This is a genomic window from Polaribacter irgensii 23-P (genome assembly GCF_000153225.1).
GTDB classification, from domain to species: domain Bacteria; phylum Bacteroidota; class Bacteroidia; order Flavobacteriales; family Flavobacteriaceae; genus Polaribacter; species Polaribacter irgensii.
The window spans coordinates 1,237,383-1,295,053 of sequence record NZ_CH724148.1 but is presented as its reverse complement, the minus strand read 5'-3'; the positions used below and the strand labels follow the sequence as shown (position 1 = coordinate 1,295,053).

Annotated in this window: 53 protein-coding genes, 2 tRNA genes and 1 pseudogene (2 of these 56 cut by a window edge); 34 read left to right on the top strand and 22 right to left on the bottom strand. The window is 34.6% G+C overall.

Annotated elements, in window-relative coordinates; genetic code table 11:
- The 3 genes from PI23P_RS05765 to PI23P_RS05750 all read left to right on the top strand — a co-directional run.
- Nucleotides 1–659: the 3' portion of a 3-keto-alpha-glucoside-1,2-lyase-like domain-containing protein gene (locus PI23P_RS05765; protein ID WP_004569818.1), read on the top strand. The gene continues 421 nt to the left of window position 1, outside the view; only the last 659 of its 1,080 coding nucleotides appear in the window; its start codon lies beyond the left edge, outside the window; it ends in the stop codon at nt 657–659.
- A gap of 168 nt (nt 660–827) precedes the next feature.
- Nucleotides 828–2,420 (top strand): alpha/beta hydrolase, encoded by a 1,593-nt coding sequence (locus tag PI23P_RS05760; RefSeq protein WP_004569817.1) that lies wholly within the window; start codon nt 828–830, stop codon nt 2,418–2,420.
- Nucleotides 2,421–3,376: 956 nt separating this feature from the next.
- Entirely contained in the window at nt 3,377–3,559 is a 183-nt protein-coding gene (locus tag PI23P_RS05750) for a hypothetical protein (RefSeq protein ID WP_004569815.1), read from the top strand.
- 1,228 nt (nt 3,560–4,787) lie between these two features.
- Here PI23P_RS05750 and PI23P_RS05735 read toward each other — a convergent pair.
- A tRNA-Met gene (locus tag PI23P_RS05735) sits at nt 4,788–4,860 on the bottom strand.
- A 179-nt stretch (nt 4,861–5,039) separates the two neighbouring features.
- Here PI23P_RS05735 and era point away from each other — a divergent pair.
- The 8 genes from era (at nt 5,040) to PI23P_RS05695 (ending at nt 13,183) form a co-directional block, all read left to right on the top strand.
- A complete protein-coding gene (gene era / locus PI23P_RS05730) occupies nt 5,040–5,924 on the top strand; it encodes a GTPase Era (RefSeq protein WP_004569811.1) in 885 nt (294 codons plus the stop codon).
- A 147-nt stretch (nt 5,925–6,071) separates the two neighbouring features.
- Nucleotides 6,072–7,382: a ribosome biogenesis GTPase Der gene (gene der, locus PI23P_RS05725; protein ID WP_004569810.1), complete on the top strand. Its 1,311-nt coding sequence runs from the start codon at nt 6,072–6,074 to the stop codon at nt 7,380–7,382.
- A 399-nt stretch (nt 7,383–7,781) separates the two neighbouring features.
- Nucleotides 7,782–8,234, top strand: coding sequence for a peptide-methionine (R)-S-oxide reductase MsrB (gene msrB / locus PI23P_RS05720; RefSeq protein ID WP_004569809.1), 453 nt, complete (start codon nt 7,782–7,784; stop codon nt 8,232–8,234).
- A gap of 1 nt (nt 8,235) precedes the next feature.
- Nucleotides 8,236–8,772: a peptide-methionine (S)-S-oxide reductase MsrA gene (msrA, locus tag PI23P_RS05715; RefSeq protein WP_004569808.1), complete on the top strand. Its 537-nt coding sequence runs from the start codon at nt 8,236–8,238 to the stop codon at nt 8,770–8,772.
- A gap of 130 nt (nt 8,773–8,902) precedes the next feature.
- Nucleotides 8,903–10,459: a protein adenylyltransferase SelO gene (locus PI23P_RS05710; protein ID WP_004569807.1), complete on the top strand. Its 1,557-nt coding sequence runs from the start codon at nt 8,903–8,905 to the stop codon at nt 10,457–10,459.
- 12 nt (nt 10,460–10,471) lie between these two features.
- Nucleotides 10,472–11,416: an aldo/keto reductase gene (locus tag PI23P_RS05705; protein ID WP_004569806.1), complete on the top strand. Its 945-nt coding sequence runs from the start codon at nt 10,472–10,474 to the stop codon at nt 11,414–11,416.
- A 147-nt stretch (nt 11,417–11,563) separates the two neighbouring features.
- Entirely contained in the window at nt 11,564–12,583 is a 1,020-nt protein-coding gene (locus PI23P_RS05700) for an XdhC family protein (RefSeq protein WP_004569805.1), read from the top strand.
- 3 nt (nt 12,584–12,586) lie between these two features.
- The gene (locus PI23P_RS05695) at nt 12,587–13,183 is read left to right on the top strand and encodes a nucleotidyltransferase family protein (protein ID WP_004569804.1); all 597 of its coding nucleotides are present in this window, start codon (nt 12,587–12,589) and stop codon (nt 13,181–13,183) included.
- Nucleotides 13,184–13,521: 338 nt separating this feature from the next.
- Here the strand turns inward: PI23P_RS05695 and PI23P_RS12340 are convergent, their stop codons facing one another.
- The 3 genes from PI23P_RS12340 to PI23P_RS05685 all read right to left on the bottom strand — a co-directional run bounded on the left by PI23P_RS12340 (nt 13,522) and on the right by PI23P_RS05685 (nt 15,396).
- Nucleotides 13,522–13,701 carry a TPM domain-containing protein gene (locus tag PI23P_RS12340; RefSeq protein WP_302846530.1) on the bottom strand — a complete coding sequence of 60 codons (180 nt, stop codon included), beginning with the start codon at nt 13,699–13,701 and terminating at the stop codon, nt 13,522–13,524.
- Nucleotides 13,702–14,045: 344 nt separating this feature from the next.
- Nucleotides 14,046–14,375 carry a MerR family transcriptional regulator gene (locus PI23P_RS05690; protein WP_004569801.1) on the bottom strand — a complete coding sequence of 110 codons (330 nt, stop codon included), beginning with the start codon at nt 14,373–14,375 and terminating at the stop codon, nt 14,046–14,048.
- 52 nt (nt 14,376–14,427) lie between these two features.
- Nucleotides 14,428–15,396, bottom strand: coding sequence for a M23 family metallopeptidase (locus PI23P_RS05685; RefSeq protein ID WP_004569800.1), 969 nt, complete (start codon nt 15,394–15,396; stop codon nt 14,428–14,430).
- Between the two features lie 153 nt (nt 15,397–15,549).
- Here PI23P_RS05685 and alaS point away from each other — a divergent pair, with 153 nt between their 5' ends.
- Complete coding sequence (alaS, locus tag PI23P_RS05680; RefSeq protein ID WP_004569799.1) at nt 15,550–18,168, top strand: alanine--tRNA ligase; 2,619 nt, start codon at nt 15,550–15,552, stop codon at nt 18,166–18,168.
- A 1-nt stretch (nt 18,169) separates the two neighbouring features.
- Nucleotides 18,170–19,120 (top strand): GSCFA domain-containing protein, encoded by a 951-nt coding sequence (locus tag PI23P_RS05675; RefSeq protein WP_004569798.1) that lies wholly within the window; start codon nt 18,170–18,172, stop codon nt 19,118–19,120.
- Nucleotides 19,121–19,200: 80 nt separating this feature from the next.
- On the opposite strand, the gene PI23P_RS05670 is transcribed toward PI23P_RS05675, so the two are convergent.
- Nucleotides 19,201–19,479 (bottom strand): rhodanese-like domain-containing protein, encoded by a 279-nt coding sequence (locus PI23P_RS05670; RefSeq protein ID WP_004569797.1) that lies wholly within the window; start codon nt 19,477–19,479, stop codon nt 19,201–19,203.
- A gap of 45 nt (nt 19,480–19,524) precedes the next feature.
- Nucleotides 19,525–21,267 carry an aromatic amino acid hydroxylase gene (locus PI23P_RS05665; protein WP_004569796.1) on the bottom strand — a complete coding sequence of 581 codons (1,743 nt, stop codon included), beginning with the start codon at nt 21,265–21,267 and terminating at the stop codon, nt 19,525–19,527.
- Nucleotides 21,268–21,541: 274 nt separating this feature from the next.
- On the opposite strand from PI23P_RS05665, the gene gpmI reads away from it, so the two are divergent.
- The 4 genes from gpmI to PI23P_RS05645 all read left to right on the top strand — a co-directional run bounded on the left by gpmI (nt 21,542) and on the right by PI23P_RS05645 (nt 25,384).
- Nucleotides 21,542–23,059, top strand: coding sequence for a 2,3-bisphosphoglycerate-independent phosphoglycerate mutase (gene gpmI / locus PI23P_RS05660; protein WP_026288405.1), 1,518 nt, complete (start codon nt 21,542–21,544; stop codon nt 23,057–23,059).
- A gap of 18 nt (nt 23,060–23,077) precedes the next feature.
- Complete coding sequence (locus tag PI23P_RS05655) at nt 23,078–23,608, top strand: thioredoxin family protein (RefSeq protein ID WP_238299983.1); 531 nt, start codon at nt 23,078–23,080, stop codon at nt 23,606–23,608.
- A gap of 179 nt (nt 23,609–23,787) precedes the next feature.
- Entirely contained in the window at nt 23,788–24,591 is an 804-nt protein-coding gene (gene map, locus PI23P_RS05650; RefSeq protein WP_004569793.1) for a type I methionyl aminopeptidase, read from the top strand.
- Nucleotides 24,592–24,607: 16 nt separating this feature from the next.
- Nucleotides 24,608–25,384, top strand: a complete 777-nt coding sequence (locus tag PI23P_RS05645; protein WP_238299982.1) for a class I SAM-dependent methyltransferase — start codon at nt 24,608–24,610, stop codon at nt 25,382–25,384.
- A 17-nt stretch (nt 25,385–25,401) separates the two neighbouring features.
- Here the strand turns inward: PI23P_RS05645 and PI23P_RS05640 are convergent, their stop codons facing one another.
- Nucleotides 25,402–26,421, bottom strand: coding sequence for an FAD:protein FMN transferase (locus PI23P_RS05640; protein WP_004569791.1), 1,020 nt, complete (start codon nt 26,419–26,421; stop codon nt 25,402–25,404).
- A gap of 121 nt (nt 26,422–26,542) precedes the next feature.
- On the opposite strand from PI23P_RS05640, the gene PI23P_RS05635 reads away from it, so the two are divergent.
- The 3 genes from PI23P_RS05635 (at nt 26,543) to PI23P_RS05625 (ending at nt 29,709) form a co-directional block, all read left to right on the top strand.
- Nucleotides 26,543–27,379: an OmpA/MotB family protein gene (locus tag PI23P_RS05635; RefSeq protein WP_004569790.1), complete on the top strand. Its 837-nt coding sequence runs from the start codon at nt 26,543–26,545 to the stop codon at nt 27,377–27,379.
- Nucleotides 27,380–27,614: 235 nt separating this feature from the next.
- Nucleotides 27,615–29,354 carry a sensor histidine kinase gene (locus PI23P_RS05630; protein ID WP_004569789.1) on the top strand — a complete coding sequence of 580 codons (1,740 nt, stop codon included), beginning with the start codon at nt 27,615–27,617 and terminating at the stop codon, nt 29,352–29,354.
- Complete coding sequence (locus PI23P_RS05625; protein WP_238299981.1) at nt 29,347–29,709, top strand: response regulator transcription factor; 363 nt, start codon at nt 29,347–29,349, stop codon at nt 29,707–29,709. Before PI23P_RS05630 ends, PI23P_RS05625 begins: the two co-directional genes overlap by 8 nt.
- A 262-nt stretch (nt 29,710–29,971) precedes the next feature.
- Here PI23P_RS05625 and PI23P_RS05620 read toward each other — a convergent pair whose 3' ends face one another.
- Complete coding sequence (locus PI23P_RS05620; protein ID WP_004569787.1) at nt 29,972–30,337, bottom strand: DUF8840 domain-containing protein; 366 nt, start codon at nt 30,335–30,337, stop codon at nt 29,972–29,974.
- On the bottom strand, nt 30,337–31,695 hold the full coding sequence (locus PI23P_RS05615; RefSeq protein ID WP_004569786.1) for a DEAD/DEAH box helicase: 1,359 nt from the start codon (nt 31,693–31,695) through the stop codon (nt 30,337–30,339). The genes PI23P_RS05620 and PI23P_RS05615 overlap by 1 nt, the downstream gene beginning before the upstream one ends.
- 102 nt (nt 31,696–31,797) lie before the next feature.
- Here PI23P_RS05615 and PI23P_RS05610 point away from each other — a divergent pair, with 102 nt between their 5' ends.
- From PI23P_RS05610 to PI23P_RS05565, 10 genes and pseudogenes are all read left to right on the top strand, one after another.
- Nucleotides 31,798–32,562, top strand: a complete 765-nt coding sequence (locus PI23P_RS05610; RefSeq protein ID WP_004569785.1) for a TatD family hydrolase — start codon at nt 31,798–31,800, stop codon at nt 32,560–32,562.
- Between the two features lie 322 nt (nt 32,563–32,884).
- Nucleotides 32,885–33,337, top strand: coding sequence for a methylated-DNA--[protein]-cysteine S-methyltransferase (locus PI23P_RS05605; RefSeq protein ID WP_050751716.1), 453 nt, complete (start codon nt 32,885–32,887; stop codon nt 33,335–33,337).
- Between the two features lie 120 nt (nt 33,338–33,457).
- A complete protein-coding gene (locus tag PI23P_RS05600; RefSeq protein WP_004569782.1) occupies nt 33,458–34,006 on the top strand; it encodes a hypothetical protein in 549 nt (182 codons plus the stop codon).
- Nucleotides 33,958–34,224 (top strand): hypothetical protein, encoded by a 267-nt coding sequence (locus tag PI23P_RS05595; protein WP_018941910.1) that lies wholly within the window; start codon nt 33,958–33,960, stop codon nt 34,222–34,224. The genes PI23P_RS05600 and PI23P_RS05595 overlap by 49 nt, the downstream gene beginning before the upstream one ends.
- A gap of 21 nt (nt 34,225–34,245) precedes the next feature.
- A pseudogene (locus PI23P_RS12935) lies at nt 34,246–34,380 on the top strand (DUF8818 domain-containing protein); the annotation flags it as partial.
- Nucleotides 34,381–34,407: 27 nt separating this feature from the next.
- A complete protein-coding gene (locus tag PI23P_RS05590) occupies nt 34,408–35,025 on the top strand; it encodes a hypothetical protein (RefSeq protein ID WP_004569780.1) in 618 nt (205 codons plus the stop codon).
- 611 nt (nt 35,026–35,636) lie between these two features.
- The gene (locus tag PI23P_RS05580) at nt 35,637–36,101 is read left to right on the top strand and encodes a hypothetical protein (protein WP_004569778.1); all 465 of its coding nucleotides are present in this window, start codon (nt 35,637–35,639) and stop codon (nt 36,099–36,101) included.
- Nucleotides 36,102–36,347: 246 nt separating this feature from the next.
- Entirely contained in the window at nt 36,348–36,809 is a 462-nt protein-coding gene (locus PI23P_RS05575; RefSeq protein ID WP_004569777.1) for a hypothetical protein, read from the top strand.
- Between the two features lie 53 nt (nt 36,810–36,862).
- Entirely contained in the window at nt 36,863–37,387 is a 525-nt protein-coding gene (locus tag PI23P_RS05570) for a DUF3575 domain-containing protein (RefSeq protein WP_004569776.1), read from the top strand.
- A 69-nt stretch (nt 37,388–37,456) separates the two neighbouring features.
- The gene (locus PI23P_RS05565) at nt 37,457–37,954 is read left to right on the top strand and encodes a hypothetical protein (RefSeq protein WP_004569775.1); all 498 of its coding nucleotides are present in this window, start codon (nt 37,457–37,459) and stop codon (nt 37,952–37,954) included.
- A 67-nt stretch (nt 37,955–38,021) separates the two neighbouring features.
- On the opposite strand, the gene accD is transcribed toward PI23P_RS05565, so the two are convergent.
- The 3 genes from accD to tamL all read right to left on the bottom strand — a co-directional run bounded on the left by accD (nt 38,022) and on the right by tamL (nt 42,817).
- Nucleotides 38,022–38,897, bottom strand: coding sequence for an acetyl-CoA carboxylase, carboxyltransferase subunit beta (gene accD / locus PI23P_RS05560; protein ID WP_004569774.1), 876 nt, complete (start codon nt 38,895–38,897; stop codon nt 38,022–38,024).
- A gap of 199 nt (nt 38,898–39,096) precedes the next feature.
- Nucleotides 39,097–40,164 carry a class II fructose-bisphosphate aldolase gene (gene fbaA / locus PI23P_RS05555; protein ID WP_004569773.1) on the bottom strand — a complete coding sequence of 356 codons (1,068 nt, stop codon included), beginning with the start codon at nt 40,162–40,164 and terminating at the stop codon, nt 39,097–39,099.
- A 118-nt stretch (nt 40,165–40,282) separates the two neighbouring features.
- The gene (gene tamL, locus PI23P_RS05550) at nt 40,283–42,817 is read right to left on the bottom strand and encodes a translocation and assembly module lipoprotein TamL (protein WP_004569772.1); all 2,535 of its coding nucleotides are present in this window, start codon (nt 42,815–42,817) and stop codon (nt 40,283–40,285) included.
- Nucleotides 42,818–42,844: 27 nt separating this feature from the next.
- Between tamL and PI23P_RS05545 the strand changes: the two genes are divergently transcribed.
- Nucleotides 42,845–43,576 (top strand): TrmH family RNA methyltransferase, encoded by a 732-nt coding sequence (locus PI23P_RS05545; RefSeq protein ID WP_004569771.1) that lies wholly within the window; start codon nt 42,845–42,847, stop codon nt 43,574–43,576.
- A gap of 16 nt (nt 43,577–43,592) precedes the next feature.
- Here PI23P_RS05545 and porT read toward each other — a convergent pair whose 3' ends face one another.
- The 5 genes from porT to PI23P_RS05520 form a co-directional block, all read right to left on the bottom strand.
- Nucleotides 43,593–44,288: a type IX secretion/gliding motility protein PorT/SprT gene (porT, locus tag PI23P_RS05540; RefSeq protein WP_004569770.1), complete on the bottom strand. Its 696-nt coding sequence runs from the start codon at nt 44,286–44,288 to the stop codon at nt 43,593–43,595.
- Nucleotides 44,288–45,016, bottom strand: coding sequence for a bifunctional demethylmenaquinone methyltransferase/2-methoxy-6-polyprenyl-1,4-benzoquinol methylase UbiE (gene ubiE, locus PI23P_RS05535; protein WP_004569769.1), 729 nt, complete (start codon nt 45,014–45,016; stop codon nt 44,288–44,290). The genes porT and ubiE overlap by 1 nt, the downstream gene beginning before the upstream one ends.
- A gap of 44 nt (nt 45,017–45,060) precedes the next feature.
- On the bottom strand, nt 45,061–45,966 hold the full coding sequence (locus tag PI23P_RS05530; protein WP_004569768.1) for a NifU family protein: 906 nt from the start codon (nt 45,964–45,966) through the stop codon (nt 45,061–45,063).
- Between the two features lie 139 nt (nt 45,967–46,105).
- Nucleotides 46,106–47,506 (bottom strand): OmpP1/FadL family transporter, encoded by a 1,401-nt coding sequence (locus PI23P_RS05525; protein ID WP_004569767.1) that lies wholly within the window; start codon nt 47,504–47,506, stop codon nt 46,106–46,108.
- Nucleotides 47,507–47,528: 22 nt separating this feature from the next.
- A complete protein-coding gene (locus PI23P_RS05520) occupies nt 47,529–48,680 on the bottom strand; it encodes a hypothetical protein (RefSeq protein ID WP_155811761.1) in 1,152 nt (383 codons plus the stop codon).
- A gap of 175 nt (nt 48,681–48,855) precedes the next feature.
- Here PI23P_RS05520 and proS point away from each other — a divergent pair, with 175 nt between their 5' ends.
- The 3 genes from proS to rpsT all read left to right on the top strand — a co-directional run bounded on the left by proS (nt 48,856) and on the right by rpsT (nt 50,785).
- The gene (gene proS / locus PI23P_RS05515; protein WP_004569766.1) at nt 48,856–50,334 is read left to right on the top strand and encodes a proline--tRNA ligase; all 1,479 of its coding nucleotides are present in this window, start codon (nt 48,856–48,858) and stop codon (nt 50,332–50,334) included.
- 95 nt (nt 50,335–50,429) lie between these two features.
- A tRNA-Glu gene (locus PI23P_RS05510) sits at nt 50,430–50,501 on the top strand.
- A gap of 32 nt (nt 50,502–50,533) precedes the next feature.
- Complete coding sequence (gene rpsT, locus PI23P_RS05505; RefSeq protein WP_004569765.1) at nt 50,534–50,785, top strand: 30S ribosomal protein S20; 252 nt, start codon at nt 50,534–50,536, stop codon at nt 50,783–50,785.
- 291 nt (nt 50,786–51,076) lie between these two features.
- Here the strand turns inward: rpsT and rodA are convergent, their stop codons facing one another.
- The 5 genes from rodA to purH form a co-directional block, all read right to left on the bottom strand.
- Nucleotides 51,077–52,357, bottom strand: a complete 1,281-nt coding sequence (gene rodA, locus PI23P_RS05500) for a rod shape-determining protein RodA (protein WP_004569764.1) — start codon at nt 52,355–52,357, stop codon at nt 51,077–51,079.
- On the bottom strand, nt 52,338–54,230 hold the full coding sequence (mrdA, locus tag PI23P_RS05495; protein WP_004569763.1) for a penicillin-binding protein 2: 1,893 nt from the start codon (nt 54,228–54,230) through the stop codon (nt 52,338–52,340). Before mrdA ends, rodA begins: the two co-directional genes overlap by 20 nt.
- A 495-nt stretch (nt 54,231–54,725) precedes the next feature.
- Nucleotides 54,726–55,553 (bottom strand): rod shape-determining protein MreC, encoded by an 828-nt coding sequence (gene mreC, locus PI23P_RS05485; RefSeq protein WP_004569761.1) that lies wholly within the window; start codon nt 55,551–55,553, stop codon nt 54,726–54,728.
- A 22-nt stretch (nt 55,554–55,575) separates the two neighbouring features.
- Nucleotides 55,576–56,604 carry a rod shape-determining protein gene (locus PI23P_RS05480; RefSeq protein WP_004569760.1) on the bottom strand — a complete coding sequence of 343 codons (1,029 nt, stop codon included), beginning with the start codon at nt 56,602–56,604 and terminating at the stop codon, nt 55,576–55,578.
- 85 nt (nt 56,605–56,689) lie between these two features.
- Nucleotides 56,690–57,671, bottom strand: the 3' portion of a protein-coding gene (purH, locus tag PI23P_RS05475; protein WP_004569759.1) for a bifunctional phosphoribosylaminoimidazolecarboxamide formyltransferase/IMP cyclohydrolase. The gene runs 548 nt beyond the window's last position; the window shows 982 of its 1,530 coding nt (coding positions 549–1,530); its start codon lies off the right edge, out of view — the gene reads right to left on this strand; it ends in the stop codon at nt 56,690–56,692.

Below are 57,671 nucleotides of genomic sequence, written 5' to 3'. Positions count from 1 at the left end.
ATAACTTACGTATTGAAGTAAACAATAATACTACTGAGGTTTTTATTAATGATGCAAAGGTGCTTACGGTAGAGAATCTTAGAACGGCAGACAATAACGGAGAAATTGGCTTATTTGCGCTATTTAATAATAGGTTTTCGAATTTTAGATTTACGAGTAACGAGGTTGCTAGCAAAACGAATAAAGAAACTAAAAATAAGAAAGAATCTAACATTATATCACAATGGAATATTACAAAAGCATTTCCATTTAGTGAAGATGAATTACGTTTCAATAGTTTTTCAAAAGAGAAATTCGCAACTGTTACAACTGAAAGTTCAGGTTTACTTCCATTCTCAAAATTTATTAAAAAGCGGTCATCAGGTAATTTCGAAAAAAACAAAGAAGTCTATGCTGTGGCTTCAACTAGTATTGAATCAAATAACAATCAAGTAAGGCTATTTTCATACGATTATAGTGATAAAATAATAGTCTATTTAAATGGGGTAGCACTTTTTAGAGGTAACAACGCATTTCGATCTAAAGGCTTACAATACCAAGGACACATAGATATTAATGCTAACAAATTATATTTGAATTTAAAAAAAGGTAAAAATACACTTCATTGTGCTGTTATCGACAAAGCAAATGGTTGGGGCTTAATTGGGAAGCTGGAATAATACCCTTTACACCATTTATAATTTATTGCTAGTTCGAGCTTGCTTACGAAAATCCTCGTTGATTTTCTGCTCAGTTTTTATTTATTAAATTAGCTGCTTAGCTACTCAAAAAACCAAATACAAACACTTTGTGCGCGAGTCAAATCAACCAACAAACAATTGAAGTACATGAAAAATACCACACTACTATCATTTTTAATTCCTGTTTTTTTTATTACAAACATTACGTATGCTAATTCATTTGGTAAAGACCAAGAATTACTCGAAGGAATGAAACTTAAAAAAATATTGTCAGCATCGGAAGAACATATTTATACAGTAAGTTTGGAAAATGGGATGTCAATATTAGCTCAAATTAATCAAATGGGAATTGATCTTGTTATTGATATTCGCAGCCCTAACGGTAGACTTATAAATCAACTTGACAGCCCCAATGGAGAAAATGGCATTGAAGTCATTGATTTTACAGCTACCATATCGGGGAAATTTAAACTTGTAGTACGCACTCTTAACAAAAAAGCCAAGAAAGGAAACTATGTTATACAAGTGGATAAGATTTTATCATTAGAAAATAATGCTAAACGTGTTGCTAAAAAGGAACTTCCAACTGAAACTTTATATGCTTTATGGGAGTCCTCATTAAACGATAAAAATGCAATTGATAATTTCATTAATAAACAAGCAGAAAAACACATTATCGAGCCAATTAAAGGGAACGATTCGGATATGCTAATTACATTTTTTTGCGTGCCTGACGGAGATACCGAATATGCCATGCAAAGTGGAGGTCGGGATTTTTTAGGGTTAAGATTTCGAAGGTTAGGAAAAACAAAACTCTTTTTTGTTACACAAATGGTTGCAAACGATGCCCGGTTTAATTACGGTTTCAATTTTTTTAAACTATATAAAGCAGGACCAAATGGAGAAATTGAAATGCGTCATGTAGTGCATTCTTATGATGGCTTAGTTGTTATGCCAAACGCACCTAAACAACCTTATATTATTGAAAAAGAGGGGGTTTCTAAAGGTAAGGTTTCAGAAATTTCTCTCAAAAGTACATTCTTGAATGAAAAACGAAAAATTACAGTGCACACACCTGCCAATTATAATGAAAAACTACCTCATAATTTATTAATTGTTTTTGATGGAGAATCTTATGGTGGAAGAGTTGGAAGAAGGGCAAGAATACCAACACCAACTATTCTTGACAATTTAACAGCCGAAAATAAAATCACACCAACAGTTTCAATTTTAGTTTGGAATATGGGTAAAAGAGAAAAGGACTTGCTAAGTGACCGTTTTTCTGACTTTATTGCAAAAGAACTGATTCCTTGGACTCGCTCAAATTATAATATCCATCCAAAATCAAATAAGGTTATTGTTGCAGGTTCAAGTAGAGGTGGTTTCGCTGCAAGTTATATTGCTCTCAATAATTCTGATATTATTGGAAATGTCCTTTCGCAATCTGGTTCATACTGGATAAAAGGAACCAAAAATGAAAACCATTGGACATATCCAAAAGACGAAGGAAAATTGATTAAAGAGTTTAAAAAAAGTCAACGATTACCTATAAAATTTTATATGGATGTTGGACTTTATGACGCAGGCGCATCGATGCTTGGAATGAATAGAGAATTACGAGATATTTTAAAAATAAAAGGATATGAAGTAGATTATAACGAATTTAATGGAGGACATAGTCACGTAAACTGGAGAGGAACGTTTTCAAACGGACTAATATCATTAATCGGAAAAAAATAAAACCTTTACATAACACTGTTTAAAAATAATAGTGGTTTCAGAACTAAATTTAAAGTGAGTTTTTTTTATAAAGTTTAGTGATAAATTGAAGAACCAGTACCTTAAAATGTACTACTATTTTTATACCAAACGGCTGGCAGTAATGAATGAAAAAACATTCAATTTAATTCATATAATTGAATCAAAATATTTTCTTCACGAATTAGGAATAATACTATATCCAAAAAGTATATTTATCATTACTTCAAACATTGTTACTGAAGTAAAAGGAGCATTAATTATGAACCAAGTTAAAACGGAGTCTCATAAAAGCGAATTCAAAGAATATTTAGATAAATTAGTTTAGGTAACACCGTATATAATTAATTGCTGGTTTTAGCCAATTTCCGAAAGTCCAAACGGACTTTCTTGATTTGTGTTTTATTTAGTAAATTCACAGCTTAAAACACGCAGCTAACCTAACACATAAACGTTGCACAACATATGACCAAAATTGATAATTTAAACTAATAATTTGAAAAAGTATATAAAACATTTGATTTCCTTCCTTCTGATTTTCCTTCTGACGGTTAACGAGTGTTCTATATATTTTCAGGTAAATTCTTCGAAATATCACCAAATCGCACAAACTAATATCCGAAAAGAATTTAGCCCTAAATATTCGAAATTGTATGTTTATGGAAAACAGCTTCTTTCAGAACAAATATTGGTTACGCTCATTTCATATCTCGACCTCCGAGAGGTTCATAGTATTCAAATTATAGGAGTTTTAAAATTACAAATTGAGAGATTTCAAAAAATAAGTTCATTAATAGCACGATACGTATTCTTGAATAAAAAATTCGTAACCAGCAATCAGTATCCAAGTTTATACATAGCATAGATTTTTCTCTATGTGAATATGCACTTTGTTGCATAAATGATAAGAAAATGTCAAACCATCTATCATTATTAAAATGTATAAACAAAAGAATAAAACCAGTTTAGAGAAATCCAATCATATTGGTCATTGGATAAAAAGAAAAATTATATTAATCGTTACTGCATTTATGCTTGGAATGTCAAATGCCATGTATGATGAAGATAAAATGAGTAATGGAAATCAATATCATACCGAACAAAAAGATAAAAAAGATTAAACAAATAATAGATAAAAACGTTGCACAACACCGTATGTAACTCATTTACGTATTATTGACTATTTACAAGAGTCCTTGTGGACTTTCTATTCAGTTATTATTTATTATCCTCATTACTTAACGACCGCAGCTAATCAAAGACATTCGCTAGAAATTAACAGAGACTATGAAGCACCCAGGAGAATTGTTAGAAAAAACTATCAGCTTGATCCAACAAAACCTTTTGAGCTCTTTTCATTAAAAATATTTAATTCTCAATCAAAACTCGAAATAACGCTAGATTTTGTTGTTGCCGCTTGTCCTTGGGAACGCGCAAAAAATTTACTTTATAATCTTTAAAACAATACTATTCCACCACGTAGACGTAAAATTGAGCAATAGTTTAGGGTTGTAATAGCACAATCTTTCCGTACAAACGATTCTTAAAGCACTGCAGTATTTAAACCTAAAATATTTAGGATAGGTTGACTTAGACGTACCTTTTAAGGATATTACCTTTAAAAAAAATGTGTGTTTTACATTAGACACGTCAATTTTTTTTCATTTCCGCTCCATCTCTGGCTCTAAAACAATTTGAAAACTCTCTGCATTCGCAATTAGCCGTTCCACTGCTGCACTTAAAATAGTTTCTTTTTGACACGTAGTCTACGTTTTGTAATGCCGTACTACAATTATTTAAATAAGATTCATTCTAAAAGATTAGGGTCTAACCAAGAATTGAGTCCAAAAAGTCACAAGCAAAACATAGATTGTTGCAAGATTTTTACTCTATTAAAAATTGGTTTTAGCTGAGAAACCTTAACTAATTTTTCTATTATATAGAGCTCCAGGATCAAGATAAAAGCACCACCCTTTATCAAGAATTGCATTTCGTGCATCTAAAAAACGTTTTGACGAAATCCAAATCGTTACATCTTCTTTATAAGTTTATAGCTCAGAATTAATTTAACCTTAAAATAAAACACTGAAAAAGAGATTTTTACATTAATGTAAACACGAAAGTTGCGTGCACAAAAAAACAGACTATTCTCAACAATTCCTTCTTGCTTTTAGTATTTACCTAGTCGCGGGAATTGGATTCTTTGCTGCACTTCATTTCGGAAAGGGCAAAGAAAAGAAAAAGCAAAAAATGCTTTCAGGTATTTTTTATCCTTCCTTAAAAATTAAAAACCATTATAGTTTCTACAAACACAAAAAAACCTCTTGATTTCTCAAGAGGCCTTATTAGTAGCGGGAACTGGACTCGAACCAGTGACCTTCGGGTTATGAGCCCGACGAGCTACCTACTGCTCTATCCCGCGATATACTTCAAAAACAAGAACTTAGCTTTAAACTTTCGACTCATAAAATCGATATCCTGTTTGAGACTGCAAATATACAACTTAACTAAACAATAGACCAAACTTTTTTTTACTATTTTATTAATAATTTTTAATGCCCTAAATTCTAATCAACTACAAAAAGGAATTACCTTTGCCCCATGACACATAAAGCTGGTTTTGTAAATATAATAGGAAATCCTAACGTAGGAAAATCCACATTAATGAATGCTTTGGTAGGTGAAAAACTATCAATCATTACCGCGAAAGCGCAAACAACAAGACATCGCATCTTGGGAATTGTTAATGAAGAAGACTATCAAATTGTGTTCTCTGATACACCAGGAATTATAAAACCTGCCTACGAATTGCAATCTTCAATGATGGATTTTGTAAAATCTGCATTTGAAGACGCAGACATTCTAATTTATATGGTAGAAGTTGGCGAGAAAGAACTAAAAAATGAAGCTTTTTTTCACCGCATTTTACATAGTGAAATTCCAGTGATTTTACTTTTAAATAAAATAGACAAGTCTTCCCAAGAGGAAGTAGAAGAAAAGATTGAATACTGGAGAGATAAAGTTCCCAATGCAGATGTTTTTGTGATTTCTGCCCTAGAAAAATTTAATGTTCCCGCTGTCTTCGATAAGATCAAAGAATTGTTACCAGAAGGGCCTGCATTTTATCCAAAAGATCAATTAACAGATAAGTCAGAACGTTTTTTCGTCAATGAAAAAATCAGGGAAAAGATTCTAATACACTACAAGAAAGAGATTCCGTATTCTGTAGAAGTGGAAACAGAAGAGTTTACAGAAGAAGAAACAATTGTTCGCATTCGATCAATTATTATGGTAGAAAGAGAAACTCAAAAAGGAATCATCATTGGACACAAAGGAGCTGCGCTGAAAAGGGTTGGTGCCGAAGCAAGAAAAGATTTAGAAAAATTCTTTGAGAAAAAAGTATTTATCGAGTTGTATGTAAAGGTCAATAAAAACTGGCGTAGTGACAAAATTCAGCTAAAACGTTTTGGATACAATCAAAAGTAAACTCCAGTACTCTTAATAAAACCATGTTTTGTTTTTAGTCTAATTAAAGAGTCAAATACCACCACAAACTGCTGTTTTTTAAAGACTTCATTTTTAGGCTCTTTCTTACAAGCTTAAATTGTACCTTTGCAAAAAATTTCAATTCAGATGAATAGTATTGTTGCCATTGTAGGAAGACCAAATGTAGGAAAGTCCACCCTTTTTAATAGATTGGTACAGAGAAGAGATGCGATCGTAGATTCTGTTAGTGGCGTTACAAGGGACCGACATTATGGGAAGTCTGACTGGAATGGAAAAGAGTTTTCTGTTATTGACACCGGAGGATACAGCATTGGTTCAGATGATATTTTTGAAGAAGAAATAAGAAAACAGGTTACGTTAGCAATCGAAGAGGCAGACATCATTGTATTTGTTGTGGATGTTGAAGAGGGTATTACACCTATGGATGCTGAAGTCGCAAAAATTTTACGAAAAATAAAAAAGCCAATTTTTGTTACGGTTAATAAGGTAGACAATGCAATGCGAGATGCCAATGCTGTTGAGTTTTATAATTTAGGATTGGGTGGCTATCACACAATTTCTTCTATAAACGGAAGTGGAACTGGAGATTTATTAGATGCGATTGCAGCAAAAATGCCAGCGCCAGAAGCAGTAGACCTGGAACAAGTAGAATTACCGAGATTTGCTGTTGTTGGAAGACCAAATGCAGGAAAATCGTCGTTTATCAATGCTTTAATTGGTAAAGATAGAAATATCGTAACCAATATTGCTGGAACTACTAGAGACTCTATAGATACAAAATACAATCGTTTTGGATTTGACTTTAACTTAGTAGATACTGCTGGAATTAGAAAAAAATCAAAAGTAAAGGAAGATTTAGAATTTTACTCCGTAATGCGTGCAGTGCGTTCTATAGAATATGCAGATGTTATAATCTTAGTAGTAGATGCCACTCGTGGTTTTGAAGGTCAAGATCAAAGCATTTTCTGGCTCGCTGAAAAAAACAGAAAAGGAGTCATCATCTTAATAAACAAGTGGGATTTAGTAGAGAAAGAGACCAACACCATGCGTGATTTTGAAGCAATGGTTAGAAAACAAGTAGCCCCTTTTACAGACATACCCATTATCTTCACTTCCGTATTAACGAAACAACGTATCTACAAAGCTATTGAAAGTGCTGTTGAGGTTTTCGAAAGAAGAAAATTTAAAATAGCTACGAGTAAATTAAATGACGTTATGTTAGACGTCATAAAAAGCTATCCACCACCAGCAATAAAAGGAAAATTTGTAAAAATAAAATACTGTATGCAATTGCCTACACTAACGCCACAATTTGCATTTTTCTGTAATCTCCCTCAATACGTAAGAGAGCCGTACAAACGATTCTTAGAAAATAAACTAAGAGATCTTTACGATTTTTGTGGAGTACCAATTACGATCTATTTTAGACAGAAATAAACTTCGTCCATTTTCATTTGTCGCTTTAACCTTAAAGGCACAAATGATGCCTGTAATATTTTTGTACACAGCACCTTCAGAAAAAAGCTACTGCAATGGTGCGGCATTTCTATCGTTTAAAAAATTCAGGAATTCATCCGCATCTTTTGAACGGCGAAATCTTTAAATAAGCTTCAATATTTATGATTCAAAAAAGCAGGTCTGTTCTTTCTTTAATTATAATGGAATCTGAGATACTGTTAAAGAAAGACTAACACTTCGCAATGGTTTCTTTTTAATTGGATTTTTTCGTAATTTTAATCTCGATTATAGTGTTGGAGAAAGAGCGCATATTTTGTAATTTCAAAAGTCTTTTCACGACATATAAATCAAGAATTGAGAACCTATAAATAAGATAAGATGCTTACTTGGAAAGAAATTATTAGTTTTACCGCAAATAAAAATCCAACTCCAGAAAAAAGAGTTGAAAAATCAGAATCAGAATGGAAAACCATTCTAACACCTGAACAATATCGAGTTACCAGACAAAAAGGAACAGAAAGTCCACATACCGGAGCCTTGTGTTCTATCTATGACGAAGGGCAATACAACTGTGTTTGCTGCAATGCTCCATTATTTGATTCTACCATAAAATTTGATTCTAGCTCTGGTTGGCCAAGCTTCACACAACCCATTCAAAAAAATGCGATTAAATATCATAAAGATGTTTCTTTCGGTATGGTACGCGTTGAAGCAATGTGCAATAGTTGCGACGCACATTTAGGACATATTTTTCCTGATGGTCCCGCACCAAGTGGTTTGCGATATTGTGTGAATTCAGAAGCAATGAAATTAGAAAAAGACATCTCTTAAAATGAATAAAAATTTACAAGTTGCCACTATTGGCGGTGGTTGTTTTTGGTGTACAGAGGCGGTATTTCAAGAAGTTAAAGGAGTAGAAAAAGTAATTTCTGGCTATGCCGGTGGAAATGTTCCTGGTGAACCAACATACCGAGAAATTTGCTCTGGATTAACAGGGCATGCCGAAGTGATTGAAGTGACGTATGATGAGAGTATTATATCCTATGAGGACATTTTAGTCATTTTCATGACCACACATGATCCTACAACCTTAAACCAACAGGGTGCAGATAGAGGCACCCAGTACAGATCTGTCATCTACCACCACAATGAAATACAAGAACGAATTTCAAAAGAAGTGGTGCATCAAATTCAAGGCTACTATGAAGGTAAAATAGTAACCGAAATAAGTGCAGCACCTGTTTTTTATAAAGCAACACAAGAGCACCAAGACTTTTACAAGAACAATAATGGACAAGGATATTGTACCTATGTAATTGAACCAAAGTTGGCAAAGCTGCGCCAATTGCATGCCGACAAATTAAAATAATATAAAGCCACTCCAAGACCGTATATTTAAAATCCTTAAAAAATTAGGAGTGTAAAAAAACAAGACCGTTTACCTGGATTTTCAAAGACAAGAGGCTCCTAAGGCTTCTTTAACCACTAAAAACGATATTTTGAAACTACATATTAAAAATACATTTATAGAAGAAAATCCAGCAGATCCTGTGGAAGAAAATACGAGAAGACAAGTTGAAAAAGCTGCCTTTTCATATGTATTACCAAAGAAAACTTCCAACCCTAAAGTGCTGCATGTTTCAGAAGAAATGGCGAAGGAACTGCATATTTCCTCGGAAGAAACTGCTTCAGAATTTTTTCAGGATATTGTTACCGGAAACCAAATATATCCAGATACCAAACCCTACGCCATGTGCTACGCCGGCCACCAATTTGGCAATTGGGCAGGGCAGTTAGGCGATGGGCGGGCAATTAATTTATTTGAAGTGGAACACCAAAATAGAAATTGGAAAGTACAGCTCAAAGGTGCCGGTGAGACACCCTATTCTAGAACTGCAGACGGCCTCGCTGTTTTGCGTTCTTCTGTAAGGGAATACTTGTGCAGTGAAGCGATGTTTCATTTAGGCGTTCCCACAACTCGGGCCTTGTCTTTAAGTTTGTCTGGCGATTCTGTGCTGCGCGACATGCTGTATGACGGGCACCCAGCTTACGAAAAAGGAGCCATTGTCTCCAGAGCAGCGCCGTCTTTTTTGCGATTTGGAAGTTTTGAGATTTTTACAGCAAGAGAGGATACTAAAAATTTAAAAAACCTTGTTGATTACACCATAAAACACCATTTTCCACACTTAAACGCTACTTCAAAAGAAAACTATATTCAGTTTTTTAAAGAAGTCACAGAACGCACTTTGGGAATGATTATTCACTGGCAACGTATTGGTTTTGTCCATGGTGTAATGAACACAGACAACATGTCTATTTTAGGATTGACCATCGATTTTGGTCCTTATGGCTGGTTAGAAGGTTTTGACTTTGGCTGGACTCCAAACACTACAGACAACCAACACAAACGCTATAGATACGGAAATCAACCAAATATTGGTTTGTGGAATCTGTACCAACTTGCAAATGCTTTGTATCCTATTATCGAAGAGGTAGCTCCTTTAGAAGCGGTTCTAAATCAGTACAAGACGGACTTTGAAAGCAAATCACTGCAGATGATGCAATCAAAATTAGGATTTTTTAGCTCTGATAAAAAAGACATCGATTTAATTCAAAATCTAGAAGACCTCTTGCAATTGACAGAAACAGACATGACCATTTTCTTTCGGAATTTAAGCAAGTTCACAGAGGAATCGTCTGGTTTAAAGTTGATAGAAGACGCATTTTATGATCTAAAAAACATTTCTATAGAAATCAAAAGTAGCTGGAATTTGTGGTTTGAAAAATATGCAGAGCGTCTGCAAAAAGAGCCGCTCTCTCCGAAAGAAAGGACCGCGAAAATGAATGCTGTAAATCCAAAATATGTACTGAGAAATTACATGTCTCAAATGGCGATTGACGCTGCAGACGAGGGCGACTATGCTTTAATTGACGAATTATTTCAACTCCTGAAACAACCGTATTCCGAGCAACCTGATAAAGAAAAATGGTTTGCAAAAAGACCAGAATGGGCCAGAGATAAGGCCGGATGTTCGATGTTGTCTTGTAGCTCTTAAAAAAAACATACTATGAAATTAGGACTGGGCACCGCAGCCTTAGGAAGACCACAGTATATTAATGTGCGCACAGAAAATATTCAAAAAACAAACTTGGCTTCTTTTAGAGCCCAAAGTTTTTCTGTCTTAGAAGAGGCGTATTCTTTAGGTGTGCGTTATTTCGACACTGCTCCTGGATATGGCTTAGCAGAAGAGCTCGTATTAGAATGGCTGCAAACAAAAAATGATCCAACCATAGAAATTGCTACAAAATGGGGCTATACCTACACAGCCAACTTTGATGAAGATGCTACTGTACACGAAATAAAAGAGCACAGTCTGGCAAAATTAAACGAACAATGGAGCTTCTCTAAGCAACTGTTGCCCAATCTAAAAGTATATCAAATACACTCAGCAACAATGGCAACTGGCGTATTAAAAAACCAAGCGGTCTTAGCGAAACTCGCTACTTTAAAAAAAGAACACGGTATCAAAATTGCCCTCACCACAACAGGAGTAAATCAGGTGGAAGTGCTAAAAAAAGCGTTGGACATCCAAATCAACGGAAACCAACTTTTTGATCTATTCCAGGTCACTTATAATTTTTTAGAACAAAGTCTACAAGAATATGCACAAGAACTCATTCAGCAAAAAAAGACAATTGTAATTAAAGAAGCACTGGCAAATGGCCGTGTTTTTAAAAATAAAAACTACCAACAATACCATTTACTTTACAAAGTTTTGGCCACTTTATCTCAAAAACACCAAGTAGGTATCGATGCCATTTCTTTGAGATACTGCGCTCAAAAAATTCCTGAAAGCACTATTTTAAGTGGAGCAAGCAATCTCGTACAATTACAAGAAAATTTAAAAGCACATACCTTTGCGTTGAGTAGCGAAGATCTTTTGCTCTTAGACAGCTTCAAAATATCTTCGCCGCACTATTGGTCTGAGAGAGAAAAACTAACGTGGAACTAAACCACCCCGTCTCTGATAAAAAAATTGCATCCCTTACAAAATTGTATAGCACACTATTATTTAAAAGTTAGAGAAACACGCTTGTAAGTGTGTAGTTCCTTTTAAAGTTTTATCTTAGTAACGTAACTAAAAATGTTGCATTTATACATGTTGTACGAACTTAAAGAAATCATTCAAAAAGCCGCTATAAATCAAAAAAAAGGACTTAAAAACGTGCTAGTAACTGTGGTTGACCTCAAGGGTTCTTCCTATAGAAAACCAGGAGTCCGCATGCTAATTTCAAGTGACAATTCGTATACGGGTGCAGTAAGTGGCGGATGTGTAGAAAAGGAAATTATCAAAAGAGCGCAAACGGTGTTTACCGATTGTACCGCGAAAGTAATCACTTATGATGGTCGATACCGCTTGGGTTGCGAAGGGATTTTATATATTTTAATTGAGCCATTAATACTCTCTAAATCCTTTCTAAATGCGTTTATGACCGCACTGGAAAACAGAGAAACTTTACAAATTATCACTTATTATAAAAAACAAGATGAAGCTATTGGAAACTATGGTTCTGTACTTCGCTTAAAAAATGGAAACCAATTTATCTTATCAGCATCCTTAACCTTAAAAAGTTTAGATGCGCCAAAAATCTATACACAAGAACTAACACCTTTATTTCAACTAATTATCATTGGTGGAGAACACGACGCCATAAAACTATGCAGAATAGCAGCAAACTTAGGTTGGCAGGTAACAGTCATCACAGGCGCAAAAGATTCTAAGTCAATAGCTGATTTCCCCGGAGTAGACACCCTAATTGGAGCAACACCAGAAACCTTTCAATTTTCAAATATTGAGAAGAATACTGCAATTGTGTTAATGAACCACAGTTATGTACAAGATTTAAAGTATCTCGTACATTTGACAAAACATCAACCAAAATACATTGGTATTTTAGGAGCTCCCAACAGAAGAGAAAAACTTTTCAATGAACTTTTTGAGTTTGCCCCAGATACCACAGAAGAATTTTTAGATTGCATCTATACGCCGGCAGGCTTAAATATTGGTGCCAAAACACCAGAAGAAATCGCAATCGCTATCATCGCTGAAATCTTAGCGGTGCTAAGAGAAAAAAACGGAGCATCATTGCGAAATCTGAACGGAAAAATTTACAATTAAACGATGAAAAATATTGCTGTTTTAGTCTTGGCTGCGGGTACATCTTCCCGAATGAAACGTCCAAAACAATTGGTTAAAATTGGAAACAACTTTCTGTTAGAAATGGTTTTATCAAAAGCTAAATCGCTCAATGCTAAAGACGTGTACTGTGTCCTTGGAGCAAATAGTACAAGGATTAGAAAGGAAATTTCATCTCCTAATATTCACTTCTTAACACACCTCAAATACAAAAAAGGACTCAGTGCTAGCATTGCTTTTGGCATTTCCCAAATAGCGCTTAAAAATCAAAACTATGATGCGGTTCTCATCCTTTTAGGAGATCAACCTGCAATAGAAAAAGACTATTTAAATGCTATGATTACTTTATTTTGCGAAGACACAGCCATCGTTATAGCGTCCAACTATGGTAATAAATTAGGCGTTCCAGCACTATTTCCACAAAGTTACTTTTCAATATTGCAGGAACTATCGGGAGATTTTGGTGCAAAAAATATTCTAAATGGAAATGACAAAGTACACGCTTTCAGCAAAAAAACCAACTTTACAGACATTGATACTGAAGACGACCTCCACGCATTTAAAAAAACACTTTTAAGATAATACTTTCTTCTTGGCCCTCGAGCATTGTATGTCGGAGTAATTGAAAACAATAATGATGTAGAAACAATTTTATTTCTATTTACCACCTTCCTCCCGCACCTCCGCGACTAAAACCACCGCCGTCAAAACCACTAGCTCCAGAAGAGTTGCCACCAAAACCACCCCTTCTGCGACCAACGTTACTTCAAATTACAGCTGTAAATATGGTATCTGTAAGGAAACCACCTTGAAAACCTCTGCCCCCACTTTTGTTCTTTTTGTTTACAAAAAACATAAGAACAAAAAAAAATCATCCGAACGATAAAAAATATAGCTTTTGCATTAGCACGGGATGCTGCTTATTTTCGAACGCTTTTGTATGCTCCATTCAACAGTTGATAAACAGTACCTACACCTTTGTCTAAACCAGCATGAAAATCCCTTTTCTTATATTCTAGAACAAGCACATTTTGAGTGATTTCTTCGATAATACCCGCGGTTAAAATCGGTTCCACTCCATATCCTAAAGCAATCCATATTTCTCGATCATTTTAAGCTAAAGGCATCGAGATACCATTGTCTTATATCCCTTGTCCTATTCCCCAATTCTCTGCCCTCCTTGGCGCATTGCAATTCCAACCTATTAATGAAAAATAACTGTACCCTCTTTATAATATGCAAGAGTAGCGTTTATTCCTTTAAAATACGAATACAATTATCCGTCTCAAAACTGCTTAACAGCATCTATAAAAAGATTCAAAAATTCCATATCTTGCTCCTAAAAACGTGCTCCTGGTAATACATCTTCTAATCGGTGAATGTCATAAAGAAGGTACTTTAGCATTTCTAGGCGTACGTATTTTTTTCAAAATGAAATGGGTTTTTATAGCTGGTTTTTAATCTTCACCAATTCGGCCTTTACAGCTTCTAACTTCGAAATAATATCGTGATGATATATCGTTGCGTCTGGATTCTTTTTTAGTTTTTGTTTTGCACCTTCTAAAGTAAAACCTCTTTCCTTTACCAAATTATAGATCAACTTGAGGTTTACAATATCTTCTGCAGTAAAAAGACGATTGCCCTTTGCATTTTTTTTTGGCTTTATAATATCAAATTCCTTTTCCCAAAAACGAATTAAGGATGTATTTACACTAAAAGCTCTTGCTACTTCACCAATCTTATAATACCTTTTTTCCGGCAAATCTATATGCATGTTCTCTAATCTTCAGGGGTTCTTTTTAAAAAAATGGAAAGTATTTTATAACTTAATCATAAGACTGCCCTTCCTCTTCAGACGCTTTCTGCATTGCTGCAAACTCTTCTGGTGTTAAATCTCCATAATAAAAATTAATAGGATTCAAAGGCCTACCATTTTTGTGTATCTCATAATGCAAATGCGCCGAAACAGATCTACCAGTATTCCCAACATAGCCAATTAAATCACCTCGTTTTACGGTCTGCCCGTTTACTGCTTTAATTTTGCTCATATGTGCATAGATCGTTTTATAACCGTAACCGTGCTCTATATACACAACTCTCCCAAAGGTTGCACTTCTTCCAGAACGCGTCACAGTGCCATTTCCGGAAGCATAAATTGGCGTGCCTATCGGAGCTGTAAAGTCCATTCCTTTGTGGAATTTTCTAATTTTTAAAATAGGGTGCATCCTCCATTTATAACCAGAAGCCATTCTTGTCAAGTCTACTAATTTAACAGGCAAAATAGCCGGAATTGATGCCAACATTTTCTCTTTTTCTTTTGCTAAAGTTACAATTTCATCCAAAGATTTAGACTGTACGACCAATTGTTTGGACAAAATATCTACATCCATGGTCAACTGCTTAATCATTTTAGAGTTGTCATAGCCTTCTAATCCCTTATACCGGTTTACCCCGCCAAAACCTGCTTTCCTTTGTTCGTCAGGTATTGGATTGGCCTCAAAATACATTCGATAGATATTATTGTCTCTTTCCTGCAACTCGTTTAAAATAGCAGAACTCTCACCAATTCGTTTGGATAATAAATCCAAATTAAGCTGTAAATTTTCATTTTCCCGGTTTACTGCTCTCTCGTTTGGCGACATAATTAGCTGACTAAAAACAATAAAACCAAAAAAGGCAATTAATAAAATGGCTAAAAAGCCAAAAATAGATTTCTTATAGTAATCGCTTTTCTTTACAGCAATTTTTCTGTAAGAAAGTGTATCTGCATCGTAATAATATTTTACTTTTGCCATAATGGTAAATATACTATATTAGTTTTTTAAAAATAAGATTTAAAGAAATCTCATTTTTAATAACTTGCTAATTTACAAAATGTTTTACAACTGCTTTTTAAAAGCATATTTTTAGAAAATATTAACACAACCCTCAACGCTGGAAACTTTTTTATGAAATCACAAGACATTCGTGCTACGTTTTTAAATTTTTTTAAAGAAAAATCACATTTAATTGTGCCTTCTGCTCCTATGGTCACCAAAGATGACCCTACCTTAATGTTTATAAACTCGGGGATGGCTCCTTTTAAAGAATATTTTTTAGGAAATGCAATTCCAAAAAATAATAGGATTTCAGATTCACAAAAATGTTTGCGCGTTTCTGGAAAACACAATGACTTGGAAGAGGTTGGTTATGATACCTACCACCACACCTTATTCGAAATGCTAGGAAACTGGTCTTTTGGAGATTATTTTAAGAAAGAGGCTATTGCTTGGGCTTGGGAGCTCTTAACTGAAGTTTACAAAATAGACAAAGATATTTTATATGTAACTGTTTTCGAAGGCACTGAGGACGCAGATGCGTTAGAAATGGATACAGAGGCCTATGATCTTTGGAAAAAACATATTCCTGAAGACCGCATTTTAAAAGGAAATAAAAAAGATAACTTTTGGGAAATGGGCGCTCAAGGCCCCTGTGGACCTTGCTCAGAAATTCACGTAGACATTCGCTCTGCAGAAGAGAAAGAAAAAGTAGATGCCAAAACCTTAATCAATGGAGACCACCCGCACGTAGTAGAAATATGGAACCTTGTGTTTATGCAATTCAATAGGAAAGCAGATGGATCTTTAGAAGATCTACCAAATAAACATATCGACACAGGAATGGGGTTTGAACGCTTGTGTATGGTTCTACAGAATGTTCAGTCTAATTACGATACCGATATTTTTAAGCCAATTATAAGTGAAATTGGGACGATTACCAACACAAAATATGGTAGCAACCAGCAGCAAGACATTGCAACCCGCGTAATTTCAGATCATCTTAGAGCGGTTGCTTTTTCTATTGCAGACGGTCAATTACCAAGTAATACTGGTGCTGGCTATGTTATTAGAAGAATTTTAAGAAGAGCCATTCGCTATGGGTTTACTTTTTTAGATAAAAAAGAACCCTTTATTTATAAGCTTGTCGATGTACTAAGCAAAAAAATGGGCACTGCTTTTCCAGAATTAATAGACCAAAAACAACTTATTGAAAATGTCATTAGAGAAGAAGAAGCTTCCTTCTTAAAAACCTTAGATAAAGGACTGCTCTTATTGGATGTTCTTATATCTTCTACAGATTCAAAAGAAATTTCCGGTGAAAAAGTATTTGAGCTGTATGATACTTTTGGATTTCCTGTCGATTTAACTGCACTTATTTTAGCTGAAAAAGGCTATACTTTAGACGAAAAAGGCTTTCAAGAAGAACTTCAAAAACAAAAAAAGAGGTCAAGGGCGGCAAGTGAATCGGCTACTGAAGATTGGACTGTCTTAGTAGAAGATGCGGTAGCGGAATTTGTCGGATATGATACATTAAAAACAAGTGTAAAAATAACCCGATATCGAAAGGTAACCTCTGTAAAAGACGGTGAAATGTATCAATTGGTGTTTAATTTAACGCCATTTTATCCTGAAGGTGGTGGACAAGTTGGAGACAAAGGATCCTTAGAAGATATACATGGAAATGTTGTGTATATTCTAGACACTAAGAAAGAGAACAATGTTATTATTCACTTTACAAAAAATCTTCCAAAACATATCCTTGAGGGTTTTATAGCGGTTGTAGAAGAAAAACAACGCTACCGAACTGCTTGTAACCACACGGCAACACATTTACTGCATCAAGCTTTAAGAAAGGTTTTAGGAACCCATGTTACCCAAAAAGGTTCAGCCGTTCATTCTAAATATTTACGTTTTGACTTCTCTCATTTCTCTAAATTAACGACAGACGAACTTTTTGAAGTGGAAAACTTTGTCAACGCCCGAATTTCAGGAAAACTTCCTTTAGAGGAGCAAAGAAATGTACCAATGCAAGACGCAATTGATCAAGGTGCAATGGCATTGTTTGGTGAAAAATACGGAGATACAGTGCGGGCAATTAAATTTGGTGCTTCTGTTGAGCTCTGTGGAGGAACACATGTAAAAAACACAAGTGATCTCTGGCACTTCAAAATAAAATCTGAGGTTGGAGTTGCTTCAGGAATTAGAAGAATTGAAGCGATAACAAATGACGCCGTAAAAGATTTTTACGCCAAAAACAACAAAATCTTATCTGAAATAAAAGAGACTTTAAACAACACCAAAGAGCCTACAAAAGCAGTTTTAAAATTACAAGAAGAAAATAATTTTTTACAAAAACAAATCGAGCAACTTTTAAGAGAGAAAGCACAACATTTATCTGGCGAACTTAAAAGTCAATTAATAGATATGAATGGGGTCTCCTTTCTTGCCGCCAAAGTAGATCTAGATGCAAACGGAATTAAAAATCTAGCATTTGATTTAGGGAAGGATGCTACAAATTTATTCCTCTTGTTTGCCAATGCACCTTCTAAAGATAAAGCAATGCTCACCTGTTATATTTCTAAAGAATTGGCCAACGAACGCGGTTATGACGCAGGTAAAGTGGTTCGAGAATTAGGGAAGTTAATTCACGGTGGCGGTGGTGGCCAAAACTTCTTTGCAACTGCTGGCGGGAAAAACCCAGGAGGGATCTCTAAAGCTTTAGAAAAAGCAAAAGAATATGTGATATAAAATGAAGCTTCAAACCAATTTATACCTCAAAAAACAAACGAACAACCCAATAGACTATGCCTCTAAAATATTCTTATTGGGTTCTTGTTTTTCAGAAAATATTGGCGACAAACTTTCATATTACAAGTTTCAGTCCAAACAAAATCCATTTGGCATTCTCTTTCATCCAAAAGCAATTGAGCTCCTAATAATAAACGCCGTTCGGCAGCACAAGTACACAGAAAAAGATCTAATTTTTCAGAATGAACGCTGGCATTGTTTTGCAGCGCATTCCAGCCTAAGTTCGACTGATAAAAACGAAGTTTTAACAAATTTAAATGCTGCTTTAGCTGAAACAAAAAAACAACTAGAAGAGGCTTCACATCTTGTTATTACTCTGGGCACCTCATGGGTCTATAGATATTTAAAAGAAGGCACCATCGTTGCAAACTGCCACAAGGTTCCGCAAAAAGAATTCTCAAAAGAATTACTCTCTAGTGCCGAAGTTTCAGAAATATTAAGCAATATTACAACGCTCTTAAAAACAGTGAATTCAAAAGCAGTAATCGTGTTTACAATCTCTCCTGTACGCCACTTAAAAGATGGTTTTGTTGAGAACATGCGCAGCAAAGCGCACCTTATCGCAGGAGTACATGAAACCATTGCATCAGAAGCAAAGTCATTTTATTTTCCTTCCTACGAAATTGTAATGGACGAGTTAAGAGACTATCGTTTTTATGATGCAGATTTAGTGCATCCGAATAAAACAGGCATCCATTATATTTGGGAGAAATTTACTGATAGCTGGTTCTGTGAAGCTTCAAGAACCACCATGCGAGAAGTGGAAAGTATTCAAAAAGGACTTTCTCATAAGTCTTTTAACGAGATGTCTGACCAACATCAGCAGTTTTTAAAAAACTTGGAAAAAAAGAAAAAAGAAATTACAGCAAAACACCCCTTTATTTCCTTCTAGAAAAGGCGAAACTACAGCTTTCATTGCCTTTCATTAAAGAGAAAAAAGCTTCAATATAAGAAACGACTTCGCAGCGTCTGTTATTCTAGGACTGCCGCAACATTCTGCCAAGGACCGCCATTCACTGCGTCAATGCCATTCTGATTTAAAAATTGCGCCGCTTGACCACTTCTAGCACCACTTCTACACACTGTAATAATTGGTTTTTTCCAAGACTTAATTTCCGCTATTTCTGCTGGAATTAAATTTAAAATGATGTGTTTCGCACTTTCGATGTGATCCTCTTCCCATTCCTCAATGGTTCTAACATCTAAAATAATTGCCTCTTTTTCTAAATATTCTTTTATCTCTGCGCTCATATCTTTATTATTTTACTTGTCAAACGAACCCTAGTTTCGCTCAAACTATTTGGTTACGAGTAAATTTAATCCGTTTTCTATTAGTTTGTGATATGCTGTATTCTCCTGCAAAACAATCAAATAAGCATGTATTTCTTTTTGAATACACATATCCTCTTGCAAAGCTACTTCATATAGTTCTAAACTCAACAACCAATCTTTAGAAAATTCGGTTTTCAATTGTCTAAAAATACGTATTACTTCTTCTTCCAAAACTGAATTTCCTTCCCGCATACTTCTCACTTTTTTGTACAAAGAATACAATTCCTTCTCTTTGTCAGTGTATTTTATTTTATGTGTTTTTGTCTTAGAGACCATACCCTGATCTTCGAAAGAATTAACATCCGCCGCATCTGCATAAGCAGAGACTACACTCTCACCAACAGCCATATTGTAAACACCTAATTCTGGTGTAAATAGCACTGACTGATAATGTGTAACGGTACAGTTTTCAAAAGAGATTAATAATATTTTTCCACGTAAATCTCGCGTTCCAGTAATCACATCTCCTGATACTGTAATACCACCTTCAAATTCTAAAGAAATATTTTTTCCTTCAGAAATCTGATATGCATCTAAATCTCTAGGGCTCATGTTTTCAATAGCAATATTAATTCCTTTTAACTTACCGATAGGGCTTCCAAAACCACTGGTATGCTTTTCAATACCATGACCTATTAACTCTTTGTCTCTGTTTGATAGCGCCGTACAACCCGTGGTTTGAAAATATATAGGATTGCTATTTTCATCTTCAATTACAGCGGTAAAAATACCAGAAATCTGAATTCCTGTGCTCAACTCTATGGTACCTATATTCTGAGAAGCAATCAATTTTTGTATGCCTTTTAACCCTCCCTTTCGAATGGCCATTTTATTTGCAAACTGTTCTAAAACCAAACTTAAATGTGCAAAATCTGGAATAACAAATAATTGTGGTTGGGGCTTCGTAATATCAAAATTGATGTCAGCTGCAGCAATTGAATAGGCTATTTTCTTTACCTCTGGTTGCATGCACCCAGCACTTTCACCAATTGAAGATAACAATCCTGCTCCATAAATTTTAGGATCTTCTAAAGATCCTATCAAACCGTATTCAACGGTCCACCAATGTAAATTTCGTATTTGCGCCATTTCAGAAAGTGCCCCCATATTGTCCTGCAAATAACCGACGTGTTCTTCAGCAGCCTCTCTTTCTCTCTCGGAAGCGTTTGGGTTTTCTTTTAAGATCGACAAAAGACGAATGGCTTCGTACATTTCATAATCCTTCGCAGAAGAAATTGCTTTGCATCCTATTTCACCAAAACGCCTGAGATACTCCGCATATTCTGGATTTGCAATAATCGGTGCATGCCCGGCAGCCTCGTGGATAATGTCTGGAGCTGGCGTATATTCAATATGATTTATTGTTCTCATATCGGATGCAATGACCAACACATTATACGCCTGAAACTCCATAAATGCATTTGGGGGAATAAAGCCGTCTACAGACACTGCTGCCCAACCAATTTCCTTTAAAATTCGGTTCATCCCTGCCATCTGAGGAATATCTTCCGTAGAAATTCCTGTTTTTGAAAGTCCTGCAATGTATGATGTATGTGCAACTGTACTCAAATAATCCACATTAATACGCATCACATACCTCCACACAGCTTGATTTTGAGGAGTATACTCGTCATAAGGTTGCTGAACAACAAACTTGTGAAGGTGCTTTGGTAACTTTTTTGTGACATCATTCAAAGGGAAGTGCATAGGGGTTTTTTTATTGAATTATTCCCACAAAATTACGCATTAAAATAATGATTCTTTAATGATAGCTCACGAAAACTACTATTTGTTTTCCTCTTAATAAATGGAAAATGCACAAACGACGCTGAAAACCAAAAAATATGATTAAAATCAATCAAATCGTCATCGATATTCGCCTTTAAATTTAAAAATAGCTCCTTTGTTTACGCTATCGGTTTCGTTGAATATTAAAAAAAAGACAAAAAACTTTCCTACTTTTACAACTCAAAATAAGCCCATGAACAAGAAAGTAATCTTAATGATTTTAGATGGTTGGGGAATTACTCAAGACCCAAAAGTCTCTGCTATTTACAATGCAAAAACACCTTTTATAAATGGTTTATATGACCGCTATCCAAATGCATCATTAAGAACTGACGGTTTGCATGTTGGTTTACCAGAAGGCCAAATGGGGAATTCCGAGGTTGGACATATGAATTTGGGTGCAGGAAGAATTGTATATCAAAATTTAGCGCGCATCAATAAGGCGGTAAAAGAAAAAACGTTGGGGAAAGAGAAGGTAGTTTTAGATACTTTTAAATACGCAAAAGAAAATAAGAAGACTGTTCATTTGTTAGGTTTGGTTTCGAACGGTGGAATCCATGCACATATTGACCATTTAAAAGGAATTTTAGATGTTGCCAAAGCGCACGAAGTTGACAATGTATATCTACATGCCTTTACGGATGGCAGAGATTGTGACCCCAAATCAGGTACCTTTTTTATAAATGACATTCAAGAATATATGAAAGAAAGTACGGGAGAATTGGCTTCTGTGACGGGACGTTATTATGCAATGGATAGAGACAATCGCTGGGAACGGGTAAAAGAAGCCTATGATGGTCTTGTACATGGTATTGGAACAAAGACTTCGGATGTACTGGCAAATATGAATGCAAATTATGAAGCTGGGACGACAGATGAATTTCACAAACCACTTATTGCAACTGATGCCAATGGTGTACCAAAAGCGCAAATAAAAGAAGGTGATGTCGTTTTGTTTTTCAACTACAGAACAGACAGGGGAAGGGAATTGACAAATGCATTATCTCAAAATGATTTTCCAGAATTTGGTATGAAAAAACTAGACTTGTATTTTACTACAATCACTTTATACGACGAAAGCTTCACAGGAATCAATGTAATTTACAACAGTGACAATATAAAGAATACGCTTGGAGAAGTGCTTGCTAAAGCAGGAAAAAAACAAGTCAGAATTGCGGAAACAGAGAAATACCCACATGTAACTTTTTTCTTTTCTGGTGGTCAAGAAGCGCCTTTTGAAGGGGAATCTCGAATCTTAAGGAACTCTCCAAAAGTAGCAACCTACGATCTCAAACCAGAAATGAGTGCCTACGAACTCACAGAAGCACTTTGTGAAGATCTTGAAAAGGGAGAGACAGATTTTGTTTGTTTAAACTTTGCAAATGGAGATATGGTTGGCCATACGGGAATAATGGAAGCAGCAATTAAAGCATGCGAAACCGTTGATAATTGTGTTAAAATGGTTGTTGAAACCGGCTTAAAAAACGGATATACAACTTTGCTAATCGCAGATCACGGAAATTGTGAAACGATGATGAACCCTGATGGTTCTCCAAATACAGCCCATACGACCAATCCTGTTCCTTTTATTTTAATTGACACGGAAATAAAAGCAATCAATAGTGGTGTTTTAGGAAATATTGCACCCACTATTTTAGATTTAATGGGAGTTGCACAACCCGAAGAAATGACACAACATTCATTGTTATAAACTCAAAATATGAAAAGCATGAAATATATACTTTTAGTACTCTTTACACTCACATTCAGCGCCTGTAATTCACAACAAAAAATAACCACCAAAAAAAATAACAGTGGTGATTTGATAGGATTCGCTAATAAAGCATCCTTTAATCAAGCTCCGTATGATACGTGGTTTACTGAAAACTTTGATACATACAACCCGAATGAAACAGTAATTCTAGAACTGAGAGAAGCCCTGAAAAATGTAACAATAAAAGGTTTTATAGGAACTTGGTGTGGAGATAGTAAACGAGAAACTCCACATTTTTATAAAATTTTAGAACGGGCTAATTTCAACTTTGAAAACTTAACATTAGTGACCGTCAATCGTGCAAAAAAAACACCAGACAATCTCCAGCAGGGATTAGATATTGAGAGAGTTCCTACATTTATTTTCTTCAAAAATGGAAAAGAGATGGGACGCTATGTAGAGTATGCCATTACTTCTCTTGAGGAGGATATGTTGAAAATTGTGACAGATCAAGTCTACAAGCACGCTTACGACAAGAGCAAATAATTAACCAATCTCAATCCATAAAAACTTTTTTTGTTCTTATAGTTTTGACGGTATTTATTACAGAATTTTTAAAAGAGAATATTGCTTTAAGAAAAAGTGCTCTTTTCTCTAATTGCAAATGTCCATTTTAGAGCACTATCTCCTTAAATTATGCTAACTTTGTGGCTCAATTTTTTTATATGATTCAAATTAAGACTTCAGAAGAGATAGAAATGATGCGCGAGAGTGCATTGATCGTGTCGAAAACATTAGGAATGCTTGCGAAAGAGGTCAAACCAGGCGTTTCCACTCTTTATCTAGACAAATTGGCCGAAGACTTTATTCGATCTGAAGGGGCTATCCCTGGTTTTTTGGGTTTATATGATTTTCCAAATACCCTTTGTATGAGTCCAAATGCTCAGGTAGTTCACGGAATTCCCAATAAAAACCTTTTGATAGAAGGAGATATCATTTCTATAGACTGTGGTGCTAAGAAAAATGGATTTTATGGCGACCACGCGTACACATTTGCAGTAGGTGAAATAGCCACAGCAACTAAAAAATTATTGGACGTTACTCGGGCGAGTTTGTATGTTGGTATTCGAGAGTTCAAAGCAGGGAATAGGGTCGGCGATGTTGGCTATGCCATTCAAAAATTTACAGAAGATCACGGTTATGGGGTCGTTCGAGAATTAGTTGGACATGGACTGGGCAGAGAAATGCATGAAGATCCTGAGATGCCAAATTATGGTAAAAGAGGAAAAGGTAAAAAGTTTGTCGAAGGAATGGTGGTTGCAATAGAGCCAATGACAAACTTGGGAACACATAAGATAAAGCAGCATTCTGATGGCTGGACGATTACTACATTAGACAACCAACCCTCCGCTCATTTTGAACACGATATTGCAATTTTAAATGGAAAACCAGAATTACTTTCTACCTTCAAATATGTGCATGACGCCCTGGGAATTGTAACCAATGAAGAAGATGAATTTCGACAGTAATTATTAATACCGTTCTGTGTCAAATAAATTCTTTAAATCAGCTCTAAATACAATACCAAGACCTTGGCTCATAAAAGCGAGTTATTTGGTAAGACCCGTCATCGCAAGGTATTTGAAAGGAACTACTTTTACAGATCCTATAGACGGCAAAAGTTTTCGAAAATTTCTTCCTTATGGTTACGGTAAACAAAGAGAAAACGCCCTTTCCCCATCCACGCTATCCCTTGAAAGACATCGATTACTGTGGCTTTATTTACAAGATAAAACTACTTTTTTTTCATCGACAAGAAAATTAAAAGTATTGCATATTGCACCTGAGCAATGCTTTTTAGACCTTTTTAGAAAACAAAAAAATCTCGATTATATTACAACAGACCTCTACTCTCCCCTTGCCGACGTAAAAGCCGATATCTGCGATTTGCCTTTTAAAGGGAGTGAATTTGATGTTGTTTTTTGCAACCATGTTTTAGAGCATATTCCTGACGATTTCAAGGCAATGCAAGAGCTGTACAGAGTTTTAAAACCTGGCGGATTTGGTGTCTTTCAAATACCCCAAGATCTCACTCGCGCAATCACCTTTGAAGACGATACAATTACCAATGAAGAAGAACGTGCAAAAATATTTGGACAATATGATCATGTGCGCATTTATGGACGTGATTACTTTGATAAACTGCGTGCGATTGGTTTTAAAGTTGACGCCGTTGATTACACCAAAAACATTTCCAAAGAGAAACAAGTTCGTTACTGCTTAATGAAAGGAGAGCTACTCCCAATTTGTTATAAATTGTAACCCGCAACAAAACCCTATTATTTACTTTTGTAATTTGTATACTCTTCCAAATCTCCAGTGCTATTTGCGTACAGCAAAATCACTTCTAATTTTGGGTTATTATCGAGAAAGGCCTTTGTACTCTCTAAGCCCATAGCCATGAAAGCAGTTGCATATGCATCTACATCGGCACAGTCCATTGCTGCAATTACAGAAACACTTAACAATGTACTTTCTATAGCATATCCTGTTTTAGGGTTTATCGTATGCACATACTTCTTGCCAGTATCTGTAATTCTATATTTTCTATAATTTCCTGAGGTTGCCATTGATTTATTTGATAGATTAATCTTCTTATAGCCCGAATTAAATTCCGATGCGATTGGATCCACTAATTTAATGATCCAAGGTTGTTGCAAGTCCTTGAAACCATTGGTTCTTATTTCACCGCCAATTTCCACTAAGTAGCTCGTTATATTTTTACTTTCTAAAAAACGCGCGACTACGTCAATACCGAACCCCTTTGCAATCGAATTAAAATCTAAATAAATTTCTGGATATGCTTTTACAATACGCCCCTCCAAAGAATGCACTTTATCCAAACCTACAAACTGCATTTGACGCGCAACCTGAACAGCTGTTAAATCAAATTTTTCATTTTTTGGTCCAAAGCCCCACGCATTTACCAAGTTGCCCACGGTAGGATCAAAAAAACCATCCGTCTCTTTGAATATACGTTTCGACTTTTCAAAGACTTCCATAAAATAAGCGTCGACAACTATGGCTGATTCTCCATTGTTTATTTTAGAGATATCCGAAGTAGGAATGTAGGTTGATAAGGATGCATTCATCTTTAAAAACAAACTATCAATACTTTTTTGGTAATTTGTTGCTCCTTTTAAATACACAATTTTGTATGTAGTTCCAAAGACTGCTCCTTTTAGTGTATAGTCCTGCAAAACCTGTTCTTTTTCACAAGCGGAGATGACAAATAGAACACCTAAAAACGATAAAAATGATAAAAATGATAAAAAAAAAGAAGAATAAGAGTATTTCATAGCGAATTATTAGAGAAAACAAAAATAGCACATATATTTCTCACAAATTATTGTTAATCGTTCTTTTTGTTCATCCAATTTGTTAGCTTTGTTCTCTATAATAAACTTAAATCAAAAAATAATGAAGAAGTTATCTTTAATTTTATTCTCTGTAATTCTGGTAAGCTCGTGTGTTTCTAAAAAAGAATTTGTTGCATTACAGGCAGATAAAACTAAAACACAGGAAGAGTTAGTAGCCGTAAAATCGAACTTACAAAAATGTATCATCGACAAGGAAAAAGAAGTTCTTAGTTTAGAGGAACGCGTAAAATATCTACAAGACGATAAAAAAAATGCATTAAAGCAAGTTGAGAACTTAACCGTTTTAACGCAATCTTCTTCGGATAATATTAAAACTGTAATTGCACAGTTAAGTGAAAAAGACAAATACATAAATGGTGTACGAGAAGCAATGACTCAAAAAGATTCAATAAACCTCGCTATAAAATACCACCTTACTAAAAACCTAACAGAAGGTATTCAAGACAAAGACATCGAAGTAAATGTTGAAAAAACAGTTGTGTTCATCTCTATTTCTGATAAATTATTATTCAAAAGTGGAAGTTACAATGTAACCGATGGTGCTTATGTTGTTTTGGAAAAGATTGCGAAAGTAATCAATGATCAACCTGAAATGGAAGTTATGATTGAGGGTCACACTGATTCTTCTCCAATCAAAAGAGAGATTATCCAAGATAACTGGGATTTATCAGCTTTAAGAGCAACCGCAATTACACGAATTTTACAATACAAGTTTGGTGTACAACCAAACCGTTTAATTGCAGCAGCAAGAAGCCAGTACGTTCCATTAGCCCCTAATGATACTGCAGAAAACAAATCTAAAAACAGAAGAACTAAAATTATAATCATGCCAAGATTAAGTCAGTTTTTTGATCTTTTAGAGCAAGATGCTAAGTAAATTTTAGTTTCTACTCATCATTAAAAAGCCACTGTATTAAAGTGGCTTTTTTTTGTTCTACAAAATAAAAACAACTACTTTAATATGTTGTAAAAAAACAACTAACTTAGCGTGCCTTATACAAACTTTAAAAAGTTATATACAACTTACAGAGAGAAGGCCTAATTAAATAATAGCTGTCTAATTTCGTTAAAACAAGGTCCCGACTTCGTATTAACCCATAGCGCACAAAACTATGAATTCGTCTTCTAACAAAAAGTTTAAAAAATTTCTAAAACTATTAGGTGTTCTTGAAACAGGATCTTCCCACAATCTTCACTACTATAGTTTCTTTGACTCTATGTCTAATAGTTTAGAAATTATAGAACTCATCTATGATGACCATGGCCGAGCTGTCGATTACTATATTAGAGATGTAAACCAAGCTTTTGCAAAGGTTTTTAATAAATCTAAGGAAGCGTTAATTGGCCAAAAAATCTCATCTCTTGTTGAGGTTCTAGAAGACCAGTACTTAGCCCTCTATGCTGCTGTTAATGTAACAGGAGCGTCTACTAGTTTTAAGCGTTACGGGGCTCAATTTGATGAATATTATTTTGTGACTGTCTGGAAAATTGCTGAAAACAGAATCGGAGTCTCTTTTACTATTGTTCCTAAAAGTAATACCACTGAAGTTGCCTTAGAAAACAAATTAGAAGCGGAAAAATTAAAAGTTTACACAACAATAAATGATTTAAACAGGGCCAACGTGCAACTTGCACTTCAAAATAAAGAGAAAGACAAACGCGCGGATGAGCTAATCCTCGCAAATAAAGAAAAAGACAAACTAGCCAAAGAATTTGCCATTGTAAAAGAGTTAAAACAATTTATCGAAACCTCAAACACCCCTGTTTTTGGGATCAACGCTCTTGGTTTCGTCAACGAATGGAATCAGGCCTCTGAAAAAATTACTGGATATAAAAAAGAAGAAGTATTTGGAAAAGATTGGATCACTTTAATTCCTTTAAAATGTGAAAAAAATGCGGTCCAGATAATTCAATTTGCACTAAATGGCAAACAGACCTCGAGCTTTGAATTCTTAACGCGCTCAAAAGAAAACAAAGAAATAATACTTTTGGTAAATTCTAGTACTCGAAGAGATTCTAAAGGAAATATTACTGGTATGTTAGCTGTAGGACAGGATATAACCGAACTAGTAGGATATCGGAATACGTTAGAATTAAAAGTGGAGGAAAGGACGCTCAAATTAAATCAAGCCTTAGAAAAACAAAAGGAATTAAATGCATTAAAAACAAGCTTTGTTTCAACGGCCTCGCACGAATTTCGGACTCCCCTATCCGCAATAAACTTTGCCGCCGGATCTCTCAAAAAATACTGGAATAAAATGGAATCTCCCATAATTGAAAAAAAATTACATAAAATAGAAGATCAGGTTTTACATATGACCCGCTTATTAGATGATATTTTGCTTGTAGGTCAGACAACAGCTGGAAAACTAAAAAACAATCCTATACCCATGCATCTTGGAGAATTTATTGAAGAAATTATTGAAGAAGTCTATCTTTCACATAATAAATCCCACCAAATAACGCTAATTGATACAGAGGGTTTAAAAAATAGTTTTATTTCGATTGACGAAAAATTAGGCCGAAATGTTTTTACCAACCTTATTAGTAATGCTATAAAGTATTCACCAAACTGCGAAAAAATCTCAGTTGAATTCTCCTCTGAAAAAAACGATACAATCATCACAGTGACCGATTTTGGAATCGGTATTTCCCCTTCGGAACTTGAAACCATATTTACCCCTTTTTCCCGAGGACAAAATGTGGCGCTAATACAAGGAACAGGCCTGGGCTTAACGATAGTAAAAGAAGCAATAGAAATTATGAAAGCAAGTATTACGGTAAAAAGTAGTTTTAAAAATGGAACTTCTTTTATTGTAAAAATTCGAAAAGAAAATGCAGAAAATGTTTAAAATATTAGTGGTAGAAGACACTTTAGTCATCAGAGAAGAACTAACCGATATTCTCTCATTGGAAGGATACCAGGTTTTTGAGGCCGATAACGGTAACATTGGATTTGATGTAGCGCTAAAAGAAGCTCCAAACTTAATTATATCCGACATTCTAATGCCAGAACTTGACGGCTTTGGAATGTACAAAAAATTACAAACCCATAACAAAACAAGAATCATTCCATTGATTTTTCTCTCGGCAAAAGCAGAAACAGAAGATATTACAACTGGCTTGAATTTAGGTGCTAAAAATTACCTGACAAAACCGATTAACATCAATATTCTATTAAACACAATTAAAACTGAAGAATATTGATTTAGATAAAACAACAACAAGTGCTACTTCTCTTTAAAACTTAGAATAATAAAACAAATATCTCACTCTAATTTAAAACAGCTAAAAGATTTCTGTTAGGGATGTTTGAGAACCAATAACCTAAACTAAATACACGATATCCCAAAAAATATTAAATTAAATTGCAGAACTTCCAAAAGTTGCAATCTCTGTCCAGCAAAAACATACACATTGAAATAAGTTCAAAAAAACATGAATTTTAAAACCAATGGTCTCACTTCAGCTACTCTAAAATCTTAATAAAATCATCAAAAGCTACATAATATGGTTGGTCTTTAAAAACAGGGTTTTCTACACTTTCTGAATTTGCAATTCCCACGCCGGCGAACCATACTTTTGCATTCTGTTTTTTTGCATGATTTTTAAAAGTCTCCATCCACAATACATCGTAATCATTTGGACTTTGCATGTTGTTAGAGGCTTTTACCAAGACAAAAATAGTAGGTGATCCTTTTTTAAATAAAACAAATTGCGGATGTCTTTTTAGAGTACTATTAATTGCCTGAAACTCATAACCCATTTTTTTAAGCTTCTCTCCTACAATATTCATTGCTAGGTTGTGCAATTCCTGAGCTGTTAAAATCTGCATTACTTCTTCTTTTTCTTATTGTGTTTGTTGTAATTTTTATCTCCTTTTGTTTTTGGCTTCTTGTATTTTATAGCAATCTCTCTTCGATAAGATCCACCTCTATTTACTTGACTATTTTTCTCACTTTTATCGTGAAAAGCTGGGCCAGGAACATACTCTAGAGACGTTCTGTTCTTAGAAATACCCTGATCTTCTCTGGGCCGCTCATCTTCCGTTAACATGGTAGAGACTTCAACCTCTTCAGGAAGTTCTAAAAGCGGAATTTCGTAATTCATCAATACTTCAATACCTCCTTTTGCTTCTTGCTCTTTCGGTGTTGAAAATAAAATTGTTTTTCCTGCTTTTTCTGCACGTCCCGTTCTACCGATCCGATGCATGTAATTTTCAGGAAAGTCTGGAGTGTCAAAATTAATTACATGAGAAACCTTATCAAAATCCAAACCACGAGCCATTACATCCGTTGCCAATAAAATTCGATTCTTCCCTTCATCAAATTGTCGGATAGACCGTATTCGATAGTTTTGAGTCTTGTTAGAATGAATTACACATATTTCATCATTAAAAGCTTCTTCTAAATGCTTAAACAACAAATCTGCAGTTCTTTTAAAACCTACAAAGATTAATACTTTGTGAAAAGTTTCCCGATCTTTTAACAGCGTGTGTAACAAATTTACTTTCGTAAAAAAGTTAGGAGTTGCGTAAGAAACTTGTTCGATATTGTCTAAAGGTGTTCCACTAACAGCAACAGAGATCTTCTCTGGATTTTTAAAGAAATCGTAAATTAAAGCATCTACGTCTTCAGTCATGGTTGCAGAAAAAAGTATGTTTTGCCTTTTCTCTGGTATGACATCAAAAATATTCATCAACTGAAATCTAAACCCAAGGTCTAACATGACATCGACTTCATCAATAACTAATTTATGAATGGACTTCATCTTTAGAGAATTACTGATTGCTAAATCATACAGCCTTCCTGGAGTGGCCACAATAATATCTTGCCCTTGTTGTATGGCTTGCCTTTGCGTATTGATATTTGCACCTCCATACACCCCTAAAACACGGGTATTAATATATTTTGACAGTTGCGTTATCTGCTCAACTACCTGCAGCACTAACTCTCTTGTTGGCACCAATATTAAAACTCTTGGGTGTTGTTGCTTAGAAAATGGTAAATCTCTAAGAATCGGTAGCATATAGGCAAACGTTTTTCCCGTTCCTGTTTGCGCAATTCCCACCACATCTTTACCAGATCGGACTACAGAAAATGCCTGTTCTTGAATTGGTGTTGGCCTCTCAAAACCCAAGTCGTCAATTGCATACTGTAGTTGATTTGATAAATCTAAATCTTCAAAAGTCATCTTATAAAATTTTACGCAAAGGTACGTTTTATAAAATGTTTTACAACACGTCTTGAAGCTCAGATTAATTTGTAATTTTGCTAAAAATGATCCTAGCTTCAAATGATTACAGATACACACACACATTTATATTCTACTGAGTTTAATGAAGATCAAAAAGAGATGATACAACGTGCAAAAGATGCTGGCGTTTCTCGATTTTTTATTCCTGCAATCGATTCTTCGTACACAAAAAGCATGCTCAAATTAGAAGAAGATTTTCCTTCAGACGTTTATTTAATGATGGGGTTACATCCTACTTCCGTGAAAAAAGATTATCTAGAAGAATTAGCACATGTAAAAGAATGGATTGACAAAAAAGATTTTTGTGCACTTGGAGAAATTGGAATTGATTTATTTTGGGATACCTCTTTTCTAAAAGCGCAACAAGAAGCTTTTAAAACTCAAATTAAATGGGCAAAAGAGAAAAAGCTTCCGATAATAATTCACTGCAGAGCTGCATTTGACGAAGTTTTTGAAATTTTAGAAGCTGAAAAAGGAGAAGATTTAAGAGGCATTTTTCATTGCTTTACCGGAACAAAAGAACAAGCTTTAACAGCAATTTCGTATAATATGAAGCTGGGAATCGGTGGTGTTGCCACTTTTAAAAACGGTAAAATTGACACTTTTTTAAAAGAAATAGATTTACAACACATTGTTCTAGAAACAGACGCCCCCTATTTAGCGCCTGTACCCTATCGCGGTAAAAGAAATGAAAGTGCATTTATTACCAAGGTTGTTGAAAAACTAATTGCTATTTATGGACTTTCGTTTGAAGAAATATCGAACATTACTACACAAAACTCAAAGGATGTGTTTGGTATTTAAGAAAGTTATAAAAAGTACTATTTTGTTATTTTATTCGCAAAAAGTATGACCTCTAAAAAACAACAATATCAAAAAACATTGCAGAGGTCGCACGTATACGGACCACGCTTTCCAGGAAAAAACACCAACAAAAGAACATCTTACCTTTTTTCTATATTTATATATAAAAAAAATGACAAGCGTGAATTTTCACAAAAGGATCCTTTCCAATGCGCATAAAGACACTTCTTTCTCTTTTATTCCACAAATATTAAAATAAGATATCAATCATATTGGCATTGCACATCGTATTGAAGGACGCTTTTTATCAAAAAAAAATAATTTGACTTTGCCCACTAGTTGCTACAAAATACCTTTTGGAATTGCAAGAATTACTGGAAATCCTAATAGAATTCAATCGATACACTTTTTACAAGAAGACAATACTTCGTCGGAATTAATGAAAAGGACACCCCCTTTGTATCTCCAGCCATGTGTTGTGCAATTGGAAGCATATTTTCAAGGACAAAGAAAGCATTTCAATCTTACAGTAAACCTAAAAGAATCTGATTTTCAGGTAAAAGTTTGGAAAAGCATGTTGAAAATATTTTTTGGAAAAAGCAAAAGTTACCGCATGCAAAGCGAGGCCCTAGAATATATAAAGACCATTCGCACAGTCGCCACTGCGATTGGCGAAAATCTCTTATGGATTGTCATTCCACGTCATAGCGTTCTTAGCTCTCACAAATCACATATTAGATATGCCGGTGGTCTTTGGCAAAACAATGGCTATTAATGTATAAGAATCCAATAAAACAGTTTTCTTTATTTTAAAACATTTACATATTAAAAAAACTATTTTTACGTTGCCTAGGTACCGCTTGCAAATGTTTAAAAAAAAATCTTATTTCTGTTCTTGATTCTTGGATTTTCAGTCCATTCTCAAACCGTATCCACAGAATTTAGATCACAGAAACTATACATCCAAAAGGATACAGTTCAATTTGACTCTGTTGCAATTAACCCCAGCTACTTTAAAGTATTAGACAGTCTGTTAAAACCCATCAAGAAAACTGCCTACCATGTAAACTTTAATAGGGCAACCCTGTATCTACAAAAAGAAAAACATATAGAAATCACCATAGAATACTTTCGTCTTCCAGAATTTCTTACCAAGACTTATACCTCTTACGACGAGAACCTTATTTTACCTAATGGCACAAATACCGGTAAAATGTACAGTTTAACTACCAATAAAAAACCTTCGGACATAAAACTATTCAAAGACTTACAAACCAAAGGATTTATTTCTAGAGGAATTACGTCTGGTACAAATCAAAATGCGGTTACCAACGCCGCACTCGATATAGAAATTTCTGGAAAGCTCTCTGACAAAGTTACGTTAAGCGCTAATATTTGGGATACAAACATACACATTCAAGAGAACGGATACCCCAAAATCTAAATGATTTTGATCGTATTTTTATTGAAATAAATTCAGATAATTGGCGGGTTAAAGCTGGAGACTTGTCTCTAAAAAATCAGGAGAGTTATTTTGCTCCTTTTACAAGGCAAGCCTCAGGACTAGAAGTCGCAGCAAAAATAAATGAGCATTTACAAGTAAGTGCTGCGGGTGCCATTGTGAGGGGGAAATTTAGCACCTTTACCATTGTTGGCAAATAGGGCAACCACAGACCTTATAAAATTGTTGGTTCCAATAACGAACCTAATATTATAATTATTGCCGGAAGCGAACAGGTATATATCAATGGAATCTTAATTGAAAAAGGAGAAAGCAAACAATATACCATTGATTATAATTTAGGTGAAATCTCCTTTAACACCACCTTTCCAATCACAAATGATATGCGAATTTGGATTGATTTTCAATATTCAGATAGAAACTATACTCGTTTTGTCACCTACGAATCTGCAACTTACAAAACGGAAAAACTAAATATAAGCAGCTTTTTTTTCAATGAAAATGATGCTAAAAATCAACCTTTACAACAAGCGGTAACTACGCAACAAATAGCAGTTTTAGCAAATGCTGGAAACAACACCGATTTAATGTTCGCTGAGAATACTTTTGAAGCTTCTTCTGATGAAAACAAAATTCTTTATAAAAAAACAACAAATGGAGCTGCTGAAAATTTCGAATATTCAATAAATCCAACGGATACATTATTCGCGGTAACCTTCGCAAACGTAGGTGCAAAGACCGGCGATTATACGTTGGATGTCAATAACAGTAGCGCAATTGGCAATGTATACAGGTATATAGGCATAAATCAAGGTAGTTATGCACCGATAACAAGATTAATTCTGCCCACGAAATCTCAAGCTTTTGTTATTAAATCTGAGTATGAAACCAACAAGAAAACGAAGCTGTCCTCTGAAATTGCGATTGGCAATACAGATGCAAATTTATTTTCTTCTTTAGACAACCGTCTGAATACAGGCCTTGCCACAAAGGTAGGATGACAGCAAGTACTACTTGACAAAAAATGGCAATTGTGAAGTAACATCCAATACTAATACGTACAAAAAAACTATAAAACTGAGCAACGATGGGAACCTGTAGAGTTTAATAGAGACTGGAACTTATTAACCAACAACGCAACAAAAAACTATTTTCAATCAGAATTAAGTCTCACGAATAAAAGAAAAGACTTTTTATTATATCGCTACAATCGCCTAGACTACGAGGATCTCTGTGCTGGAAACACCCACGAAATCCAATCAAAAATAAAACTGAAGAAAACCACTTTTTCCACCGATGCTAGCTTCTTAACAAATACATCTGCATTAAAAGACAACTTTTTTTTAAGAGCAAAAGCTACGGTAGTGCACTTTTTTAATAAAAACTGGCTCAGTAGATTTACAAATTTAGAAACAAATAGCAGAAAAATAATGTCTCCAAAAACTATAGAACTACAAGTCACCGGTTTCAAGAGTTCGAAACCTATTTTGGCATTGGGGACACGGCAAAAGTATTTGCTAAATTTGGTTTTAACTACCGCAATAACGACAGCATACGATCAAATAAATTTAAAGAGATTAATAATAGACCGTCTTTTTGCATTGATAAAAGTTTGATTAATAACCAAGTAACTAACTTACAAGTTTATGGAAATTACAGACGTATAGAAAACAACTTCTCTAAAAACGAAGAATCATTAAATTCAAGGATCATTTTCAATCAGAAAATATTTAATAATTTCGTCAATTTAAAAACGCACTATGAAACCTCTTCGGGTACCGTTGCAAGTCAGGAATACCTCTATATAAAAACGGCTCCCGGAATGGGGTATTACACTTGGATCGGTTACAATACAGATGGTATTCAAGATTTTGATGAATTCGAAGTCGCCGAGTTTCAGGACCAAGCAAATTATTTGCGCGTTCCCAAACCCAACGACCGCTTTATAGCAACACAACGTGCAAAATTAAGACAAGGTGTTAAACTGGACTTTAAGCAATGGACAGATAAAAAAGGAACGAACCAACCACTTTCTCATTTCAGCAATGAAAGCTTCTTAAATATTTCAAATGAGTAATCTTGAATTGAAAATTCGTTTCATTTTAACCCTTTCGATTTTAGCGAGGACAAATTAATTAGTTTAAATTTTAGCCTTCGGAATAGCTTCTACTTTAATCGAAATTTACAAAAATACAGCACTACTTTCACTTTTGGAAAACTACGGAATAAACAGCAATATTTTATCGGTAAAGAAGCCAACAACACCAAAACGAATCAACTCGATTTCACACATAAATTTGCTGATTTTTGGCTGTTTGATTTCATGGAAAAAGTAACACAAAGTGAATTAAAGACAGAAAACTTCAACAACAGGAATTATATAATTAATGCAAAGGAACTACATCCAAAAATTAGTTTTCTATACAATCCAAGCAATAGGCTTACTGCTTTTTATCATTACAAAAACAAGGCGAATCATTTGTCTGAATTCCAAGAGCTAAAGCAGCAAAAATTCGGATTGGAATACTTTTATTTAAAGGGTGATACTCATCAAATTTCTGGGAGTATCAATGTCTTTATAAATGATTTTGTAGGCGATACAAACACCCCTGTTGCTTATCAGATGCTAGAAGGTTTACAGGCTGGTAAAAATTATACTTGGAATCTTTTATTCAGCAAAAAACTCAGTTCATTTTTAAATTTAAATCTAAACTACTTAGGAAGAAAAAGTGAACGCTCGAATACAATACATACTGGAAGTATACAACTACGTGCCCTTTTTTAAGCTTTGTTGCATCCGTTTTTAATATATTTGCATCTCTTAAAACCAAATTTCTGATGAAAAAAATCACATTATTGCTATTATTAGTCTTTGTAAGTCTACAATTTGTAGCACAAGAAAATGAAGGAAATCTATACCCACAAGATTTTGATAAAAAATATGAAGTAAAGGTCAACGTCCTAACCTTGCTTGCAGCAAAATGGTTAGATGTTTCGTATGAAAGATTATTAGACGAAGAGTCTTCCTTTGGTGCCTCAGCAACGATAAATACAGATAGCGACGAGACTGATTTAAATTATGCAATAACACCTTATTATAGGCGCTATTTTTCAGGGAAATTCGCGCGTGGTTTTTTTGTGGAAGGTTTTGGTATGTTATTTTCAGCAAAGGATGATGGAGTTTTTGATTACAATGATGAAGAAATAACAGGGTTTGCACTCGGAGTTTCTGTGGGAGGTAAATTTGTTTCTGCCAAAGGTTTTTCAACTGAACTTTTATTAGGTTTTGGTAGAAATTTTTTAGAAAGCAAGAATAATGAAGCTGTTGCTAGAATAGGTGTTTCTGTAGGATATCGCTTTTAGCAAGAAAAATTAATCTATTTGTAGTAGCTGTCAAAAGCGAGAAAGCCGTATTCAATAAAATTAAAATCTATGAAAAAATTAGTATTAATATTCAGTCTTTTAATAAATTTAATTGGGTTTTCGCAACAAGAAGTTAAAATAGATATTGCAGACGCCTTAGTCATCCGAAGTTTAGAGTTTTCTTATGAGAGTTATTTTAATCCAAAAAGTTCCGTTGGTATTTCCTTACTTTTTAACCTCGAAGACCAAGATGTGAAGTTTAGATATAATGAGAATATAATGATTACTCCCTACTTTCGAAATTACTTTACCTCAGATACGCGATGGAATTTATTTGGGGAAGCTTTTTTAAGCATAAATTCGGGGGAAATAGCTACTGGAGAAGCTGATAATGATGTACTTCAAAAATATACAGATACTGCTTTAGGAATTGCTGTAGGATCCAAATACGTTGCTGAAAGTGGTTTGGTAGTTGGTATTTACGTAGGTGCAGGAAGAAATCTTTTTGGCTCTATTGGACCGGTAGTAGTGCCGAGAGCGGGCTTAAATATTGGTTGGAGGTTTTAATCTTTCGAACTTCTTACCAATATAAAAAAAAGCCAGCTTAAGCTGGCTTTTTTTTATATTGGTACTTTTATGATACCACAGTTACTTCTTTTCTAATTGGAATGTTCTGTATCAAATCGATGTACAAATTTATTTGCTTTTTTAAATTTTTACGTTCATAAATAGCATCTAAAAAACCATGCTCTAAAACGAATTCAGATTTCTGAAATCCTTCTGGCAAATCTTTTCCAGTGGTATCTTTTACTACCCTGGGTCCAGCAAATGCAATTAATGCATTGGGCTCAGCAATATTGATATCGCCTAACATTGCATACGAAGCTGTTGTACCTCCTGTCGTTGGATCTGTACATAAAGAGATGTATGGAATTTTAGCACCTGCTAATTGGGCTAACTTTGATGATGTTTTTACCAATTGCATTAAAGAAAGCGATGCTTCCATCATTCTAGCACCTCCAGATTTAGAAACCATTAAAAATGGAATCTTATTTTTTATTGAATAATCAATAGCTCTGGCAATTTTCTCTCCAACCACAGAACCCATAGAGCCTCCAATAAAAGCAAAATCCATTGCTGCAATGACCAACTCTTTTCCTAACGATTCTCCTACCGCAGTTCTAACAGCATCTTTTAATTTTGTCTTCTCCTGCGCTGCTTTTAATCTTTCTGGATATTTTTTAGTGTCTTCAAAATTCAGAGGATCTTTAGAAGTAAGTGATTCGTTTAGTTCTGTAAACTTATTGTTATCAAAAAACAACTCGAAATACTCTTTGCTTCCTATTCTCACATGGTAGCCGTCTTCTGGACTTACATATAAGTTTCTCTTTAACTCTTCAGTATCTATGACTTTTCCACTTGGGGTTTTATACCACAAACCTTTGGGAGTGTCTTTTTTATCTTCTGTAGAAGTTTGAATTCCTTTATCTGTTCTTTTAAACCAAGCCATGTTAAGTGTTTGTTTTATTGTATGTCTTTAAAATATAACGTACTTCTGAATAAAGTACTGGCTACAAATGTAAAAGATTTTTTCCAATTCTACTTTCTTCTTTAAATGATTCTTTTCAAGTAAAAAAGTATTTATTTTTACAAAAAAAAACATTTTGAAAAATTTCAAAATGCTTTTTTTTTAATTTTAAGAAAAAATCCTATAACGTATCTACGTTGTTCAAATCTTGAAATGCTTTCTTTAAACGACTTATGAAAGTCGCTTCTCCCTCACGCAACCATTTTCTTGGGTCATAGTATTTTTTATTCGGTTGCTCAGCTCCATCAGGATTTCCGATTTGATTTGCCAAATATGCGGCATTTCCTTGCATATAATCCCGAATTCCTTCTGTAAAAGCAAACTGTAAATCGGTATCAATATTCATTTTGATCACTCCATATCCAATAGACTCTCTAATTTCCTCTAAGGTCGAACCAGAACCACCATGAAACACAAAATCGATGTGATTGTGCGCTACTTTATACTTTTCTGAAACATACTCTTGAGAATTCTTTAAAATTTTTGGAGTTAACTTTACATTTCCTGGCTTGTAAACACCGTGCACATTTCCAAATGCCGCTGCGATTGTAAATTGTGGAGATACTTTTAGCAATTCTTCATATGCATACGCAACCTCTTCTGGTTGTGTATACAATTTAGACACATCCACATCAGAATTATCTACACCATCTTCTTCTCCTCCTGTAATTCCTAATTCAATCTCTAAGGTCATTCCCATTTTGCTCATTCGTTCTAAATAAGTCTTACAAATTGCAATGTTCTCTTCTATAGGTTCTTCAGATAAATCTATCATATGAGAACTATACAAAGGCTTTCCTGTCTCTTTAAAATGCTTTTCAGAGGCATCTAATAAACCATCAATCCAAGGTAATAACTTCTTTGAACAGTGATCTGTATGTAAAATTACAGGAACACCATATGCGACTGCCAATTCATGCACGTGTTTCGCACCGGCAACACCTCCAGCAATTGCTGCTTTTTCATCAACATTAGATAAACCTTTACCCGCATTAAATTGAGCCCCACCATTAGAAAACTGTATAATAACTGGTGCATTCAAATCTCTTGCAGTCTCCAAAACACCGTTTATTGTACTAGAGCCAACAACATTTACCGCAGGCAGTGCAAATCCTTTTTCTTTTGCAAGTTTAAAAATTTCTTGCACTTCTTTTCCTGTTGCTACTCCAGGTTTGATGTTATGACTCATATGTTTATATTTTAATTAATAAATTCTTGATTTAGTTCAAAAATAGTGAAAATAGGTGCTTTTTGGTTTGAAGAAGGTATAAAATAACGAAAACGTTATAGACCTCTTAAGACACAAATCAAAAAGGATAGTTAATTCCAATGTTAGGAACTGCGCTCGCAAAATTGTAGTTTTTAAACCATTTACCTCCGCTTAAATAAGGCTCATAGGTTTTAAAACCAATATCAAATCTCAAAACGAAAAAACTTAAATCATAGCGCAATCCAAACCCAGAACCAATTGCAATTTCTTTTAAGGAAGATAAGCCACTAAATTTAGCATCTTCTTCAACAAATTGAGAACCTGAAATATCCCAAATATTTCCTGCATCCATGAAAAAAGCTCCTTTTAAACTTCCAATCAAATCAAAACGATATTCTGCACTTGTTAAAAACTTAAAACTTCCAACGTTGTACTCTAAACCACTATTTCTGCTCCCTGGTCCTAACCCATAGGTTTGCCAAGCGCGGATATCATTTGAACCTCCGGCAAAATAACTTCTTGTAAAGGGTATCGATGAGTTGTCATATGTAATAATTGCTCCTAAAAAAGATCTAATTCCAAAAACAGCGTTTGCTCCAATATCCCAAAACTGCTTGTACTCAATATCCGTTTTAAAATATTGCGCCAAAGGAATTCGAAAGAGTGTTTTTTTGCCATTTTCATTGTAGGTATCGGACAAAAAACCTAAAAAATTTCCTGAATTTGATATTCTTGCTTTAAAAAAAGAAAAATTATTATCTTTAAAATTTACCTGACTGTTGTACGTATACGCAAATGCCAAAGTCGGTATTAAAAAATCTGAGGTGACAATGTTGTACCTATTTTGAATGTTTAACACGGTATTGTAATCTCGTGAGTTCGAGCTTTTAAAATCTCTATTCCTAGCTACAGCGTCTATAAAACGCACAGAAGTTGCAGTTTGTGTCTCTAAATTTGTCGATAAAGGGTAAAAAGAAGTATTGTTAGCGATATCGTAGGTCTCGGCAACTGAATTTAGGTTTCTAAACTCAGAAGCATAAATATCAAAAAACCGGTTTGTATTCAAGTTCTGAATATACTGCGTATTGAACAGTTCTAATTGAATGGTTTTTTTTCTATTGTATTGCCATCTATAATCTGAGAGAAACGTAAATGTTTGCCTATCTAAACCGATATTTTTCTGGAAACTAGATCCCAAAGAAAAAAGTGTTCTTGGAGACATTCTTTTAGGAACCAACTTGCTCAAGCCAAAAGGGGCTACAAGACGAGGAATCTCCAAAGATGCGTCTGCTCCGATTTCCCAACCAGGGCCCGTATTGGCATTAAAATAGGACCCCAAAAAAGAAAATTTCAATAATTCTGCTCCTCTAAAAGCATTTCTATCTGTCAAAGAAAACTTCGCAGAAGAACCAATGTTTCTAATGTTAGAATGGGTCAATTCGGTTTCAAAGCCAAGGGTGTATTTTTCATTCGGTGCTAAAAACAAATCCATTCTTAATTCGTCATCAGAATCTTTTACCGGAGTAAATGTAATATTTGTGGATTTAAAGTTTTTAAGTGATTTTAAGTAATTTCTTGTTAAGTTCCTAAGCGTGTCTTTATAAATATCTCCAACATTAAAAAAGATAGATTGAGCAAGGTACTTCGGATTGTATTTTAGTTTATTGTATGCTAAGAAGTTAATTCCTTGATATCTCGTTTTTTCCTTGTAAGCTGCTGCTTTTTGAGTATATGTATAATCTGTAATTACATTAATTTCTGTAATCTTTTGAACTTTATACGGTTTCTTTGTATAATTTCCTCCCACTTCTTCAAAACGATCCTTCGCAATTAAAAGTTCTACATTTGTTTTATAATCTGTTCTTGTAGAATCTACATAAAAACCGATAGCAGCCTCAGAAAAATGAAAAATTCCATTGTTCCTAAAAAGTTTAATAAGGGTATTCGCTTCTTTTCTAAAAGTGACATCCTTAAATCGATCTCCTTTCATCAATAAAGATTGTGTACCCGTATCTTTATAAATAGTTTCTAAAACTGGAGAAGCTATTTTTATTTGAATCGTATCTAATAAAGTGGGACTACCTTTCTCAATATAGTAGGCTACCGATGCTTTTTTGTGAATGCTATCAAGTGTAACCTTTGAGCTGACTTTAGACTCAAAATAACCCTGCGTTTTGTAATATGACCATAAGTTATCTGAAGTTCTTTTTACTTTGTTGTCACTGATAACAACAGGCATGTCGTAGCTTAACAACCATTTATTTGCCTTTATAAATGCATTTGCGTAGGCAATACTCTGTTTCTCTGAAAATATAAACTTGATAAATTTATATTTCTTTGGGTTTTTCAAACCCCACTCTAAAGGTGTTTTTGGATTTTCGTGATTCCCTAAATTATGAAAAAATAAACCAATTGGCTTTGGATTGGGCTTTTGAAGAACATACTTTTCCAATGCTGCACTTTTATCGCGAATACTATCTACGTAAATATAATTTTGCTCAAGCAAGTGGGCTCCCTCAGCAATATGTTTAGTTGCATTGCACCCTACCAAAAAGAAGATAAGTAAAAAGCAAAAAAGAAGTTTTTTCATTACTTTCGCAATACGTTTAAAATCAAAAATAGTATATTTCATCGGTTTATTTCCAATTAGACACATTTAATGAGCATCTCAAAAAGTCAACTCAAACTAATCACAAGTTTATCGCAAAAAAAGTATCGACAAAAGCATAATTTATTTATTGCTGAGGGGATAAAGGTAGTCAATGAACTACTACAATCCGATTTTGAAGTTGCCTTAATTTTCTGCACAAATGAATTTAAAACGTCGCTTCCTAAAGCTAAAATAGTTCGAGTTTCAGAAACTGAATTAAATAAGATAAGCAGTTTAAAATCTCCCAATAAAGTGCTAAGTTTATTTAAAATCCCAGAAGACAAACCCATTCAAAATTCTGGTTTAATACTTGCCCTAGATGCCATCAATGATCCCGGGAACTTGGGTACTATTATTCGTTTGTGCGACTGGTTTGGTATTTCTCAACTCATCTGTTCAAAAGACACTGTAGACTGCTATAATCAAAAAGTGGTACAAGCCTCTATGGGATCTTTAACTCGGATTTCAATTCAGTATCTAGATTTAAAAAACTACTTAGACAAAAGCCCGTTACCTACCTTTATTGCAGACATGAATGGTGAAAATATTTATAAAACGAATGTACCTAAAGAAGGCATTCTTGTGATGGGAAATGAAGCTAATGGAGTGTCCGAAGAAATCAAGAATCAAGTTCAGCATAAAATTTCAATACCAAGGTTTGGAGAAACTCAGAAAACCGAAAGTCTTAATGTCGCGATGGCAACTGCCATTTTAATTAGTGAATTTAAACGCGATATGTAGTAGAGAGAAAAAAGACTTATTCAAAAGCGAAATTCAAAAATACCCCACGCGTTCCTAAAAAATTAATAGGGTCTGTCCATGTACTTGGTCCATTTGCAGGATCGTCATATTTAATTTCATTATTGATGGCAAAAACCCCTCGTATTGAAGGCGAAAACTTAAAGTAATACAAGTAGAAATCAATACCGATTCCAACTTCGTACATCATGTTATGGGTTTTCGTTCTAAATTGACCTGAGTGATTGTCCTTACCCCTTTCATTACTAGAAAAATTATAGTCGTAAGAAACCCCTCCTAAGAGGTATGGCCGGATATTTTTATACCTATCTGTACTGAATTTAAAAAGTAAAGGAATGTGTAAATAGGTAGAAGCTACCTCACGAATACGGTCTCTTGGAGTACCTAAATGATTGAAAAAGATTCTTTTAGAATTACTTACCAAACCGGGTTCTAATCTCAAGTTTAGGTTTTTATGCAACCTCAAATCAACGACCAATCCTACGTTAAAACCCGTTGTTGGTGCTACTGTAATATCAGTAGGAACACTACCATCTTTTAAGTTTAGTTTAAAGTCATTTTGATTCAAGCCCAAATAAAAACCAAAATGTAGCAGTTTATCATCAAAAGTTGGCAAGTACGCTATGCGCTCTCTTTGCGCAAAAAAAGACAAAGAGAAGAATAGGAAAAAAAACAAAACTCTTTTACTCTTCATTATTTACGTGCTATATAAATGGTAGCAACTCCAAAAGTTACGGGAGTGTATTTTGTATTGGTAAACCCGTTTTTTTGTAAAATATTGTTGAAGGCTTCCCCGAAAGGAAAAGAATTTGCAGATTCTGACAAATATGAATAGGCCACTTTATCTTTGGAGAAAAGTCTCCCTACGATTGGTAAAAACAAATTTGTATACAATTTATACCCCTGCTTGAAAGGAAATCTTGTAGGGTTAGAGGTTTCTAAAATAACCAACACTCCTGTTGGTTTTAAAACCCTTGCTATTTCTCTAATTCCCTTGTCTAAGTTCGCGAAATTTCGCACCCCAAAAGAAACCGTAATTGCGTCAAAAGTATCATTGTCAAAAGGCATTTCCTCAGAATCACCTACAATCATTTCTATTTTATCGGCAAGGTTTGCTTTGGCTATTTTTTGCTTTCCCACTTCCAACATTCCTGCTGAAATATCTAGGCCTATAATTTTATCCGTTTTTAGTTTCGACATCATCATGACCAGATCTCCTGTTCCAGTGGCAATATCTAAAATCTGCTTTGGATGCTCTCTTCCTATAATTTCAATTACTTTTTTACGCCACTTTATGTCAACTCCTAAAGAAATAATACGGTTTAAATCATCGTAATTACCGGAAATATTGTCGAACATTTGTGCAACTTGCTCTTTTTTTCCTAGTTCTGAATCTTTGTATGGTTTTATTATTTCTGACATATTATATCGCTTTGGGCTTTTGCAATTTGCTTGTACCAAATTTATTATCCATTAATTGCTACAACTTCATTAATTTGATCTGGCAGCATTTCTTTGAGCAAGTTCTCTATTCCATTTTTCAAAGTTGCCGTAGAAGAAGGACAACCACTGCAGGCACCTTGTAAAATAACACGCACTACTTTTGTTTGCTCATCATACGAACGAAAAGCAATATTACCACCGTCACTTGCAACAGCAGGCTTAATATACTCATCTAAGATATCCACAATTTGAGCTGAAATACCTTCTAATACCACTTCAGGCTCTTGTGCTTTGTTAGCAGTCTCAACAACTTCTTCTTTTGGTAATTCCTTAATAATTGTTTTTCCATCTGCCAAATATTCTCTAATAAACGTTCTCACTTCACCGTAAACCTCATTCCATTCTACCATATCGTATTTAGTAACAGAAATATAATTGTCCGAAATAAAAACTTGCTGTACAAATGGGAAATTAAAAATAGCCTGTGCAAGTGGAGATGACGCACTGGCTTCATCGATATTTTTAAATTCAACATCTGTTTGCGTCAATGCTTTGTTTGTTCCAAACTTCATTACTGCGGGGTTTGGAGTAACTTCAGCATATACTTCAATCGCTTCTTTTTTAGAAGTTTTTTGTTCATTTACAACAATATTTCCATCATTTAGAAATGCCTCTATTTGCTCTTTCACTTCTTCTTGGACATCTATCCATTCTAAAATATCAAAACGCTGGATTGCTATAAAGTTGGCGGTAATAAAAACCTTTTTTACAAAAGGTAAGTAAAATAGCTCTTGGGCTAACGGTGAGTTTTTAGCCTCATCTATATTGTTAAATTCGTAACTACCCCCATTAATTAAAATCGTGTTGCTGTTGTATTTTATTATGGTATTGTTGGTAGTCTCTTGTATGGTAATTTTAGTGTCTAACATGATTCAAAAATTGAAATGCAAAATTAAGGGAAAAAAGATAGATAGGCATATTTTAGAGCAATAAAAAGTCAAAACTCTTATAGAATTAACTCTTTACAACCGCAAGAAAATCAAAGTAATGGCTGCCTTTTGATAAAAACTACAAGCCAATTGTTAAGGTTGTTGTGAAAATACGATTGTCTGTTTGCAGTTCTATAGAATTTATCGAAGGGAACTGCGGATATGCATTGTAGAAAGAAGTTCTATTATTATTGCTATATGCAACATCTAATTTAAATTTTCCAAAATTATAGCCACCTCCAAAAGAATATCCTCGTAAACTATCGGAGTCTAATGCAACTGCTATTGGTGCTTGCGCAAAATTATAACCTCCTCGAACGCTAAAACTTTCAAAACGCCACTCAGTACCAATATTGAGAGCATGCGTATTTCTTAAACCATTCTGAAAAAATTGATTTTCGGCAGAGAAATCTGAGTTTGATAATCTAATATTTTGATATCTTTTATTGATATAATCTAGACTCAACAAACCTCGTTTACCAAAAATAAATGCAGCACTGGCAGTTAATTCACTTGGAGTTTTCAAGCTGTACATGAATCTTTGCGACGGAAAGAAGTTGTCCCCATATTCGTCGATATTGTTAGAATATGTAAATTCTGAGTCTTCGCTTGCAAAAATTTCGGTGTCTCCCATATGTCCATCATTATCTACAATGTTGGTTTCTTCTAACACTTCGGCAAACACTGTTGGCGTCTGATATGACAAACCAAATCTAAAATTCTTGTGTGCTTTGTATATAAAACCAACATTCAAAGAAAAACCTCCTCCTGTAGTGCTATTTTGCTGATATAAAGATGCATCCAATTCATTCCCGTCAGCATCGTTGTTAAACTCCACCAAAGTTGATTTTTGACCAAAGTTCAAATCATAGAAATTCAAACTAGCACCTACGTATAATTTCTCTTTATGAATGGAAGAAAAAGCAATATTTATTTCCGTTTTATCTCCTGAATACTCATTTGTAAAACGCTGCCCTTGCGCTTCATTGTAATTTAATACCGTTTCGTTGGTGTCCAGGGGATATTTTGTGAAAGTGGCGAATCCACTGTTACCACTAGCATTAAAACTATTTGTAAAATCTTTCGTAACCTGATAATTAATTCCCAAAACAAATTTACTCCAATCAGAGGCATACGCGCTCTTAAATACTAAGACTGCTCCAGCTTGCGCTATGTTAAAAAACTGATTTTCATTATTTGCAGAATTGCCATAATAATTAGATTCAATCGCAGTATTTCTTGAATTAAAAGAACCTGAAAAATAGCTGTTATTGTAAAAAGCTAACCCTGCAGGATTTATATTCATTACAGAGATATCTCCTCCCAATGCACCAAATGCACCGCTCATTGCAGCTACTCTCGCTGTGGTATTCGCATTGTCCTCAGAAAATAACAACGCTAGATTTTGATACCCTAAAGACTGCGCATACGAAATTGTGGTTAGCACCAAAAAGGCTGCTAATATGATAATTTTTCTCATTTTATGTTTTTGTAATTATAATTTAATTTCCTCCTCTTCTACCTGACGATGACGATGATGAACTTCTTCTGGATGACGAACTTCCGCGAGAACTACTTCTGGATGAAGAACTTCCTCGCGAACTACTTCTGGATGACGAACTACTTGATGGACTTCTCGTTGAAGAAGAACTCCTTTTTGCGGATGTGCCACTAGATGTACCTCTTGATGAAGACGAACTTCTTCTTATCGCACTTTGAATTGGACTGCTTCTTCTTGAGTTGGAAAAACTATTGTTCCTATTAGAGGTTCTTCCATTCGCAGTGTTTCTGAACGTTGAAGTCCTTCTTCTTACATTTGAACTTTCGTTTGCATTTTTTGAACTGAACCTTCTAATTGCGCTATCTGTAGCGGAACTCCGTCTACTGCTAGACCCCGCAATTGCATTCCTTGAATTTGCACTGACTCTTCTAGAATTGCTGTTATAAGCTGGCCTTCTTTGATTTCTTCTATTGTTGTAGTAGCTGTTATTAAAATGCTGATTATTGCCATGCGAATTTCCAAAATTTCCGTAGTAAGAGTTGTTAAAACCCCATCCAAAGCCCATATTATTTTGAAACGGGTACCAATAAGGATTATAACCCCAATTATTAAAACCATTGTTTCCTCCCCATCTATTTCCGAAACCCCAATTATTAAAACCGTTGTTTCCTCCCCATCTATTTCCGTAACCCCAGTTGTTAAAACCATTGTTATTCCATCCATAATTATTCCAACCGAAATTATTGAAACCTGGACCGAAGTTATTCCAATATGGGTCATTCATTAAATTTACATTGACAACAACATTGTTATTATCGTTTCTACCCCAAGAAGGATTTGTATTGTAATTTAAATCATCCTCTTGATACGTAGCATCTTGAGAATTATAACCGTCTACATCGGTGAAAATAACGGTCTCGTTAACATAATCAAGACGCTCTAATTCCTTTGTAAAATATTCAGTATCGTTATTTTCAACTGATTTTTCAGTTACCACAATAATTTGCTTGTTTTGTTGAAAGCCAGCATCGCTGTTATAAATTCCATCCTCGCTATAAACACTTTGATAGGTTCCACAAGAAACTAAAAACAAATTAGCAATTGCACATAGTATAAATGGATACGAAATTCTTATTTTAGGAGCGTTTTTCATACGTATAGATTTTAGCGTTCACATTAGTTTATCGTGTGATTGTTCAGCAAAAAAAACTAAAGATTATTAGGTAACTAACCTTTTTGTAGTAGTTTTGTAATGTTTCTTAAAACTTGAACATTCTTTTAATATATTTCACTATAAAGGTACCAATATTTGTGCCAAACTTTTTTTTATGAGTAAACATTTAACAAAACGAGCAGACGATTATTCGAAGTGGTATAACGAATTAGTTGTAAAAGCTGATTTAGCAGAAAACTCCGCAGTCAGAGGCTGTATGGTGATAAAACCTTATGGTTTTGCTATCTGGGAAAAAATGCAAGCAGAGCTAGACAGAATGTTTAAAGAAACAGGGCATCAAAATGCCTACTTTCCTCTTTTTGTCCCTAAAAGTCTCTTTGAAGCAGAAGAAAAAAATGCAGAAGGATTTGCAAAAGAATGTGCAGTGGTTACACATTATCGTTTGCAAAATGATCCTGATAATCCAGGAAAACTTCGCGTGGATCCAGACGCAAAATTAGAAGAAGAATTGGTTGTAAGACCCACCTCTGAAGCTATAATTTGGAGCACCTATAAAGGGTGGATTCAATCTTACAGAGATTTGCCTTTATTAATAAATCAATGGGCAAATGTAGTCCGTTGGGAAATGCGTACGCGCTTATTTTTAAGAACCGCAGAATTTTTATGGCAAGAAGGGCACACAGCACACACCACAAGGGCAGAAGCAATTACAGAAGCGCAACAAATGCAAGATATATATGCCACTTTTGCTGAAGATTTTATGGCCATGCCCGTAGTAAAGGGTGCTAAATCTGACAGCGAACGTTTTGCAGGAGCAGAAGACACCCTGACCATTGAGGCATTAATGCAAGATGGAAAAGCGCTACAGGCGGGTACTAGTCATTTTTTAGGTCAGAATTTCGCAAAAGCTTTTGATGTTAAATTCACTTCTAAAGAAGGGAAAAAAGAATATGTATGGGCAACTTCATGGGGGGTCTCTACCCGATTAATCGGAGGGTTAATTATGACGCATTCTGATGATAGCGGACTTGTTCTACCTCCAAAATTAGCTCCAATACAAGTTGTAATTGTGCCCATCTATAAAGATGAAACGCAGTTACAGGCTATTTCCGATAAAGTAGCGATGTTTGTAAAAGAATTGCGTGCAAAAGGAGCCTCTGTAAAGTTTGACGATAGAGACACGTATAGACCAGGTGCAAAATTCGCTGAATACGAATTAAAAGGTGTTCCAGTAAGGATTGCCATAGGCAGTAGAGACTTAGAGAACGGTACTGTTGAAGTTGCAAGGAGAGATACTTTTGAAAAACAAACAGTAGCTCAAGACGAAGTTGTTTCTTTTGTATTAGATCTTTTAGAAAAAATTCAGCAGAACTTGTTCAATAAAGCTCTTAATTTTAGAGCTGACAATACTACCGCTGTAAATAGTTTTGAAGATTTTAAAACCATTATAAAAAATAAAGGCGGGTTTGTATCTGCGCATTGGGATGGTACAGCAGAAACTGAAGATAAAATAAAAGAGCAAACCAAAGCGACAATTAGGTGTATTCCTAACGATGCAATTGAAGAAATTGGGGTTTGTGTTTTTAGTGGAAAGCCCTCTTCGAAAAGAGTGCTTTTTGCGAAGGCGTATTAATTTAAAAAAAAAAGCATTTTTTTTTAAATAATTATTGCACAATTTAAAAAACGTTGTATATTTGCACCCGCAATTAGGGCATACTTAATTGTTCTGGTCCGTTCGTCTAGGGGTTAGGACGCATGGTTTTCATCCATGTAACACGGGTTCGATTCCCGTACGGACTACAAAGTTTTAATAAAAAAACGAAACAAAGGTTATGGCAAATCACAAGTCAGCATTAAAAAGAATTAGAAGTAACGAAGCTAAAAAGTTACGTAACAAATACCAGCACAAGACCACAAGAAATGCGGTAAGAAATCTACGTACTTTAGAAGACAAAACAGAAGCAGAACAGAAATTAAATGCTGTCATTTCTATGCTAGACAAATTAGCTAAGAAAAATATTATTCACAAGAATAAGGCTGCCAACATCAAATCAAAATTAACGAAGCACGTAGCTGCTCTCTAAATTTTTATTTCTTTAAAATCAAAAACCTAAATATTTTATTTAGGTTTTTTTTTGTTTCTAACAATATACGAAATAGCTCTTTTAACAGATAGCGTCCTCTGTTTGTAATTTCAGGACTAAAGCTTTCGTATTTTTCTACCCCGCATAGCAATGGCTATCAATGAAACAGAAAGGTACTCCCCTTCAGTGTATTCTCTAAGATAAGCGGCACTACAACATCATTATTAAGCTGATTACGATCGATACAACTACTATCTACGAGGAGACGATAAACGCTGTATTTGCCCGTTGTTATAAATCATGATTTTTATGAGCATCCAATCTAACAAAAATAAAAAGTAAGATTGTAAAGCCCCACAAAGAAGAGCCTCCGTAGCTAAAGAAAGGCAAAGGAATGCCAACAGTTGGAAGTAAACCGATGACCATTCCTACATTCACAATAACATGAAAGAATAAAATTGACGCCAAGCTATATCCGTAAATCCGACCAAATTTATTTGTATGTGTTTCCGCTAAGTACACAATGCGATACAACAAAATCATAAACAAAATAATCACAAAAGAACTCCCTACAAAACCCCACTCTTCACCGATTACGCTAAAAATATAGTCTGTGTGCTGCTCTGGAACGAAATCACCCTGAGTTAAGTCTCCTTTTAAAAATCCTTTGCCATTAAACCCTCCTGAACTTATCGTCAATTCCGATTGATATGAGTTGTACCCAATACCTTGATTGTCTTTTTTTAACCCAAGTAAAATTTCAAAGCGATCTCTGTGGTGCTGCTTAAAAACAGTAGTATAGGCATATCCCGATCCAATAATTAAAATAGCAACTACCACGTATAATGCTATAATTTTATACCAATTAAAACGCAAAAAACGCTTCCCACCTCTATAAATTGCATAAGCGCTAAGAATGCTGATCAGTATAAAGAAACCGAATAAGACCCACGAAACGCCAAATAAAATAGTTAATATAAATAAGACAATCACAAGAACTCCCGAAATGATATAATTTAGCGTTAGGCCCTCTCTGTGAAATACCAAGAAAAAAGATAAGTAAATAAGCGCAGAACCAACATCTGGTTGTAATGTGATTAAAAAAGCGGGTATGAATACAACAACAAAAGCTTTAATTTGATTTTTAACTAACTTAAAACTATACTGCCGATCACTTATTAGTTTCGCCACTGCTAATGCCGTAAATGCCTTTACAAACTCCGAAGGCTGTAGACCCAATACTCCAAAACTATACCAAGAAGTAGCTCCGTTAATTGTTTTCCCAAAAAGAAACAATCCAGCAAGCGTTGCTAAAGAAACAATATAAAAAATTCCTGAAAACTTCTCATAGAACTCAGAATTAAAAAAAAGAATTGTGATAATTAAAGGAATTGTTAGAAAGATAAAGATAAGCTGCTTCCCGTATTCAGTTGAAAAACTCAGCAATTCTAGGTCTTCCTCTGTTTTTGAGGCTGAATAAATATTGAACCAACCAAAGCTGACCAAAACTATAAAAATAAGCACCAAAAGCCAGTCAATACCGGCAAAAATATTATTTCGTTCCCTCCTCAATTTCTACCTTTTTTTTGGGGATTAGTTTGTCATATTCTGCTTGCAGACTAATCTTCATCATGTTCGTCTCTCGATACTTCGTTGCTTCAGAAATTTTACCGTTTAAATACTGCTCTATCAAAAGGCTAGAAATAGGGGCTGCAATTGCAGAACCATAACCACCATTTTCCACAAAAATAGCAAGCGCAATTTTTGGATTGTCTTTTGGTGCAAAAGCGACCAAAATAGAATGATCTTCCAACTTTATTCTTTCTCCGTTCACTACCGCATAATTCTCTGAAGTTCCTGTTTTCCCACAAATTTCAATTCCTTTCACTTGACTCCACCTACCTGTTCCTGTATTAAAAACTTCGTACATCGCTTCTATAACTGGCGTAAAATGTTCTCTATCAATCGTTGTTTGTTTTTTCTTCGTGAAATCCAAAAAATCTATTGGAGTATTGTTAACTTCTTTTAAAATATGTGGCGTGTAAAAAAAACCCTTATTTGCAATTGCAGCAGTAAAATTAGCCAACTGAATCGGAGTCGTCTGCACTTCTCCTTGTCCAATAGCATTTGAGATATTTGTAGAGGCACTCCAAGCATATCTATACATGTCGTCATAATACTTTCCTGTAGGAATTAAACCGGGACTCCCCTGTGGTAAATCGTACCCTAAATAATTTCCCAACCCAAAACTTTTCACGTGTTCACTCCAAGCATCTAAACCCTCAGAAGGCTTGTTATTTTTTTGAATAATTCTCTTATAAATATTTGAAAAATAACTATTACAAGACTTCGCAATAGCCGTTTTTAATTGAATCGGTTGTCCATAGATTCCACAGTGGCAACCCATAAAATCACTCGCCCGCCCCCCATACTGGTAACCATGATAACAATAAAAAGAAGTTTTTTGCGTAATCACACCTTCTTGTAACCCAATTAAAGCATTCATCATTTTAAAAGGTGAACCAGGCGGATAAGAAGCTTTTAATCCTCTATCATATGTTGGCTTTGCCAAATTTTCTGGATCCATTAAGATTACCGAATTTTTAGATCGTTTTCTACCAACCAACATGTTTGGATCGTAAGAAGGAGCAGTAACTAAAGCTAAAATTTCTCCAGTACTCGGCTCTATGGCAACAATACCTCCTCTTTTACCCTTCATTAACTTTTGAGCGTATTCCTGAAGTTGAATGTCTAATGTTAACTTTAAATCTTTACCATTTTTTGCCAATGTATCTTTATCTCCATTCTTAAAGGAACCTGTAACCTTATTAAAATTATTCCTGTTAAAATATTTTTTTCCTTTCCTACCTCTTAAAAAATCTTCGTATTGTTTTTCAATACCATCTTTGCCAATCAACTCACCGGCTTGATAGTAACTGTTTGTTTTTGCAAGTTGTTCATTTACCTCGCCTATATACCCCAAAACATTTGCTGCGGCATTTATAGGATACTCTCTAATAATTCTTTTCTGGATAAAAAATCCACGATACTTGTGAAGCTTCTCTTGAAGAAATGCAAAGTCTTCTTTTGCTAACTGTTTTAAAAAAACTGAAGGGAGGTAAGAAGCGAACGCATCTGCTTTCTGGTATCTCCTTAAAAAATCTTTTTTAGTTATTTTTAGTAGCTTGCAAAATTCTAATGTATCTAAAGCGACTACTTGATTTGGCTGCATCATAACATCATAAGAAATTTGGTTTGCAACCAACAACACCCCATTTCTGTCATAAATATATCCTCTTTCTGGATAATCATATTCTGTCTTTACTGCAGCATTGTGAATTGGATCATATTTTTCACCCCTAATTATTTGGAGTTGAAATAAACGACCTATAAAAACTACACCTACAAGCGTAATTAAAAAATAAAGTAAAAAACTTTTTTGCATTATTGTTTTTTAGAAAAAATGTAAACCACCAAGAAATAAAGTACCAATGTAAAAAAACTTGAATAGAGTGTATTCAATACCACTTGAGAAAAATTCTCAAAACTAAAGTTAGCGAAAGAAAATAAGATAAAATGATGGACCAATGTTAAGGTGGTAACATAGTTAAGCTTCTTCCCAAAAGGTTCTAAATCCAAATTAAAAAAAGGATAATCTACTTCATATTTTCTAAAAAAAACGCTCACAAAAAATAATCTCAAATACGCAATTGTCAGCGTTGAAAAAGCGTGAATCCCACTAGAGTCAGAAAAAAAATCCACACTTAACCCCAATAAAAAGGCAACGAATAAAAAGCCAAATCTATTTTTTTTCAAGGGAAATAAGAAAATGAAAATAATATATAAATAAGGGTTTACATGCCCTAAAAATAAAATGTTATTTAAGACGAAGACTTGCAGTAAGACTACAAATAGAAAAAGAATTCCGAAGGAGATTGTCTTACTCATTGATCGTATTTTCTAACTCTTTAATTTCATATTTATGTAAGTTCTTGATAATATATACTGGCCCAACACTACTCATATCATTAAATAACCTCACATCAATCGCGTTGTCTGCCGCATTGTTATTATCTACCCCAACTACGATTCCAATCAAAATACCCTCTGGAAAAATAGTAGATTTCCCGTCAGTTTCTATAGTATCTCCAATTTTCACTACCGCTTGCCTCGGAATGTCTGTTAACTGAAGAATTCTATAATCTTGCCCATCCCATTTTAAAGAACCAAAATATCCGCTATTTTTCAACCTCGCATTTAATTTGGAATTTTTGTTAAGCACTGATTGAACTCTTGTGTAGTTGAGAGAAACTGTTTCCGTAATTCCAATGATTCCTTTCCCGTTCACAACTGCCATTTCTTTGCGGATACTATCATGTATCCCTTTGTTAAGAGTAAGATAGTTGAATGCCTTCGTAAAGTTATTATTAATAATACGCGCATTTGAAAAAGTGTATTTTTGAAAGTATTTTATCGTATCTATTAGAGTGGAGTCTGTAAGAAAAGTCGTTTTTTGTTTTTGTTCTAAGCGATTTCTCAGGAGGGTATTCTCCACTAGTAATTCATGATTCGTCTTCTTCAAACTAAAATACTCCGAAATACTAAAGGTATAATTGTAGAAACTACCAGTCACGGCGTTTGCAGAAGTAACATACTTACTTTTGTGAAAATTTAGATTGGTGAAAATGAGTGTTAAAGCGATACATTGCAACAATAAAAAGAATAAAAAATATTTAAACTTTCGAAAAAAGTAAATCAGTTGTTGCATTTTTTTTAACGAGTCTAAAAGCTTATTTCATCAATACGCTTTTGTATTTATCTAATTCTTTTAAAGCAATTCCAGTTCCACGAACTACCGCTCTTAGTGGATCTTCCGCAACATACACAGGCAAGTCTGTTTTCCTTGAGAGTCTTTTATCTAAACCTCTTAACATAGAGCCTCCTCCAGCTAAATAAATGCCGCTGTTATAAATATCCGCAGCTAATTCTGGAGGTGTTTTTGACAGCGTTTCCATTACGGCATCTTCTATTCTTAAAATAGATTTATCTAGTGCTTTTGCAATCTCTCGATAAGAAACCTGCACCTGTTTTGGCTTACCACTTAACAAATCTCTTCCTTGCACTAACATGTCTTCTGGCGGAGTTTCTAAATCTTCTGTGGCTGCACCAATTGTGATTTTCACTTTTTCTGCAGTCGTTTCGCCTACATGTAAATTGTGCTGCGTGCGCATGTAATACATAATATCATTTGTAAAGAGATCCCCTGCAACTTTCACCGATTGATCACAAACAATACCTGCTAAGGCGATTACTGCAATTTCTGTTGTTCCTCCCCCAATGTCAATAATCATGTTCCCTTTTGGCTCCATAATGTCAATACCAACACCTATTGCTGCTGCCATCGGTTCGTAAATTAAATAGATTTCTTTGGCATTCATATGTTTTGCAGAATCTCTAACGGCTCTCTTTTCTACCTCTGTAATTCCGGACGGAATACAAATTACCATGCGCAATGCTGGCGGAAATAATTTCTTTTTGATCGACGGAATCTGTTTTACAAATTCTTTAATCATTTCTTCAGAGGCCTGAAAATCTGCAATAACACCATCCTTTAAAGGGCGAATTGTCTTTATATTTTCATGGGTTTTCCCTTGCATTAAATTGGCTTCTTTTCCAATTGCAATGATTTTACCAGTAGTTCTATCTCTTGCAACAATAGAAGGGCTGTCAATAACCACTTTTCCTTTGTGGATTATTAAAGTATTTGCGGTTCCTAAATCAATCGCAATATCTTCCGTCATAAAATCAAAGAAACCCATAAAATATTTTTATTATATTGTTATAACTACCATTCCTATTCTCACAAATTTACTAAATTTCTTATTGCAAACAACCTATAAATAATTAATGTTTAAAATGTCTAATTCCAGTCATAACCATAGACACATTGTTCTTGTTACAGTACTCAATACTCAATTGATCTTTAATAGAACCACCAGGCTGAATTACACTTTTTATACCTGCTTTGTCTGCGATTTCTACACAGTCGGGGAAAGGAAAGAAGGCATCACTTGCCATTACACTGCCATTTAAATCAAATTTAAAAGAACGCGCTTTTTCGATTGCTTGGTTTAAAGCATCTACTCTACTTGTCTGTCCTGTTCCTCCTGCTAACAATTGCTTATTTTTTACTAAGATAATTGTATTTGACTTTGTGTTTTTACAAAGCTTAGAAGCAAATAACAAATCTTCTAACTCACTTTCTGAAGGCTTCGTATCGGTTGCGTATTTCAGATCTTTAAGGGTGTCTGTAATGCTGTCTTTATCCTGCACTAAATTTCCATTTAAACACGTTCTAATCGAAGTTGTTGGCAACGCAACCTCTTTCTGAATTAGAATAATTCTATTCTTCTTTCCTTTCAAAATTGAAAGTGCCTCTGTTTGATAACTTGGCGCAATTACGACTTCGCAGAATAGTCCGTGAATTTCAGTTGCAGTAGCTGCATCTATTTCTGTATTTGATATTAAAACTCCACCAAAAGCAGAGACTGGATCTCCTGCTAAGGCGTCTACATATGCTTGTTTAATGGTTTCCCTTTGTGCAAAACCACAGGCGTTATTATGCTTTAAAATAGCAAAAGTAGGTGCCTCTCCTGTAAATTCAGCTATTAAATTTACGGCAGCATCTACATCTAATAAGTTGTTATAACTCAATTCTTTCCCGTGTAGCTTGTCAAAAATCGCTTCTAAATCTCCAAAGAAATATCCCTTTTGATGCGGATTCTCACCATACCTAAGTACTTGTGCTTTTGTTTCACTAACTTTTAACACCGGTGTTTCACCCGCGTTGAAATAGTTAAAAATTGCGGTGTCGTAATGTGAAGAA

Excerpts from the sequence above, each read along its gene's own strand:
- ubiE (WP_004569769.1), bottom strand. The coding sequence starts at position 45,016 with ATGTCAGAAATAATAAAACCATACAAAGATTCAGAACTAGGAAAAAAA.
- PI23P_RS05565 (WP_004569775.1), top strand. The coding sequence starts at position 37,457 with ATGAAAAAATTAGTATTAATATTCAGTCTTTTAATAAATTTAATTGGG.
- PI23P_RS05615 (WP_004569786.1), bottom strand. The coding sequence starts at position 31,695 with ATGACTTTTGAAGATTTAGATTTATCAAATCAACTACAGTATGCAATT.
- PI23P_RS05545 (WP_004569771.1), top strand. The coding sequence starts at position 42,845 with ATGAGCATCTCAAAAAGTCAACTCAAACTAATCACAAGTTTATCGCAA.
- PI23P_RS05690 (WP_004569801.1), bottom strand. The coding sequence starts at position 14,375 with ATGCATATAGATTTGCCGGAAAAAAGGTATTATAAGATTGGTGAAGTA.
- proS (WP_004569766.1), top strand. The coding sequence starts at position 48,856 with ATGAGTAAACATTTAACAAAACGAGCAGACGATTATTCGAAGTGGTAT.
- rpsT (WP_004569765.1), top strand. The coding sequence starts at position 50,534 with ATGGCAAATCACAAGTCAGCATTAAAAAGAATTAGAAGTAACGAAGCT.
- PI23P_RS05630 (WP_004569789.1), top strand. The coding sequence starts at position 27,615 with ATGAATTCGTCTTCTAACAAAAAGTTTAAAAAATTTCTAAAACTATTA.
- PI23P_RS05665 (WP_004569796.1), bottom strand. The coding sequence starts at position 21,267 with ATGCACTTCCCTTTGAATGATGTCACAAAAAAGTTACCAAAGCACCTT.
- PI23P_RS05590 (WP_004569780.1), top strand. The coding sequence starts at position 34,408 with ATGCGAATTTGGATTGATTTTCAATATTCAGATAGAAACTATACTCGT.
- mrdA (WP_004569763.1), bottom strand. The coding sequence starts at position 54,230 with ATGCAAAAAAGTTTTTTACTTTATTTTTTAATTACGCTTGTAGGTGTA.
- PI23P_RS05525 (WP_004569767.1), bottom strand. The coding sequence starts at position 47,506 with ATGAGAAAAATTATCATATTAGCAGCCTTTTTGGTGCTAACCACAATT.
- msrB (WP_004569809.1), top strand. The coding sequence starts at position 7,782 with ATGCTTACTTGGAAAGAAATTATTAGTTTTACCGCAAATAAAAATCCA.
- PI23P_RS05610 (WP_004569785.1), top strand. The coding sequence starts at position 31,798 with ATGATTACAGATACACACACACATTTATATTCTACTGAGTTTAATGAA.
- PI23P_RS05640 (WP_004569791.1), bottom strand. The coding sequence starts at position 26,421 with ATGAAATACTCTTATTCTTCTTTTTTTTTATCATTTTTATCATTTTTA.
- PI23P_RS05760 (WP_004569817.1), top strand. The coding sequence starts at position 828 with ATGAAAAATACCACACTACTATCATTTTTAATTCCTGTTTTTTTTATT.
- porT (WP_004569770.1), bottom strand. The coding sequence starts at position 44,288 with ATGAAGAGTAAAAGAGTTTTGTTTTTTTTCCTATTCTTCTCTTTGTCT.
- era (WP_004569811.1), top strand. The coding sequence starts at position 5,040 with ATGACACATAAAGCTGGTTTTGTAAATATAATAGGAAATCCTAACGTA.
- accD (WP_004569774.1), bottom strand. The coding sequence starts at position 38,897 with ATGGCTTGGTTTAAAAGAACAGATAAAGGAATTCAAACTTCTACAGAA.
- der (WP_004569810.1), top strand. The coding sequence starts at position 6,072 with ATGAATAGTATTGTTGCCATTGTAGGAAGACCAAATGTAGGAAAGTCC.
- PI23P_RS05620 (WP_004569787.1), bottom strand. The coding sequence starts at position 30,337 with ATGCAGATTTTAACAGCTCAGGAATTGCACAACCTAGCAATGAATATT.
- PI23P_RS05635 (WP_004569790.1), top strand. The coding sequence starts at position 26,543 with ATGAAGAAGTTATCTTTAATTTTATTCTCTGTAATTCTGGTAAGCTCG.
- PI23P_RS05575 (WP_004569777.1), top strand. The coding sequence starts at position 36,348 with ATGGAAAAAGTAACACAAAGTGAATTAAAGACAGAAAACTTCAACAAC.
- PI23P_RS05480 (WP_004569760.1), bottom strand. The coding sequence starts at position 56,604 with ATGGGTTTCTTTGATTTTATGACGGAAGATATTGCGATTGATTTAGGA.
- PI23P_RS05750 (WP_004569815.1), top strand. The coding sequence starts at position 3,377 with ATGTATAAACAAAAGAATAAAACCAGTTTAGAGAAATCCAATCATATT.
- PI23P_RS05625 (WP_238299981.1), top strand. The coding sequence starts at position 29,347 with ATGTTTAAAATATTAGTGGTAGAAGACACTTTAGTCATCAGAGAAGAA.
- mreC (WP_004569761.1), bottom strand. The coding sequence starts at position 55,553 with ATGCAACAACTGATTTACTTTTTTCGAAAGTTTAAATATTTTTTATTC.
- alaS (WP_004569799.1), top strand. The coding sequence starts at position 15,550 with ATGAAATCACAAGACATTCGTGCTACGTTTTTAAATTTTTTTAAAGAA.
- PI23P_RS05520 (WP_155811761.1), bottom strand. The coding sequence starts at position 48,680 with ATGAAAAACGCTCCTAAAATAAGAATTTCGTATCCATTTATACTATGT.
- PI23P_RS05705 (WP_004569806.1), top strand. The coding sequence starts at position 10,472 with ATGAAATTAGGACTGGGCACCGCAGCCTTAGGAAGACCACAGTATATT.
- PI23P_RS05530 (WP_004569768.1), bottom strand. The coding sequence starts at position 45,966 with ATGTTAGACACTAAAATTACCATACAAGAGACTACCAACAATACCATA.
- gpmI (WP_026288405.1), top strand. The coding sequence starts at position 21,542 with ATGAACAAGAAAGTAATCTTAATGATTTTAGATGGTTGGGGAATTACT.
- map (WP_004569793.1), top strand. The coding sequence starts at position 23,788 with ATGATTCAAATTAAGACTTCAGAAGAGATAGAAATGATGCGCGAGAGT.
- tamL (WP_004569772.1), bottom strand. The coding sequence starts at position 42,817 with ATGAAATATACTATTTTTGATTTTAAACGTATTGCGAAAGTAATGAAA.
- PI23P_RS05570 (WP_004569776.1), top strand. The coding sequence starts at position 36,863 with ATGAAAAAAATCACATTATTGCTATTATTAGTCTTTGTAAGTCTACAA.
- fbaA (WP_004569773.1), bottom strand. The coding sequence starts at position 40,164 with ATGAGTCATAACATCAAACCTGGAGTAGCAACAGGAAAAGAAGTGCAA.
- PI23P_RS05695 (WP_004569804.1), top strand. The coding sequence starts at position 12,587 with ATGAAAAATATTGCTGTTTTAGTCTTGGCTGCGGGTACATCTTCCCGA.
- PI23P_RS05670 (WP_004569797.1), bottom strand. The coding sequence starts at position 19,479 with ATGAGCGCAGAGATAAAAGAATATTTAGAAAAAGAGGCAATTATTTTA.
- PI23P_RS05700 (WP_004569805.1), top strand. The coding sequence starts at position 11,564 with ATGTTGTACGAACTTAAAGAAATCATTCAAAAAGCCGCTATAAATCAA.
- PI23P_RS05655 (WP_238299983.1), top strand. The coding sequence starts at position 23,078 with ATGAAATATATACTTTTAGTACTCTTTACACTCACATTCAGCGCCTGT.
- PI23P_RS05685 (WP_004569800.1), bottom strand. The coding sequence starts at position 15,396 with ATGGCAAAAGTAAAATATTATTACGATGCAGATACACTTTCTTACAGA.
- msrA (WP_004569808.1), top strand. The coding sequence starts at position 8,236 with ATGAATAAAAATTTACAAGTTGCCACTATTGGCGGTGGTTGTTTTTGG.
- PI23P_RS05675 (WP_004569798.1), top strand. The coding sequence starts at position 18,170 with ATGAAGCTTCAAACCAATTTATACCTCAAAAAACAAACGAACAACCCA.